This is a genomic window from Marinobacter lipolyticus (assembly GCF_018424605.1).
Lineage (GTDB): Bacteria > Pseudomonadota > Gammaproteobacteria > Pseudomonadales > Oleiphilaceae > Marinobacter > Marinobacter lipolyticus_B.
Map to the genome: position 1 here is coordinate 57,672 of NZ_QTKT01000006.1, position 55,715 is coordinate 113,386.

Genomic DNA, 55,715 nt, shown 5'->3' on the forward strand with positions numbered 1-55,715 from the left:
GGGTCTTGTTCCTTGATGAGCCCACCTCGGGTGTCGATCCCGTCGCCCGGTACCGTTTCTGGCGGGTTATCCGTGAGCTGGCCGCCAGCGGTATGACCGTGCTGGTCACTACCCACTACCTGGAGGAAGCGGCCTATTGTGATCGTTTGGCGTTAATGCTGGACGGGCGGCTGCTTGCACACGGTAGCCGATCATCGCTGAATCATTCGCTCGGCCTCGAAGCCGACGCCACGGTGGAGATGCTCTTCACGGCGGCCATAGAACAGGCGGGAACGGCCAATTCCCGGGCGTTGGGACCATGAAGGCTCATCGGCTTGGCGCCCTCATCGTCAAGGAAAGTCGCGAGCTGATTCGCGACCCGGTTACCATTGCGTTGGCCGTGATCATGCCGCTGATCATGCTTTTTCTGTTCGGCTATGCGGTCAATCTGGATGTGGAACAGGTTGCCGTGGGCATTTACGATCTGGACAACACGCCGGCAAGCCGCGACCTGTCAGCCCGTTTCGACAGCTCGCGGTATTTTCAATTAGAGCAGAAAACGACCGATCTCCGCGATCTGGAGTCGGCACTGCAAAGCTCGACCATCAGCATGGGCGTGGTGATTCCAGCCGGCTTGGCCCGGCAACTGCTCAGAGGCGACGAGGCGCCTGTCCAGGTGATCGTGGACGGCGGCTATCCTGTTCTGGGTCGATTGGCATCGGCCTATGCCGAGGCGGTAATCGCAAATTTCCCCGCCCCGCGTCAGAGCGCCGTCCGGGTCCAGGCCAGGGTCTGGTTCAATCCCTCCCTGCGCAGCGTCAATTTCGTCATCCCCGGGTTATTTGCCGTGATCCTGATGGCGTTCCCACCCCTGCTGACCGCCCTAGCGATCGTGCGTGAGAAAGAGACCGGTACGATTGAGCAGATCTATGCATCGCCGGTCACCTCAACCGAGTTTGTTGTCGGCAAGCTGGTGCCCTACGGTCTGGTGGCTTTCCTGGAGATTCTTATGGTCATGGTGGTGGGGTTTGCCTGGTTTCAGGTCCCCATTGCCGGCAGCCCGATACTGCTGCTGACGTCCGCTTTCGTTTATGTGCTGACCACGGTGGGTATCGGCCTGTTGGTCTCATCCCTGGTCCGTACCCAGTTGGCGGCCATGTTGATAACGCTGATTGTCACCTTGATGCCGTCGTTTTTGTTTTCCGGTTTTCTGTTCCCTCTGTTCACCATGCCTCTTGCCCTGCAACTGTATAGCTGGCTTTTCCCTGCCGGTTATTTTATGGAAATCTCCCGGGGCATCGTACTGAAATCAGCCGGCCTTGAAGCCGTTCTGCCAAATCTGATGATGTTGATCGTCTATACGGTCCTGGTATTTGTCTTCGCGGCCTGGCGAATGAAGCAGAAGGTGGCCTGATGGGAATTGCCTTATTTGGTTTGTTGCGCAAGGAGCTCGTGCAGTTCTTTCGTGACCGGTTGATACTGACCCTGATACTTTGGCTTTACACCATTGAAGTCGTCATTTGTGCCGTTGCGCTCAGTTTTGATGTAAGCCACCTGCCCCTGGCGGTGGTGGACGAGGATCGCAGCGCCTTGAGTCGCTCGTTGATCCAGAAATTTGCGGTGAGCGAAACCTTCGACCTGAAATTTCAGGAAACCCGTGTGGCAACCGCCACTGACCTCCTGGAGAAAGGCGATGCCACCATGGTGTTGGTCGTTCCCGCCGGGTTCGAAGGTGCTCTTCTCGCTGGCAAGAGTGCTCAGCTCCAGTTGCTCCAGGACGGCACCAATTCCAACATTGCCGCCAATGCCGTCAATGATGCTCTGCAGATCGTCCAGCGCCAGGAGCGCGAAGCGCTCCCTGCTGCCGGGAAGAAGGGGGTCGCGGTACCCCTGATCCGTATCTGGTATAACCCCGATCTGACAACATCGGGTTTTATCGTGTTATCGATGATTGCTCTGGCCGGTATGATGGTGGGCGTTATTCACCCGGCCGCCTCTATTGTCCGGGAAAAGGAGCGAGGCACTATCGAGCAGCTGCTGGTGACGCCCATTTCCACCCTGGAACTGTTCCTGGCCAAGGTCACACCCACGCTGATCATGGGCGTACTGTCCATCTTTCCGAGTTTGGTGATTGTCAGAGTCTTTGATGTGCCCCTTCAGGGCAGTCTGCTTTTATTTCTGGTGCTGACCGCCATCTTTTTGCTCAGTGCGATTGCGCTGGGCGTACTGATTGCCGCCTACAGCCGGACCCTTCAGCAGGCGTTGCTGCTCTCCTTTTTCGGACTTTTCCCGCTGATGTTCCTGTCGGGCAGTTTGACGCCGGTAGAAGCCATGCCGCCTTTCCTGCAAAGCCTCTCCCTGCTGAGTCCACTGCGTTATTACATGGATATCATCGTCGGTATTTTCCTCAAAGGCGCCGGCCTGGCGGTTCTCTGGGATGAGGCTCTCGCCTTGCTGGTAATCGGTGTCACGCTGTTTATTTTCTCCCTTTGGGTCTTTCGACGCCGGGTACAATGAGATCGGTTGGGTGAGTGCCTGACGTTTGTCGCTACCGAAACGCCGATCAACTTGATTCATGGAGACCCTGATGCGCTGGAGGCCATGAAGGATCACTTGCGTCAGAACACCCGGTTTGAGGTGGATGTGGCAGGCTACCAATCCATTTTGCGTCTTTGATGTGAGACCGGGCAAATACCCGGGGTAATCCGGATATTTACGGCGAGGATTTCTAGTAGGCCACCATTAACGTCAGTAGAGTTATCAGGGAGAGATCATGAACGGCTATTCCATTGAGGATTCACATCGAATCCAGCAGCGTGCTGCCCAATACCGGCAGCGTTACCCCCAGTTTGCCAACTGGGCAAAAGGGCGCGGGGTGATCGAACATACCGATTTGACCCAGGTGCGCGTGTTCGACCTGTGCCAGGAACTCGTTTGTGCCGGGCGTTATGACTCGCTCGACGATGCCCTGATTATTTTCGAGGCTGCAGACACCCTCACCAACGCGGCCATGTGGCTGGTAGCCCACATGACTTATGCCAGCAGAGTGGACCTGTCCGGACAGCCGCTGGCGGCGGATGACTTCAAGGAAAATCCTCAGGGGCATACCGGTGGTTCGCTGAACATGGTGCCTGCCTATCTTGGCTACACGGCCGCCAACGCGTTGGCGGGGCTGACCCGTAGCTGGCTGATGGGGCAGGGGCACTGTGTGGCGGCTATCGAAAGCGTCAACATACTGCTCGGCAATCTGCATCCAGAACAGCAGGCTCGGTACACGCTCGACGAGGTGGGGCTGTCCCGGCTGGTGAGTGACTTTTACAGCTACGCCGTCACTCCGGATGGCACACCGGGGGTTCCCCTGGGCAGTCACGTCAACCCCCACACTGCCGGCGGGCTGATCGAGGGCGGATATCTGGGCTTCGCTGAACTGCAATACACCCACATGCCGCTGCCGGGGGAGCGTCTGGTCGCGTTTCTCAGTGATGGGGCATTTGAGGAGCAGCGGGGCAGCGACTGGGCAAGCCGCTGGTGGCGAGCCGAGGACTGTGGCCTGGTGACCCCGGTGATGATTGCTAACGGGCGCCGCATTGATCAACGGTCAACCATTTTTCTGCAAGGGGGGGTGGACTGGTTCCGGCAACACCTGGAACTCAATGGCTTTTACCCCATACTCATTGATGGCCGCGATCCTGCGGCCTTTATCTGGGGCATCTTCGAGGCCGAATCGAGGCTTCAGGCGTGCAGCGAACAGGTCAGCGCCGGCCACATGAGGTACCCTGTAAAGCTCCCCTATCTGATTGCCGAGACGGTCAAAGGCTATGGTTTCTATGGTGCTGGTTCAAACGCGGCGCATGGTACCCCGCTTCCGGCAATACCGAGATTTGATGAGGTCTCGCGCAGGCACTTTAACGAATCCATTGCCCGTTTGTTTGTGCCCGAGATCGAGATTCACGGCGCCCGCGACGTGCTGGCAACTCACCGGGCAGACGATCGGCCTGCGGAAAAGGATCATCCGCTGAGTTGTCGTGACGTCAAGCTGCAAACTGTACCCGAACCGGTCTGGTTGCAAACGGCGGTATCAGAGTCGCCCATGGTTGCGATTGATCGGCAGTTTGTTGCCCTTGTAAAGGCCAACCCGGCGCTTCGTATTCGCCTGGGGAACCCGGATGAATTGCGTAGTAATCAGATGAACCAGTCGCTTGACCTTCTGAAGCATCGCACCCTGACGCCCGAGCCCGGCCTTGCGGAATCCCTTCACGGCTCGGTAATCACAGCCCTGAATGAGGAGGCCGTTGTCAGCGCCGCTCTGGGTAATAAGGGAGGTATGAATCTGGTGGTGTCCTACGAAGCGTTTGCCATGAAAATGATTGGCGCTCTTCGGCAGGAAATTATTTTTGCGCGACACCAGAAAAGTCTCGGTCGGCCCGCCCGATGGTTATCCGTGCCGGTCATTGCGACGTCGCACCTCTGGGAAAACGGCAAGAACGAGCAGTCTCATCAGGACCCGGCCTTCGGCGAAGTCCTGATGGGAGAAATGAGTGACACTGCCCGCGTTGTCTATCCTCCCGACTGCAATAGTGCTGTGGCGTGCCTTAACGAGTGTTTTCGAACCCAGGGGCAGTTCTGGGCCATGACGGTTCCCAAGGCAAAACTGCCTGCCGTTTTTGACGGCCGTCAGGCTGTGCAATTGCTCCGGGATGGTGCCATCGCTCTTGGTGAAGCCGGTGATGTGCAGTTGATCGCTGTCGGCGCCTATCAACTCCGGGTTTGCCTTGAGGTTGCCGAAGCGCTGGCTCAGAGAGGGCTTTCGAGTGGTGTGGTCTGCCTTCTCGAGCCCGGTCGATTCCGGAGTCCCCGGGATCCAATCGAGTCAGGACATCAGTCTGGTACTTCTTACAGGGCCGAGCTGTTTCCCCACGATACAAAACTCAGAGTGTTCGTCTGCCATATGCGCCCAGAGGCCTTGCTGGGAATCTGCCGTCCTCTCGATCTCGGACCCGACCGGACGCTGGCGTTTGGCTATGAAAACCATGGTGGCACCCTGGATACATCGGGGCTGCTGCAGGCCAACAAATGTGATGCCCATTCGATAGTGCAGGCGATCCTGTCAAAAAGTGGCTCCTCAGGCGCTGATAAGGCGACATTGTAGCGATAGAGCGCGAGGATCGATTTACAACAGTCTTTACGGGGAAAAGTAAAGCGTTGGTGATCACCGTGCTGATTCTCACACTAAAACAATCCGGGCGGCAACCGATTCAGCTAGCCGCCCGACATACAGGTCAATCATGCTATGAATGAATCGTTCAATCACGCTGGGGCGCCAGATACTAACCTGGGGAACCGGCGACCTGGTGTTCATCAACGATCTGTTTCCCAAGGACTGGGTTTCGTTTTTTATCGGCCGCGATGTGGAGTACCTCAAGGCGCCCTCGGACGCGCTGAAGGTTTCGGCTTTTTCCAGCTGGGCCAATCTTGACCTTGTCTACACCCCCCGGTTTGACGCGGATCGCTTCATCGACGGTCGCCGTCTCTCTTTCTTCAACACAGGGCAAGGGCGGCTGACCGGGCGCAATGCGGTTGTACTGGCGGGCCGCCCGGCGGACGCGTTCGAAGACGACGAGTGGGCCGCCCGGCTGTACCGTAACCTTGGCGCCTACGAGGTCGCGCTCTACGGCTACGACGGCTTCTGGAAGAGCCCGGCCGGGGCTGATCCGGCCAGCGGTCGGGCCAGGTTTCCTCCGCTGTCGGTGCTCGGCGCCAGCCTGCGCGGGCCGGTGGGGGCCGGCATCGGCAACGTCGAGCTGGGCTATTACGATTCCCGCGCAGACCGCGATGGCGACGATCCCACAGTACGCAACAGCGAGCTGCGCCTGCTGCTCGGCTATGAGCAGGAAATTGCCCGTAACCTGACCCTGGGCCTGCAATACTACCTTGAGCGCATGGGCGAGTTTGAGGCCTACCGGCGGGCCTTGCCCCCGGGTGGGCTATCAGGTTGATGACCATCTCTCTGTTGAAGCCGGCGGAAACCTGTTTTTCGGCGCCCAGGAGGAAACCTTCTTCGGTCAGTTTGAGGACAACAATAACCTGTATCTGGGGGTACGCTATGGGTTCTGAAAAGGTTAGGTGTTGATATTGAAGGGCTGGCTACTATAGGCCTCACTCGGTTTACCCAAAGAAAAGGAAATGTATATGTCTTACACAATGAATCGCGTAATTCAGAATGTGGATTTCGAGACAGTGGATGAGCGAACCCGCAAGGCCCTGGCCGATCAGGGTTTCGGGGTTCTGACAGAAATTGATGTTAAGGCTACCATGAAAAAGAAACTGGACAAGGACATGCTCGCCTACCGAATTCTCGGTGCCTGCAATCCAGCCATGGCTTGGGAAGCCATTGGCGTGGAACCCCGGGTAGGCGCTATGTTGCCGTGCAATGTCATACTGCGCGAGACCCCGGAGGGCGTTGAAGTCAGTGCGGTTGATCCCGTGTTATCCATGACAGCGATCGAAAATGAGCAACTCAAGCATATTGCGGGTGAGGTGAGAGATAGGCTGTCGGAGATTATCAAGGCGGTATGACTCGACTCGCACCAAAGCACTCGCTGTGTCTTTAATCATTGCCGCACCGGGTGTCTGGGACCTTGGTTCGGCATACCAAGCAAGTTGAGCCCCGATCTAAGCCGGCCCACGTCAAAGCCACTTGCGTAGCAACAGGCCAAGCGTGTCATACACGCCTTTCATGAAGCCGCGGTGTTTCCGGGGGATGCCAGTGATTTCACTGGCATCCTGCAGGTCAGTTTTGAACTCGTTTCTTAGCTGGCCATTCAAGGCTTCGTTTGTGGAAATCAGCGTCAGTTCATAGTTAATAAACAAACTTCGGTAGTCGAAGTTTGCGGTTCCTATGCTGCCCCAGGCTTCGTCAACGAGTAGTACTTTGGAATGCAACAGCCGGGGCGTGTACTCGAATATGCGAACGCCGTGTTCCAGTAGTTCTCCGTAAATGGCGCGGGCAGCCCATTGTGCGGGGGTCGAGTCGGTCTTTTCGGTGGTCAGAATCCGCACATCGACCCCCCGGCGGGCCGCGAGAGCAAGCTGTTTGCGTAATCCACGATCCGGTACGAAATAGGGCGTCGCCAACCAGATTCTGTCTGACGCTCTGGCCAACCGGTCTTTGATGGCACACCGTAGCTGGATGCGACAGGTTCGTGTTGTATTGGGAATGATCCGGCTGTCGCCGACGGTGTGACTGTCTGGGTTCCATTGCGTGTCACCACACCAGAAGGCGTTGAACAGAGTGTCAGATACTGTGGCCAGGGGCCCGTTGATGCAGACATGCATATCGCGCCATCGCTGGGGGCCGTAGAAGCGCCTTGAACCCTCGCGATGAATGTTGAAGCCGCCGAGGTACGCTGTTTTGCCGTCAATGACCAGCAGCTTGCGATGGTCGCGACGGTTGTAACGCATCGGTTGCCGCCAACTCCAGCGGTGAAAGCGCTGAAGACGGATGCCGGCGGCTCTGAGCTGGCGTCGGTGCTTTCGGGTAAGAACGCTGCTTGAGCCCAGCGCATCAACGTGAATGCGCACGTCGAGGCCGTGGCGGGACTGCTTCATCAGTTCATCAAGCAGTTCAGTCCCCACCTCGTCCGCCGCCAGGATATACGAAGCAAGAAAGATACGCTGGGTGGCAGCACGGACCGAGCGAATCATCTCCGCATAGAGTTCGTCTCCCTCACCGAACAGCCTGAACACATCCTTCACGGCCCCGTCCTCGGGTTCACAGGCGGCGTCGCCGGGGTTGCCGTTCATATCTATAAGCCAACAGAGCCGATACCCAGGCTGTCATTGGTGTTTCTGATCGACGTTTCCCCATCGTGTTCGGCCCCGGTAAGTGCGCGTATGGCATCGATGGTTTCCGGAACAACAATCGCCTGGTTGTCGACCATATAGGCATAGAACAGCTCATTACCCTGCACCTTGAGCATGTCTTCCCAAAGCGCGACTTCATACAGGCTGTCGTGAGGTCGGCCAAGGTCGGCCATCAACTCCTTGACGCTGTTGATCGCGCTTAGCCCGTCGCTGTTCCGGAGGAAAACAATGCGGGAGGAGGTGCGGAACGCATCGAGCACTTCGTCCTTGCTCGCCTCACGTGTCAGTTGAACGGACCAGTAGTGCAGGTGGGCCAGTGTCTCCGGAACCTTGACCGCCATGGTTACCACATCCAGGTCCGGGTCGACACTTTGGGCGTCCGGGCCCTGGTGACTGGGAATCTCCGGCTCTGGCACGACGGTATTCATGATCCCGCCCTGGTGGCTCTCCCAGGGATCGGTGGCCCGGCGCAGAAGGGTTCCCCGTGCCCGGTCCAGCAAGCCGTGGCGTTTGAGCGCTGACAGGGTACGAATGATCGACGTCGTGTTGCACGATACGACGCGCGTGCAGTCACGGCCGACAGCGCTGGCGTAGTTGGCCTCGGCAACGAATGAATGGCCCGTGCTTTGATGTTTCTCGCCGCCATGAACGATGTACTTGATGCCAAGCCGCCGGTAGGTTTCGATATTCTTGCTGGCCAGGTGTTTCGGTGTGCAGTCCACCACGATATCCGCGGCTCCAAGTAAGTCATCTAGAGAGCCGGAAACATCGAGCCCGGCTGCGCCCATAGCAACGGCGTGCTCTTCAGTCGCGCCGTACAGGGCATATCCTCTACTCAGCGCGGCCCTCACTCGCCAGTCCTGCGCGACATCAGCTACACCTGCTATGACCATGTCTTTTTGTACCGCAACGGCTTGTGCTACCCGCTTGCCGATAACGCCATAACCATTGACCGCGACACGAATAATTCTCTGACCGACCATCTTTTGTATCTCCCAGTTTCTGAAGAGGAGCGAACGAACCGTGATATTTTTTAGGTGAACAGAGTATAGGCAAAGACTGAATTTCAGCTGAAAGTCCGGTTTGACGTGTACCTCAGGGCAATGGCTTTACCGAAAAGTTGATGGTGATCAAAAAAATGCAAAGCGCAGAAGTGCTTTTCAGGTTCAGTTCAGTCTGGTGTAGTGAGATGATAAACCATCATGCGGCAATTCCATTACCGGGAGCCAGGTCGAACACTGTGTGGCTGGCCTGGAACAAACGAAAGGATGAACGGACGATGTCTGCAAAACATAATAGCGCTCGTGACGAGAATGACGAGAATACTGTAGCCGGAGAAGCAGGGGGGAAGTATACCTGCCCGATGCATCCGGAGGTGGTATCCGACGAGCCGGGAGACTGCCCCAAATGCGGAATGCACCTTGTGCCTATGGAGCAGGCCGGAACGAGCTCCCATTCCGGTCATTCGCACCATCATTCCGGTCATTCGCACCAGTGTTCCGGAGAGCATGAAAAACCGTCAGGCGATGACCGGAAATATGATCGCGTGCCGCCTGGATATTCGGGTGTGGTCTACACCTGTCCCATGCACCCTCAAGTCCGACAGACAAAGCCCGGGGCATGTCCTCTGTGCGGTATGGGACTGGAGCAGGAATCGGCCACCGCGGAAGATGAGGGGCCCAACCCGGAGTTGGTGGACTTTTCTCGTCGGCTCTGGGTTGCCCTGGCATTTTCAGTGCCCTTGCTGATTTTGACCATGACTCCCTTTATCGGTGTCATGGCGGTTCGCGACTTCTTCGGTGAGCGTTTGTCACTCTGGATTGAACTGGTGCTTGCTACTCCTGTAATCCTATGGTCCGGCTGGCCCTTCTTTGCTCGCGGTTACATCTCGTTTCGGACAATGAACCTGAATATGTTCAGCCTGATCGGCATGGGAGTTGGGGCGGCCTATATATTCAGCATCGTAGCGGTCCTTGTGCCAGGGATCTTCCCGGAAGGCTTCCGGGACTCCGAGGGTAACGTTGGCGTTTATTTTGAGGCGGCAGCCGTTATCGTCACACTGGTCCTGCTGGGCCAGGTGATGGAGCTGAGGGCCCGTGAGGGCACCGGTAAAGCCATACGTGCGTTGCTGGATATGGCCGCCAAAACGGCGCGCCTGATCCGGCCCGATGGAACCGAAACAGAGGTTGCTCTGGAGGATGTGAAGGTCGGTGATCATTTGCGGGTGCGCCCCGGTGACAAGGTGCCGGTGGATGGCGTGGTTGTTGAAGGCCGCTCATCCATCGATGAATCAATGATTTCCGGGGAGCCGGTTCCGGTAGAGAAAGTGGAGGGAGACAAAGTAACCGGGGCCACCATCAACGGTACCGGAAGCCTTGTTATGGAGGCGACCCGGGTTGGCGCGGATACTACGCTCAGTCAAATCGTCGAGATGGTTGCCAATGCCCAGCGCAGCCGCGCGCCTATCCAGAAGTTTGCCGATATGGTGGCCGGCAAGTTCGTACCAGCGGTTATTGCCGTGGCGGCCCTGTCCTTTGTGGCGTGGGCCATCTGGGGGCCGGTACCAGCTTTGTCGTATGCGCTCGTGTCTGCGGTTGCGGTGCTTATCATCGCTTGCCCTTGCGCATTGGGGTTGGCTACGCCTATGTCGATCATGACGGCTACGGGGCGCGGTGCCCAGTTAGGTGTGCTGATTAAGAACGCCGAAGCGCTGGAGCGTTTTGCCAAGGTGGATACCTTGATTGTGGATAAAACCGGTACCTTGACGGAAGGCAAGCCCAGACTAGTGGCGGTGCTGCCGGAATCGGGTCATGACGAGACCGAGGTCCTCAGGCTTGCGGCCACACTGGAGAAAGGGTCAGAGCATCCGCTCGCTGAAGCCATCGTTTCAGGCGCCGAGGCACGTAACGTGATGCTTGGAAAGGCCGATGACTTTGAAGCCGTTACAGGCAAGGGGGTCAAGGGTGTTGTGGATGGCAAGCCAGTGGCTTTGGGCAATGCCAAACTACTGGAAGAGCTGGGCTTGGACGGTGGCCATCTGATGGAGGTTGCCAATAGCAGACGCGATGAAGGCGAAACGGTCATGTTTGTGGTGCTTAACGGCGCCGTTGCAGGCCTTGTCAGTGTAGCCGACCCGGTCAAGGAAACGACACCCGCTGCGCTCAAGGCCCTCCACGCCGCTGGCTTCCGCATAATTATGGCAACTGGCGACAATGAGCGCACGGCAAAGGCGGTGGCGGGTAAACTCGGTATCGATGAGATTCGTGCCGATGTGCTGCCAGAGGACAAGGCCAGCATCATTCGCGAACTTCAGAGCCAGGGGCGCAAGGTAGCGATGGCGGGGGACGGCGTGAATGACGCACCCGCCCTGGCCCAGGCCGATGTTGGTATTGCAATGGGAACCGGCGCGGATGTCGCCATTGAGAGCGCGGGCTTTACCTTGGTTAAGGGTAACCTCGATGGCATTGTCCGCGCCAGACGGTTGTCCCAGGCGACGATGCGAAATATCAAGCAGAACCTGTTTTTTGCCTTGGTCTACAACGGTGCGGGTGTGCCGGTGGCTGCTGGTGTGCTCTACCCATTCTTTGGCATCCTGATAGGACCTATCTTTGCCGCTTTTGCAATGAGCGCGTCCTCATTGTCGGTGGTAATGAACTCCCTGCGTTTGCGTCGAGAGAAAGTCTAGGCGCGAAACGACCATATCGATGACCTCTCACTGGTAGCCCTATCCTGTGGCTCTCAGTGCTGAGGTCGAAGTAAAAATGAGTTTGGCCAGGGAAAGCTAATGAAAATTGTGTTCTTTGAGGCAGAGAAGTGGGAGTGCGATATTTTGCAGCATGCCTGCTGCAATCATGAGGTTGTCTTCACGGACGAGGAACTCGGAATAGACAACGTTGGGTTATACAGGGACGCCGATATCATCTCACCCTTCGTTCATTCAGCCCTGGATCGTTCGGTACTTGAGTGCTTTGAGCATCTGAAATTTGTCGCTACCCGGTCGACGGGATACGACCATATCGATTTGGAGTATTGCACCAGAAATGCGATTCCAGTCAGCAATGTGCCCGTCTACGGTGACCAGACTGTTGCGGAGCATGTTTTTGCGCTGCTCCTTGCCATTAGCCACAAGATTCCAGAGGCGATCAATCGCACTCGCAAGGGGGATTTTTCGCAGAAAGGCCTGCAGGGATTCGATCTGCAAGGCAAAACCCTTGGAGTGATCGGTACCGGTGCTATCGGTAAGCGTGTTGTGGAAATCGCGCAAGGGTTTCGTCTGAACGTTCTTGCCTGCGATCCCAAGCCGGATTACGTATTCGCGGACCGATATAACGTGTCTTACGTCGATTTGGATGGTCTTCTTGAGCAGTCCGATGTTGTGACGCTGCACGTTCCTGGCAGCAAATCGGCCAAGCATCTTCTGTCGGACAGGGAGTTCGCCCGGATGAAGCGCGGGGTTGTCCTGATTAATACCGCTCGCGGCTCCATTGTTGATACCCAGGCTTTGCTGCACGCGCTGGCGGATGGGAAGGTGTCGGCTGCCGGTCTTGATGTACTGCCGGATGAGCCCTCCATCAGGGAAGAGGTGGAATTGATCCGCTCTTTTTTTGACAAGGAACATGATCTGGAAACGCTGTTTGCCAACCATGTTCTTCAGCACATGAGAAACGTCATCGTCACCCCCCACAGTGCGTTCAATACGAAAGAGGCTGTCGAAAGAATCCTCAAGACCACTGGCGAAAACATTGTTGGCTTCATCGAGGGTCCCCCCCGCAATCTTGTGAATAAACACTGAGCCAGGATGGTTTTTTATGCCGATGCTCTATACCTATTTGATCTGGGGTGTGTTGTTGGTGCTGCTGTCGGGATTGGTTCTCGTTGTTACCTGCAATAAGGAGATGCTGAGGATGAGACTTGGTACCGCTCTCCTGGGGTCGTGAATTCAGATAATAACTGCAGCATTTTTCGTAATTTATACGAGCATCGCTATTGGCAGACCAGGGCATAATAAAAGGCTAATCATCATGTGGAACGAAAAAGGCAATAGCCATCTCCAACAACCCATCTTGCCGTCACTATTCAGCATTGGCGCCATTGGTTTGACCCTTGCTGGCGCGCTGATCTGGCAGTCTGAGTTTGCGTATGCGCTTGATTATGTTTCCTCGTACGTGGATGGTCTGCTGCGCTGGTGGTATGTGGCACTGGTTGCGTTTCTGACGGCATTTGTTATTTGGCTAGGGCTGGGGCGTTACAAGAACGTGCGCCTTGGTAAAGACTACGAACAACCGGAATACCGGCTTTTTCCCTGGTTGGCGATGCTGTTTGCGGCCGGCACGGGTGTGGGGCTGCTGTTCTGGAGCATCGCCGAGCCAATCATGCACTTTCAGGGTAACCCTTTTACTTCGGAGGGCTTTACTCCCTCCGCTGCGTCTACTGCAATTCAATTGTCGTTTTTCCACTGGGGGCTGAACGGATGGGCTATTTTTGCGTTGGTCGCGATTGCATTCGGATACTTCAGCTATCGCCATGATCTCCCGCTCGCGCCTCGATCAGCGCTGTACCCGTTTATTGGTGAAAGAATCTTTGGCTTTTGGGGGCACGTCGTTGACGCGCTCGCTGTTTTTGCGACTGTATTTGGTCTGGCGACGACGCTGGGGCTGGGAGCCCGTCAGACTGGCACGGGGCTCAAGTGGCTTTTCTCCGTGGAGGCGTCTCTTTGGGTGGAGCTGTCGGTGGTCGCCGTGGTTACTGTAATCGCGACGATTTCGGTGGTTTCTGGGGTCAGGCGGGGCGTGAAAATATTGAGTGAGGTAAATCTTTGGCTAACGCTGATTTTACTCGCCGCCTTTATGATTATTGGCCCCTTTGATTACATGGCAGGGTTGTTGGTGCAGGAAATTGGCGGTTACCTGGATAGTCTATTGATCATGACATTCTATGTTGGCGCCAATGAACCGGGAAATTGGCAATCGACCTGGACGGTGTTTTTCTGGGGCTGGTGGCTGGCCTGGTCACCTTTTGTCGGGTTGTTTATCGCCCGGATATCCCGCGGCCGAACCCTGAGAGAGTTTGTTTTCGGGGTTCTTCTCTTACCAACGCTGGTGACTTTTGTATGGATCTCGGTGATGGGGGGCGCTGCACTCCACAGCGAGCTATTCGGGGGTGGCGGAATTGTTGAGGCGGTCAATAAAGACATCGCCTATGCACTTTTCGCGACCATTGAGCACCTGCAGACGACTGACTCAATTAAATTTTTGATGGGTCTGGTGGCAACGCTCCTTATCAGCATCTACTTTATAACGTCTGCTGACTCCGGCGCATTGGTGGTCAATATCATTTTATCAGGAGGGCAGCTTGAGCCTCCCAAGGCGTCGAGAGCAGGCTGGGCCATTGGCAACGGAGTATTGACCGCGGTATTGCTAGTGGCGGGAGGTATTGCCGTCCTCCAGGATGCGGTCATCCTCGCGGCCCTGCCATTCTCGCTGGTTATCGTTGCTATGACAGCTGGCCTGTTGAAGGCGCTGCATCATGAGCCGCTGACGGCACCCCGGGAGGGTTGTAAGCAACACCGGGCCGCTGAGCCATGGACCGGATCGGATAAGGCATGACTGCCCCCCTGCAAAGCTCACAACCAGGTTCAGCGACATGACCCCTGGCCCCGTGAGCGCAGGGCTGATGAGGTCTTCCAGATCGTAAGCCATGTTGGAAAGCGATAGCACCTTGGTTTACTCGTCTTCATCGGGGGGAGGGTGAGAGTATGCCGAATTGGACACTGCCCCCTCTGTCAAGGTTGTTGAAGCCATCTGGCTACAGTAGCATTCTCATGCCATCCCCCCAGGGGGGATAGGTCAAAAGCTGGTTTTGATCCTGGCCGGGATCGTTTATGGCTCAATGGCTTTGCTGGCTGATGGCCTGCACATGGGTTCGCACGCGGTGGCTCTGGGTATTGCCGCCTTCGCCTATGCGTATGCCAGGAAAAACGCGGGCAGCGCCAGGTTCTCTTTCGGGACGGGGAAGGTCAATGCGCTGGGCGGCTTTACCGGCGCGATTCTGCTGGCTGTCTTTGCGCTCTACATGGTCATCGAGAGCGTCGGGCGTTTTATTCAGCCCGTCCCCATTTCTTTCGATGGGGCTATTTTTGTGGCCATCATTGGCCTGGTGGTCAACGGGGTGTCAGCCTGGATACTGGGGGATGCAGGCCATGATCATGGTCACAGTCACGGCCATGATCACGGTCACCACCATCATCACCATGACCACAACCGCCGTGCGGCCTACCTTCATGTACTTGCGGATGCGCTGACGTCAGTCCTTGCTATTGTTGCCCTTCTGGCGGGTAAATATGCCGGGTGGAACTGGATGGACCCGATGATGGGGATTATCGGTGCGATTCTGGTAACCCGTTGGTCCTGGCATCTGCTGAAAGAGACCTCAAAGGTCCTCCTCGACGAGCAGCATCAGGACATGGAGGAAACCGTCAGACAGGCCGTCGAAGACGACGATGCCAAAGTCAGTGATCTGCATGTGTGGGCGATAGGCCCAAACATTCATGCGGCTATTGTCTCAGTCGTCTCGCATCAGCCCGAGTCGCCTACAGTCTATAAAAAGCGCATTCAGGCACACTGCCAGTCCCTGGTCAATCATGCCAATCACGCTTTCAAGATGGCCGTTTGCCCGCTTCAGACGTTTGATAATGTTCGGGTGAGATTGATGCGTGTGATCATTTACCATTTTTAATTCCTATCCCCCACGGGGGGATGGTATCCTCCGTTCTCGTTGAAATCCAACCACAGACTCGACGCAGTAGATTGATGATTTCGGCCATTCACCCGAGAAAACTGCTTCCAACGCTCGTCATACTCCTTGCATTGGCGGGCCTGTCACTATCGGTGGTTGGCGAGTCATTCTCTCATGGTGTGGCCAACTTGGCAGGCGACTGGGAATCGCAGTTTGACGGCCAAGCGAGCAGTCATGGTGCGCATGGACACACCCATGATTTTGACGAAGAGCCAGAGACATCATCAGTGCATCATGATGCTGGCAATCATACCCACGAGACCGTGGACCACCTCAGGGTTCCGTTTGTTTCCCAAAGCCTGACCGTTCTCCGGCAGCCCGTGCCCTTTGTCGGAGGTTCTCCCCGCAGTTTGCGCTATCGGCTTGAACGCCCTCCAAAAGCTCTCCTTTCCGCTTGATTCTTGCCGCTGAGGCGGCCCAAGAAAACACATTCGATTGGAGTCTTTATGTTGTCAAACTTGACAGGCCGATGCCGTGGTGTGTCCTCAACGAGCACAGGTAATCGCCTACTCTGGATATTTCTGACTTTGGGCTTGCTGGGGCTGAGTACCGACGTACTCGCCCATGCCGTGGCTCAGGGCGACAAGGGGTACATCCAGGAAATTACCGGGATAAACCTTATTTCGTTCATCTACCTGGGGGCCAAACACATGGTCACCGGCTATGACCACCTGCTGTTCCTGCTGGGTGTCATCTTCTTCCTCTACCAGATGAAGCACATCGCGATCTACGTGAGCCTGTTTGCCCTCGGGCATTCCACCACAATGTTGCTGGGGGTGTACTTCAACGTGGGCATCAACAGCTACCTCATTGATGCGATTATCGGTCTGTCCATCGTCTACAAGGCGCTGGACAACATCGGTGCCTATCAGCGGTGGTTTGGCTTCCAGCCCAACACCAAGGCCGCCACGTTGATTTTCGGGTTCTTCCATGGTTTCGGCCTGTCCACCAAGATCATCGAATACGACATCTCGCCGGACGGCCTGATTCCGAACCTCCTCGCCTTCAACGTGGGCGTGGAAATTGGACAGTTGATCGCCCTGGCCATGATCCTGATTGCAATCAGCTTCTGGCGAAAAACCGACGGCTTTTTCCGCCATGCCTACACCGCCAACGTGGCCATGATGAGTGCAGGTTTTCTGCTCTTTGGCTATCAGCTTACCGGTTACTTTGTCGCCTGATTCTGGAGATTTTTTTATGTACAACACCGATATACCCAACCGTGAAGAACTGCCCAGCACTGCCAAGCTGGTTCGATCAACCATCATTGCGGCAATTGTGGCGTTGGTTCTGCTTGTAACCGTGGTCATGCCCGCCGAATACGCCCTGGACCCAACCGGCGCAGGTCGCCTTTTGGGCCTGACTGAAATGGGTGAGATCAAGGAGCAGCTCGCCGAAGAGGCTGCTGCTGACCAAGCTGCTCAGATGGTTGCTGTTCAATCCTCAACTGAGCGAGAGGCCCCGGAAGTCAAAGAACCTGTCGTGGCTGAAGCCGTTAAGGAGCCAGCTCCCTCGCCTGAAGCAGAAGTTGCACCTGCCGAGCCAGAACCTGCGCCTGCACCAGAAGTTGTGGAACCGCAGTGGCAGGATGAAGTGCGCGTGGTTCTCACACCGGGAGAAGGCACAGAGTTCAAACTTACTATGGAGGAAGGCGCTACAGCCCGATTCTCCTGGGTATCAGAGGGTGGCCCGATCAACTTCGATACCCATGGTGATGGAAGTGGTCAGTCAATTTCCTACGAAAAAGGTCGGGGCGTGCCTGAAGACGAGGGCGAGTTGGAAGCAGCCTTTACCGGCAATCACGGCTGGTTCTTCAGAAATCGGAACGACAACGACATCACTCTGGTACTGCGTACCGGAGGAGACTACGGGCAGTTTAAAAAGATGTTGTGACGTTCACCAACGAATAAGCGCCGAGGGGTCTCCGGGCCTATGTCTTCATAGGTCCGGACCGTGCTTAAGTAACTTAATGTTCTACAGTTCGCTAAACCAAAAATCTGGAATTCTTCATTAATGCGATCAAATATTGGCTCATTGAAAAGGTAATAATCACACCTGAAAAACCGGAGCGAATCCACCTCCGGGGGTACGAAAATTGGTTGTCTGGCCTTGGTATATCCTCGCCGCAACCAGCATACTTTTGCCGGCGTAGGTATACAGCCGAATGTCGACTTTTCGGGTGACTACTGCATCGTCAATTCTCAGGGTTCGTTCTCCAGCGGGGACAAGGTCCTGGGCGATGTAGCCACCATTCAGGATGTTCTCGAAAACGCGCCGGGTTAGTTTGTCGCCCCGGTAGACGCCTTTGCTGCCATGGCCGGCAACCGGCTTGAAGAACAGATGACGTCGCGCACTCCACAACTCAGCCGCGTCGTTCCTCGAAACCTGCCTGGTTTTCGGCACGGCTCTCTCCAGGTAGCCTGCATCGGCCTCATTGAGCCCCCAGTCTCGAAGGGAGTGGGGTGCGGATAGCAGGGCCAGGTTTCGCTTGTCAGCCAGCACAGCGTGCACATGGGGATTAGGCGTTACCACCACGGCGCCATCCAGATAGGCATGCCTTAATGCCGCATGGGGCGCGGCGTCCAATGCGAAGTCCACCAGGCGGTTGTAGACCATATCAATGGGCTTACCGCGGGCTGTCAGCGTACCGCCGGCATACTGAAGCTCCTGTGGATCGAGTATCAATGTATCAATTCCTTTGGCTCGGAGAATCTGTTGGGCCAACTGGAATTCGGGGAACATAAATTGTGTCTTTGGGGCATCGTCTACTATGGCCAGGCAACTGGGCCCGAAATTGTCGTGCTGGCTTTGCCACTCCTGTTTGAACATTGAGAACACCGCGTCCTCGAATCCGTCGAGCGGCTGCTGGGGTGTTGTGGGTTGTTGAGATGGGTCGCAGCAATTGCGCTGGGCTCTCGACAAGACAAGGTTCAGGAAGGCGCCACCGGCGTTGGTGTTGATTTCGATCAGCCGGGGGCCGTCGGGACCCATGTGAAAATCATAGCCCATGAACGCCCCGATGGGCCCTGGATTGAACTGTGCGATTTCCGGTGCCCAGGAAAGTACTCGTTCTCGGTACGAGGGAAGCTCTGAGGCCGCTTCAATCGACTGAACGATCCTCTCCATCTCCGCTATGTCGGCTCGGGGTACGAAAACCGGTGTGTTTGAAAAAAGGTGATCGAACTCCGGGAGCGTTGACAGTTCGCTTCCAGCATCTGAAAGCTGGTTGTGGAGGCTCTTGTTGAGGGCTATTCGGTCAAGAGTGATGCAGTAGCATTGGCGGTTGAGTTCGTTGGCCCGGCTGTTTGCTATTCGTCTGTTCTCATAAATAGGTTCCGGCATCTGGAGTCCGTCATTCGAGGTTTGCAATGGTTGAAACGGCTTACTTAATGCTCGAAGAATCTATCTTGCATTTGTGATTTGCGTCAAATAGATCCACATCTTGTGTCTGTTTTCAGGTCTGTTTCAGTTCCGCGTGTTGAACTACTGCTAGGTAAATTGGTGCTTGCCATCTATCTTCGAATCTCACAATGGGCGGCGGTCTCTCCCGTCGATGGCAGCCTTTTGATCACCAGTCGGGCCGAAGCCAGGCTCTGGGTGCTTGATCCGGGCTCTCTGGAAATTATTGATGACGTTTCTTTGGACGGGATAGGTCACCAAATATCGCTTGAGGCTTACTAGCCAGTAAGCCCCACTGATAAGCTTTTCCCAAAGGGATTCTATATGGATAAGCGTTTCAAGATTACGTTGGCAATTTTTGCGGTTATCGCTTTGGTTTTACTCTGGGGCGAACATAAGGTTCACCTTCTGGGTGCTCTGCCGTGGTTAATCCTTCTTGCATGCCCGTTTATTCATATGTTTATGCACGGAGGGCATGGGAGTCACGGTGGCCACAACCACCACGATCAACCAGAAGGCAAAAACGGAGGCCAACGCGATGACTGATGCTTCGTCCGACTACGGCCTTTGGGGGCTGGTGGTTCTAAATTCGGTGATCTTTATTTTCTTCGCTTTCAGTTTTTTTAAGCCACAGACCCAACGAGACTGGCGATCCTTCGGCGCGTTCAGCGCGTTTCTCGTGGCATTATTCACTGAGATGTATGGGTTCCCGTTGACACTCTATTTTCTATCCGGTTGGCTTCAGACTCAATACCCCGATGTAAATTGGCTTGCCCACGATAGCGGGCACCTGCTTGAAATGCTTTTTGGTTGGCAGGGTTCTCCCCATTTCGGCCCCTTCCACTTGTTGAGTACGGTGTTTATTGGTGGAGGTTTTTACTTGATTGCCGCCGGGTGGCGAACCTTGTACGCGGCGCAAAAAGAGCGAAAGCTGGCTACGACAGGTCTCTATTCGTATGTTCGGCATCCACAGTATGTCGGCTTTGTCTTGATAATGTTTGGCTTCCTGCTGCAGTGGCCGACTCTGTTAACCCTGGCGATGTTCCCGGTTTTGCTCTGGATGTATTCACGGTTATCGATCAGTGAGGAACGGGAAGCCGAAGAAACGTTCGGGGAAGCCTGGAGACACTATGCAGACAACACTCCCAGGTTTTTGCCGCGATTGCGCGGATTGGGGCGGCAAGCTTGAACAAAAGCTCTACTCATTTGATGGGTAGATAAAGGAGCCGTTGGTGAACCAATCACTTTCGATACGTGCAGTCGCTGGGATGGTTCTTGTCGCCTTTCTTTGGGCGATCTGCTTTCCTTTTATTGTGGTGGGGTTGCCGGACGCGCCACCTTTGCTTTTTGCCGCTTTACGCGCATTGTTGGCAGGGTTGTGTCTGATTCTGATCGCTTTTACAAAAGATGGTCGGCCCAGTTATTCGCTTCGCCAGCTTCTAATGCTGGCCGTAATTGGCCTCAGTTACACGGGTATGGGGCTTGGAGGGATGTTTCTCGGTGCTGGCAAGCTGGGACCGGGGCTTGCAACGGTTCTGGCCAATGCGCAACCACTGTTTGCGGCGGTTCTTTCGTTTTTTATCGTTCGAGAGGTGGTGACCGGGCGTGTGTTTGTGGGCCTTTTGATTGGTTTTATTGGTGTTGTGGTGCTAGCGATGCCAGAGATGGAGTTTGGTAACGCCAGATTTTCAGGGGCCGTCTATGTTCTTGGTGGAGCCATCGGAACCGCCATTGGAAATGTGCTGCTTAAATACCAGGCCGGCAGCGATGATATCTATTGGTCAATGGGCATCCAGCTTGTCATAGGTTCAGTGTTTCTGGGAATAGCATCCGTGAGCTTGGGCGAGGGCTTCGAGATTGATTGGACTTGGTCATTTACGACGGCCATGTTCGTTCTGGCCATTCCGGCAACGGCAATGATGGTTGTGCTCTGGTATGCCTTGCTCGCCAGCGCGCCCTTGAACAGCCTCAATTCGTTTACTTTTTTAACGCCTGTTTTCGGTCTCGCTATCGGAATGCTTTTGTTCGGCGAAACTTTCACATCACTGGAGATGATCGGGATAGGAATCACAATTGTCGGCTTGGTGATCGTTGTCAAAGCGCCTCGGAAAACAACAAGCGGTTCCGCTGTCGGGGAACAGGCAAAGGTGATCCGTAGCTCATAGTAGAAAAGGGAGTAGTCAATGAGAGTCTGGATTAGCGTTCTCCTTTTGTTTGCCGCATCAGGTCGGCTTATCGCGGGCCCTCCCTCGGCAGTTTCCTTGATTGAAGGCATGGAACAGACTCTGTGGTCCGACAGCAATCACGGGCGTTTCACTATGCGGATCGAGTCTGAGTATTGGACTCGCACACTGGAACTGGAAGCCTGGATGAATCGTCCGGAGCATACGTTGATTCGCATTCACGCGCCCAAAAAAGAGGCCGGCATCGGCTCGCTGCGCATCGGCGATGCCATGTGGAATTACTTGCCCAAAGTTGATCGCACCATCAAGATCCCACCGTCGATGATGCTCCAGCCATGGATGGGCTCCAACTTCAGCAACGACGACCTGGTCAAGGAAAGCTCGTTCGTCGAGGACTACACCCACGAATTGGTCGAAACCGACGATTCCGGTGAGGTGCCTGTGTATCGTGTTGTCTCGACGCCCCGACCTGATGCCTCGGTAGTGTGGAGCCGTCTTGAATTCAATGTTCGGGAGGACTCGATCCCGGTTTCGCTTGCCTACTACGACGAGCGCGATCAGATCGTCAAACGCATGACCTATGAGCAGATCGAAACCATGGATGGGCGGCGGATACCCACCCGCTGGACGATGGTGGACGCCGATAACCCCGAGTCCCGCACGGTGATCACGATTGACTCTATTGAATTCGACCTGCCGATCGATGAAGAGGTGTTTTCATTGCGCCGGCTGCGTAACCCACAGTGAGGGCCTGGTATGAGCATCGTCAATGTGGAAAAAGCGTCGCGGGTTTACCGTCAGGATTCCATAGCCGTCAAGGCACTCGATGAGGTGTCAGTCACCATCGATGCCGGGGAGTTCACAACCCTGGTGGGCCCATCCGGGTCGGGCAAGACCACGCTGCTGAATCAGATTGGAGTCCTGGATGAGCCGGATAGCGGGCGCATTCAGGTGGCGGGCAAGGAAATCACCGGGCTCAGCCGCAAGAAGCGGACCCTTCTGCGGTTGTGGAAGATTGGCTTTGTCTTTCAGGAATACAACCTGATCGGTGTGCTGTCGGCGCAGGAGAATGTCGAGTACGTGTTGATGCTACGGGGAGTGCCGTTCCGGGAGCGCCGCGCCGAGGCCCAGCGTATTTTGGTGGAGGTCGGTCTGCAAGGGCTGGAGCGGCGGCTGCCCCATGAACTGTCTGGCGGCCAGCAACAGCGTGTCGCGGTGGCGCGGGCGATTGTCAGCAAGCCCGCCATTGTCCTGGCCGACGAGCCCACGGCTAGACTTGGGCAAGGTTTCGTCGCCAAGGCTAACTAAACGCTTGGAGGATAGGGAAATCACTACATCACCTGATTACGCCTTTTCCGTTAACGAGGAGCATCTGTCTATTCCCAGGAAGGTGGTCGTTAATAATGGATCTGTTTTGACCTATCTCAGAAAGAGAAGGTCGGGTTTTTCTGGGTTAGCTCCCGCTTCAGGGTCAGATATGTTAATCAGAGCCCGCTGGGATAATAGTGAGCTCGAATCGGGGTTTACAGTTTTCCCCATGTATGAGTTAAGTTCCTTTATTATTGATTTTTCGTATGTTAAATCTAAAGGAGAATCTCGATTATTAATATTGACTAATGAAGAAGATGATAGTCAAGGCGCAAGTCAAATATACATCTATTGACATTTTAAGGTTTGCGGTACGGTAATAAATTTAGCGCCGAGATTCCAGTAAATCAATACTATAGCCAGTCATGCTATTTTCATGACTGGCAACGTTCTTTGTATGAGAAGCAAGCTTCGCTTGTTAGCTCTGCCTAAGCGGAACGTACTAGTCGTCACTTGAATCTGCTATTCCCGCCTCCTTCATCTGCTTGTGTAATTTTTGATGTTTCAGGCGGAGTTCTTGCCTGTCAACGGTTTCCACGGTCTTGTTCGGATAGCTCCTTGCCTCGTTAATCCTGTCGGCTAAGCCAGAATCGGCGTAGGCAAAGGAACTAAACAGTGCTGTCATTGCTATGGCTGTAATGATGCTCTTCATGACGAACTCCTTGATTTGTTGCTCCAGGCCCATGCAACTGGGCCTCTAGTAGATACCGCTGATGCCCACCAGCGGTATTTCTGTTATCATTTGCTGTACGTTACCTTCTGCTCCATTTGTTTCTTCTCTAAAGCACGATGGTAGGCTCGTCCTTCTTCACTTATCATCTGTCTTCGCGCCTCCATTCCAACTTCTGACAATCCATAGCGTGTCATTTCTTTGTGGAGTCGCTGCTGCGGCGAATACTATTAATGATTTCATAGTTTCACCTCCTGTTTGGTTGATGGTTTCATTAGATCATTAGTTCCTGAAACCTGACTGAAAAAACAAAAAAAGTTTATTAACGATTTGATAACTTTTGTTAGTGATAAAAATAGTTGAGCCAGATCAATATAAAATTTGTGCGCACTTAATTTCAGCTTCGTTTCAGCTTTGAGATCTAATATAAGCGCTCTTATATGCTTTCCACGGAGATCTCAAGTTGTCCATCCGCACCTTTTTTACTAAGCAGACTATTTTGGGTGTGTTGCTGTTTAGCAGCATTTCTGCGTGGGCCCAGCCCAGACTGGAGCTCATGAGTGTCATCGAAGCAGCAACTGAAAACGATCCCTGGCTTGGCCAAAGCTCTTATAAACAAAATGCGTTGATGGAGGAGTCTGTTGCTGAGGGCGCGCTTCCCGATCCCCGGGTAACGATCGGCGCGGCAAATCTGCCTCTGGATACTTTTGATACCGGGCAAGAGCCCATGACCCAGGGCATGATTGGCATTACACAGCGAATTCCTCGTGGAGACAGCCGCCGCTTGGCTAGCGCAAAGAAAGAAGAACTGGCCGGTGTACAGCCTTACCTCCGACAGAATCGTCGTGCGCAGGTCACCGAAACGGCGACCCACCTATGGCTCGATCTTTGGAAAGCCCAGGAAAGCATCCGCCTCATTGAACAGAACCGGGGGCTGTTCGAGCAATTGGCGGATGTTGCGGAAGCTGGATATACCTCCGCGACAATGGGCTCCAGACAACAAGATGTTATTCGTGCTTCGCTGGAATTGACTCGGCTTGAAGATCGGCTGACCGCTTTGCATACTCAGTTGGCTTCCAGCAGAGAAGCTCTAGGGGAATGGATCGGTTCCAGGCGGGCCCAGCTCTCGGTCGCCGAAAACATTCCTCCTCTGTTATTGGCAGATGTTTCCAGCAGCTGGCCGGAGACCAGTGTGGAGTCTGTCATCCGTCACCCGTCGGTTCGCGCCACAGATCAACTGATTGATGTACAGGGCATTGACGTAGACCTTGCCAGGGAAGCCTACAAACCAGAGTGGTCGGTCTTCGCACAATATGGTTACCGTGACCGAGCTCCGAACGGCCAGGACAGGGCAGACCTGTTTTCTATTGGTATCGGTTTTGACCTGCCCATATTCACAGGAAGCCGGCAAGACCGACGGCTCAACGCGTCTGCAGCCAGACTGGAAGCCGAAAAAACGGATCGGGTTCTGAGAATCCGATCGCTCAAGGCGAAGGCGCGCTCGGCGTTGGCCCGCATTGAGCGATTGGATGATCGGATTGACTTGTATCAGCAAACTCTTCTTCCGCAGATGGAAGAGCAGGCCGATGCCTCGCTGACCGCCTATAACAATGACGACGGTGATTTTGCTGAGGCGGTACGCGCAAGGATCTCCGAACTCAATGCCGAGGTCGAATTGATCCAGATGATGGCCGAGCGGGCCAAAACTCTGGCAAGTTTCCGTTATTTGACCACGGAAGCCTCAAACATTCCCTCCTTTTCAATGACCGATTTGCAGGATTGATCATCATGGCTAATTTCATTCGTCCATTGGGCTTTATAGTGCTCGGCGGGATCGCTGGCGTCGGTGCCGCCTATTGGCTGGCACCGGGAATGGTTTCAGATCCAACCGTAGATGGGGTCGGTAACGAGGAAAAGGAGCCGCTCTACTGGGTGGCGCCCATGGACCCTAATTTTAAAAGCGACAAACCCGGGAAATCACCTATGGGGATGGACCTGATTCCAGTGTTTGAGGATGCCGGGTCAGCTGACGACCCGGCCGGTACCGTTCGTATTTCGCCTGCCGTGGTCAACAACCTGGGAGTTCGCACCGAGCCCGTCATCCAGGGACGCTTGCCGAACACCATCACTACTGTGGGCTACGTCCAATATAACGAAGATGAGATGGCCCACGTGCATCCCAGAGTAGAGGGCTGGATCGAAGCGCTCTACGTGAAAGCTGAGGGGGAACCAGTCGAAAAAGGCAAGCCTCTGTATACCCTCTATTCACCCACATTGGTCAATGCTCAGGAGGAGTTGCTCCTGGCACTGAACCGGGGGAATCAGCGACTGATCAATGCCGCTGAGGAACGGTTGGCTGCTCTGAATGTGCCGGCTAGCCTGATACGGCAGCTGCGCCAGACAAGAAACATACAGAGAACGATGACCGTATACGCCCCAAGCTCGGGCGTTGTCGACAATCTGAACGTTCGCGAGGGCATGTTCATAAAGCCCGGAGACCGGGTTTTGTCGATTGCTGCACTGGATGAAGTCTGGGTGATTGGCGAGGTATTTGAAAGCCAGCTCTCGGCCGTGGAGGGCGATAGCCGGGTGATGATGACCCTGGATTACATGCCCGGGCGCCAGTGGCGCGGAAAAGTGGACTATGTGTATCCCGAGGTTAATCCGGAAACCCGGACGGCCCGGGTCCGGATGCGGTTTGACAATTCCGACGGAGCTTTGCTGCCCGGCATGTTTGCTCGCCTGGAGGTCCAGGGGGATCGTGGGCAAAGACGCCTGTTGGTGCCGCGTGAATCGATCATCCGCACTGGACAAAGCGACCGTCTGGTGGTGGCGCTGGAACAGGGTGCCTTCAAGTCCGTCAACGTCACGGTAGGGCGGATTGGCGACAAGTACGCAGAAATACTGGAAGGCATTAAGCCTGGCGATACCGTGGTGACCTCTGCGCAGTTCCTGATCGACTCCGAGTCCAGCAAGACTTCGGATTTCCAGCGAATGTCGGCATCAGGCAGCAACGCCATGGATTCACAGATGGATCATTCGGGGCACGTCATGGATCCGGAGAAAGCGGAGCCCAAAAGCGAACCTGAGGCGATGGACCATAGTTCCATGAATCATGGCGGAGGCGAATCATGATCGCAGCCATCATTCACTGGTCTGTTCGTAATCGATTTCTGGTATTGCTGGCCACCTTGCTTATTACAGGGCTTGGCCTCTACTCGCTGAGCAAGACGCCGGTAGATGCGCTGCCGGATCTTTCGGATGTGCAGGTCATTATCAAAACCAGCTTTCCGGGCCAGGCACCACAAGTGGTGGAAGACCAGGTGACCTATCCACTGACCACCGCCATGCTGTCGGTGCCGGGTGCCAAGACGGTCCGGGGTTACTCCTTCTTTGGGGACTCCTACGTCTATGTGATCTTCGATGAAGACACCGACATGTACTGGGCTCGCTCCCGGGTGCTGGAGTACCTGTCCCAGGTGGCCCCGAGCCTTCCAGACTCGGCCCGCCCGCAACTGGGGCCGGACGCAACCGGGGTTGGCTGGGTTTACCTCTACGCTCTGGTGGATCGCACCGGGAACAACGATCTGAGCCAGCTGCGCAGCCTGCAGGACTGGTTTCTGAAATACGAACTCCAAACAGTGCCAGGCGTGTCCGAAGTGGCCGCGCTTGGTGGCATGGTGAAGCAGTATCAGGTCAAGGTCAGCCCGGAAAAACTCAGGGCGTTGGGTATTCCTCTGGCTCACATCCAGAACGCCATCAAGAGAGGAAACCAGGAAGTGGGCGCCTCCGTCATCGAGATGGCGGAGGCGGAATACATGGTGCGCACGTCCGGCTACATCCAGTCCCGTGAGGACCTGCTGTCGATTCCGTTGGGGCTTGATGACAACGGCACCCCCGTGCTCCTGAAAGACGTGGCCACTGTTGAGATTGGGCCGCAGATGCGGCGCGGGGTGGCTGAGCTGAATGGCGAAGGCGAGACCGTCGGTGGCATAGTAGTGATGCGCTTCGGTGAAAACGCCCAGGCAACCATCAATGGCGTGAAGGCGAAACTGGAGGAACTGAAATCCAGTTTGCCGGAAGGTGTCGAGGTGGTAACGGTTTATGATCGCTCCGGTCTGATTGAGCGGGCGGTGAATAATCTCGGGTTCAAGCTGCTTGAAGAGTTTCTGGTGGTGGGCCTGGTGTGCATCATCTTTTTGTTCCACGTTCGCTCGTCGTTGGTGGCGATTCTCAGCCTGCCGGTTGGCATTCTGGCGGCCTTTATTGTCATGTACTGGCAGGGAATCAACGCCAATATTATGTCCCTCGGGGGGATTGCGATTGCGATCGGGGCGATGATCGATGGCGCCATCGTCATGATCGAGAACATGCACAAACATATGGAGCGGACCCCGTTAACCCCTGAGAACCGATGGGAGGTCGTGGCCAGGTCGGCCTCTGAGGTCGGACCAGCGCTGTTTTTCTCGCTTCTGATCATTACTGTTAGTTTTGTGCCGGTGTTTGCGCTGGAAGCGCAGGAAGGGCGGATGTTTGCGCCTCTGGCCTTCACCAAGACCTACGCCATGGCAGCCAGTGCGGCTCTGGCGGTGACGCTGGTTCCAGTGCTCATGGGCTATTTTATCCGTGGCAAGGTGCTGCCGGAACACAAGAATCCCGTGAACCGTCTGCTGGTCGGTGTTTATATGCCGGCCCTGAAGCTGGTCCTTCGATTCCCGAAAACCACGGTTATGGCTGCACTGCTGGCACTGGCTGTGGGGCTTTGGCCGGCGACCAAGATCGGGAGTGAGTTCATTCCTCCGCTGGATGAGGGCGACCTGATGTACATGCCAACCACCTACCCGGGTATTTCAATTGGCAAGGCCCGGCAGCTGCTGCAGCAAACCGATAAGCTGATTGCCACCTTACCGGAAGTAGAAACGGTATTCGGCAAAGTCGGGCGGGCGGATACCGCAACCGATCCAGCACCCTTAACGATGATTGAAACGTTTATCCAGCTGAAACCCAGGGATCAATGGCGGGAAGGGATGACCACCGAAAAGCTTAAGGAGGAACTCAATACCCTGATCCGTTTCCCGGGGGTCACGAACGCCTGGGTGATGCCCATCATCACTCGCATCGATATGCTGGCAACGGGCATTAAAACACCCGTTGGCATAAAGGTAGCGGGCCCGGATCTTGCCATTATTCAGGACATCGGCAAACGCCTTGAGGAGATCATGGTCGACATCCCCGGCACCGCCTCTGTTTATTCTGAGCGGGTCGCCGGCGGCCGATACATCAAGGCGGATATCGATCGGGAACGTGCAGCCCGTTATGGACTGAACATAGCGGACGTTCAGCAAGTTGTTGCTTCGGCGATTGGCGGTATAAACGTATCGCGGACGATCGAAGGGCTTGAGCGCTACCCGATTAATCTGCGTTACCCCCAGGACTACCGGGATTCTCCAGAGAAGCTGGAGCAGTTGCCCATCGTTACGTCAACGGGGCAAAGGATTGCGCTTGCCGATGTCGCCGATATCCGGGTAGAAGATGGTCCTCCCGCCATCAAAAGTGAAAACGCCCGCCTCAATGGCTGGACCTTCGTGGATATTGAAGGGGTTGATGTCGGCACCTATGTGGAGCAGGCCATGGCTACCGTTAACGAGGAGCTCGATCTGCCTGCGGGCTATTCGGTTACCTGGTCTGGCCAGTATGAGTACATGCTGCGTGCCAAGGAAAAGCTGACCTACGTGGTGCCGCTGACGCTGGCTATCATTATCATTCTGCTGTTCCTGAACTTCCGTCGTTTTGCGGAAGTGAGCATCATCATGGGTACGCTGCCGTTTGCCATGATTGGTGCAATCTGGCTGATGTATCTGCTGGGCTATAACTTCTCCGTTGCGGTCGGTGTAGGTTTCATTGCGCTGGCCGGCGTTGCCGTGGAGATTGGTGTCATCATGCTGGTGTATCTGAACCAGTCTTACGAGGAAATGTTGCAAACCTGTAAGGAGAAGGGGGCGACTCCAAGACGCGAGACGTTGCGCCATGCCGTGCTTCATGGTGCCGGATTGCGCGTGCGGCCTATAATGATGACTGCTGCTGCTATTATCGGAGGTTTGGTGCCTATCATGGTTAGCACTGGTACCGGCTCCGAAGTCATGGGGCGCATAGCTGCACCAATGGTCGGTGGGATGATATCTGCTGTGATTTTGGCGCTGTTGGTGATACCGGTAGGTTACTATCTCTGGAAATGCAGGAGTATTTCCGAAGGGTAAAGAAAACTAGACCTCGCCATATTACTTTCGAGATTCTGGCGAGGTCTGATGATGCATTGGTGTCTGGGTAATGTTGTTATAAAGCAAGAGCCTGGGTATTGTCCCAGGCAGATATTCTGGCATCATATTGCTTGGGGAGGTTTCCGGCCCTCTAAAAGGCCGAGAACAACAGCGATGAGGTAGGCAAACTTGATGGCGCTCAATCATGTCTTGCATGAAGTCCTCGTGCCTTTGTGATTCGCCATTCGTTTGGATTCTGCATGATAAGGTATGTTACGTAGCGCGTCTGTTAACCATGCCCATAGGTATGAGCTCCCTCGTGCTTGTAGTCAGGGTGTTCAAATTCCAGTGTTGAATGAGTTATGTTGAATTCTTTCACCAGAGCCTGTTTTATCCTGTCCTTGAGTTTCTCAAGTTCATTCCACGCACTCATCTCGACAACCACACGGGCGTCGAGCGAGGCATCATGCTCACCCACCTGCCAAAAATGTACGGGGTGAAGTCGATAACTCCTTCTAAGTCTGATACTGCCCCAATGACGGAATCTGTGCCGATATCCTAGGGACTCCCCAGCATGAGTGTTCTGATGGTCCCGCCAATTTCTGTCAGGTCCAGGTAGAGAATATAGCTGGCCATGCCAATGGTGATTGCGGAATCAACCCAGCGCATGTCGTAGAGCAAGATAAGAGCTCCGCCTATAAACACTGCTATTGACGCAAACGCATCAGACAAGTTGTGTAAAACAACGCATGAATATTAACGCTGCCCTTCTGCATTGAGTAGGTCAGCAGCGCGCTCAACGCGTCCATTATCAGTGCAACAATGTAAGTCAGACTACCCAACACCCCTTGAGTTCCAGCGGATCTGGGAACCGCATGACACCCTCGTATATCAGGTAGGGCCCTATCATGATCAAGGTGGTGTATTTAACAGCGCAACACCTACCTTTATTCGCCCGTAGCCGAAGGTCAGCTTTTATTCAGCCGGGCGACGCGCAATCTTACGGGCCGCGAACGCGATAATCAGCGATGCCATGTCCCAGAAGTTATGTATAGCATCGGCAATCAGCGCCAAGCTGCCGGCAAAGTCCTTTCCGCGATCTGGACGAGAGTCAGGATGCCGTTTGCCCAGATGGCTACTGCAACCCGTTTATGCGTGGTTTCAGGGGGAATGTGAAATAGCTGTATACTGAAAAAGTGTGCTTTCCCTCATATAGGTTTCGAAGTAATGCGGGAAGAAGCGTTAATTGGTTGCTTCCAATGTTCGCATTGCGACCTAACCGAACGATGAGTTGTTGGCCAGAGGAGAGCAGGTTAGGTGCCCGTTAGTACGATGTCTGGTAAACCGAGACAGATTTATTTTTCCGGGCCGTCGATAACAAATCTATGGATGAAATTGGAATAATAGACCTGCCCAGGTTTTGCTAGGATTATGACTCCAGGTTCCGAAGTGATCAGTGCAGACACAGAGGCACCATGAAGTATTTTGCTTACGGCTCGAATATGTCACTCCTCAGATTAAGAGCGAGGGTTCCAGGCGCGGAGCGAATCGGTATGTTCACGCTCGTTGAGCATGCCCTTCGGTTTCAAAAGTGGAGCAGGAAAGACAAATCCGCAAAATGCGACGCACTGTTTACCGGAAATCCGGAGGACGTCGTCATTGGCGCACTTTTTGAGATACCGCGTGCTGAGAAACGCCCGCTGGACAAGGCTGAGGGTTTGGGCTTCGGTTACGATGAAAAACGGGTCACGGTGACGGATGCTCTCGGGAATTCCGTCGACGCTTATACACATACCCACAGGCCATTCTTGCTAAAGATCAAAAAAATCCAACTTGGGGGGCAGGCTCCGCCCGGTACACTTTGCCAGGCAAAAGGTACCGGAGCTGACCTGCCTTGTTGGTTATCTGATGGAAACTTCGAACTCGCCGGTTTCGCTGTCTTCCGTTACTTCTACGTCAAACATCATATGCGAGGGAGCATCGCCCGTGGGCTCGCCAAGCGTTACGCTTCTGGTGCCCAGCGCGCCGTCTTTGAATGAGGCAATCTGCAGTGTCGCTGTTCTGCCGTCTGCACGACTGAAGTTTGCAATGCCAACCTGATAGGTCCCGGTTTGCAGGGTTTCCGCTTCACAAGATGCGAAATAATGTTCGGGGCCAGTGGCTGTGGTGTTATCAACATCCAGATAGCCGGATTGTCCGTTCATGGTCCGGTAAAACACATGGGCGCCGCCGGGTTCATACACGTGCAGGTCGACATCGCCAGTGCCGTTCCAGGTCAGCGTGGCGGTAAAGAACCCTGTCTCGGCTTCCGCAGGTATTTCTGGTGGTTGCACAGCTGCCAGTTCATTCTCGATATCTCCCACAACCGCTGCACCAATATTCAGTGCAGGGTTAAGGTAAATCTCAAGAAGCCCGTGCCCCAAAATGTCTGTTTCGCCATTCAGACCCGCCGGGCGGTCCAGATAGGGTGGAATGATGTCAGTAATGTCTTGCACACCTCCGGTAGCCCGAAGGGCGTTGATGACAAGGTCTTTGTCTGCGAGGCGATGAGGCCCGTTGGCTATGGGTGTCGCTGGTGCAATATGTACCAGCTTCAATGATTCGGCATCGATTTGAGATGCAGCATAATCGTAAGCGGAATTGGCGAAGAGGTTCCCTTGTGAATGAGCGACCATCACTATCTGTTTACCTTCAACTATCCAGGTATCAAGACGTGATTGATGCTCTGCGTAGTTGTTAAGGGTTGGCGGATTGTCTGCCAGTGAAGTAAGTGATTCCACAATGGATGCACGGTACCAGTCCAGGAAGTCATCGCGAATCTCGGGAAGGGTGGTCGCCAGTTGCCCCAGCTTTTCCCACCAGGCACCGCCACCATTGATGAGTTCTAGTGCCAGTTCGAAGCGGCCCTGCAGTATCTGCTCCTGCTCCAGTACCCGCTGCTGAAACGTTTCTACGAAATCTTCCAGCCCATTAGTGTAGTTGTACATAACCTCGTAGCGAATGTTCTCGCCGTCGGCCCGTTCGTTGCCATGAATACGGCGAAACTCATTCATCGCACGATGAGCTTCAGCGCTGGTGGTCTGCACCCCGTTAAAGAATGCAAAGATAATGCCCGAATCCCGGCACAGGTTCCTTGTTTCAACAGCTTGTGCCCATGCCTGAATAGGCATTGCTGCTACCAGCAATAAGGCCATTCCAAAGCTGACAAACTTCCGTGTTTGCTCATTCACAACTATTTCCCTCCGGCAACGACCAGGATGAACCATCCAGCGCTTTGTTGAACTCCATGTACTGTTTTAATCGCTCTTCCGTGTTGAACGTAACGGCTTCAAGGTTTCGGGACACGACAGCCGGTTCCACGCCAGAGTTGGCATCACCAAAAGCCTCGTAGATGCAGGCAGTGGCGCGAGAGATCAGCTGATTGGTTTGGCGAACAGCCGTTGGGTTCGTGAGGTCTGTGCTCATAACCGACTGATTTGCTTTGGCAGCCTGGTTAGCCGCGGCAACCTGTTTGGTGTCGGAGAACTGGAGGGAAATGTATCCATCGATATCATCACGAATGCCATTAGCGTCGGTGTCCGTACCGGGCAGTGATGCGCTTCGGTCAAGTTTTGGGATTTCTCCCGAATCCTCAAGGGATTGCAGTGTAACTGCAGGAGGTGTTTCCGGTGGTTTAGAGGGGGATTTCGAGGTGTCGCTATCGTTATCTCCGCACGCGACAAGCGCCAGTGCCAACGGCAGGCACAGCAGTTCCTTCTTCATGTTCAGCTCCATTGAAATGTCAGGGTCGTCATTGAGACCGGCGTGATTGTATACATTACGTTACAATTTTATCAATTCTGGGTCAGACCGCTCGCGAGGGATTAGAAAATGGGATCGCCCGTTGCTTTGACGGCATAGAACAGGCAATCGCTCTTCGCAATCACCGGGTTGGTGGTGATCATGAAGGCCTTGAGGGCCTGGGCGGGGTAGATTCGCCCATCCTTGATTTGCAGCACCTGTTCCATGTTCTCGGTCCGGTTGTGGCTGATCGCCGTGAGAACGTCCAGGCCTTTTTGCCCAACCCATCCGAGAGGCTCGTCCGGCGAAACAATCCCGAAATTGCGGTGTTCGATGTCGGGAGGAAACGTAAGGTCCGCCTGCCCACTGGGCGTTAACCGGTACTCGATAGTCGCATCGGGTGCCAACTCCACTCGAATCGGATTGCGCAGTACAGCAACGCTCCATTCCGCTTTTTCCAGCGATAGCACGTCTGGCTGTGAGGCATACCGAACAAGCCCTTCGTACGCCAGTTGGTGCGCGTGATCATCCTGAGACCCGCCACACTCGATGGTCACCGTGGGAACCTCCTGTTCGGAATATTCCATCAGGGCACCCAGGCGAAGATCCGTCATGATCAGCCGGTCGGTAAAGAGCGACGCCAGCGCTTGATGGGCAGCGTCGTTGGTGATGGTCACAGCGAAGGCCGGGCCCGTGCCTGAGGTGTTATGCACGTCCAGCAGGCACTCGGGATTGGCTGTCTGAAGCTCGGCCAGCATGGCCTCGGCAATGGCGCCTTCCTCTCCTTCAAACGGTTCTTTGAAGCACCGGTTCAGATCACGTCCGCCTGGCTGTTGGCGCAGCGACAATATCGGTGGGATTTTCGCGGGATGGACGCCGCCCAGAAGGAACAGCAGGTTGACCTCCGGGGTGTGCTGCTCCAGTAGCCATCGGTGAATTGCGAACAGCCCCGAGGGTTCGTTGCCGTGGAGCAGCGTTGCCATGGCCCGGGTTCTGGAGGGATCGCGGCCGGCAACGCGAACTACGGTGGGCCGTTGCAGCCGGTTCAGCCACTCCAGGGGCGAGCGGCCCAGGGTCTGGGGTGACGGGTTGTTGAGATAATCCAGAATGTTTGAGCGGCTCATGGCGACAAGGTCCATTCGTGCAGGGGTGTGTTTGTCTTCTGATTGGCCATGTAAAGAGACAGCATACTCTTGAACGCCTCGTCGGGAGTCTGTGTCCTTAAAAAAGACTCGGTGATCTGGCGCTGCCATCGGGCGCCGGTCATCCTGGTTTGAATGCGGCCCGCGATGATTCCCAGCAGGCGGTGGATCTCCGCCTCGTCCAACGCGGTTCGTTGCAAGGCTTCCCGCGCGCGCGGCCGGAGGTCACGGGCCACGTTCAACAGGGGGGTATCCTGTAACTGCACCTGGTCTTTGTGCGGCCAGATAATGTCGGCACCAATGCCGTATTTGGCGGCCCGATAGAAATTGTGTTCGGTGTAATGAAAGGGAAGTATCGACGTCAGGTGCCGGATATCCTCGAGTACCGCCAACGCCGCGCCGATTATGAACAGCCCGTTCGCGCACATATCCACGGCCGTGGGTCCGGCCGGCATGGAACGAATCTCGATGCGCAGATGGCCGCCGTCAGTGTGATCAAAAATGGCCCGGTTCCAGGGCCACGTCGTGCCATGGTGCAGTCGCAGTTCGGTCAGTTCCGGTACGTCCCCCCGATCAATCACCGCCATCGGATCTTCTTCCGACATCAATGGCAGGATGGGGGGATACAGTGAGGCCGAGGCGGCAAACAGCTCCCAGGCGCTGCGGGCCCAGCCGTTGCCGTAATAGACCCGTGGCGGGTGTTTCCAGGTTCTGTGGTTGGGCGAGCGGCTGTCGACGCACTGTTTGAACAGGGCGATACGGGTTTCGTCCCAGAGGTGGTGGCCGAACAGGCTGGGCGAGTTGCTGGCCAGAGCCAGCGCAATGGGCGTCACCAGCTGCACGGCGTTGAAATAGTCTGCAAAGCGGTGGGCAGGAACGCGCCAGTGCAGTTGGAACGAGGTGTTCGCCCCTTCCATGGTGACGTCGTCCGCTTCCAGGTCGATGACGTCGTTGCCACCGATATGAATGCTGAAGGGCTCGCCCCGTTGCTGGATCAGTGCGTTGGATAGCGCATGGTAGCGGGGTTCGTCGGTCATCACCTTTACGCCCATATCGGACTGGCACAACGTGGGTAGAATGCCGATGGGGACCAGTTCGCCATTCAAGGGCGCGGCGTGCTGGTTGATTCGCTGCATGGCCTCGAGCAGTTCCTGTTCGGTTCTGGCAAAGGGGGCTCCCTTGAAGGCCTGGGGGCTGAGGTTGTATTCAAGGTTGAAGCGGTTGAGCTCAACGGTCAGTTGTGGATCCTGAACGCGGGCGGCGATTTCTGTGTTGATCGGCTGAACGCGCAGGTCCGGGTTTACGATGTAGAACTCGACCTCGGCACCAATGGAAGGTTCCCCCTCACCAAAGCCGGGCCGGCCCAGAAGGCGGGTGAGTGCGGTAAGGTCCGTTCGCACCTTGGCAGCAAACCGGTCAAATTCTTCCGCGGTAAATTCCGATTGTTTGATCGACAGTCCCATAGCGGCTGTGTCTCTAGCACTGGCTTACCTTGATAGTAGCGGAAATGAGGTGCGCGCGAGTGTGGGGCGACGCGGAGCGTGCTGGGTAGTTGTCACGGCTTCGGTTGAATTCCCTTCATTTGCCCTAATTATTGCAACCATTAGACAATCGAAGGCCGATCAACCATGACCGATACCCGGCACCTCGTGTGCCCCCATTGCCACAAAGTGAATCGCGTGCCTGCTGACAAGCTGTCCGCCGGGGGCAACTGCGGTGCCTGTAAGCAACCTCTCTGGCCGGATCAGGTGCTGGAGCTGACGGAGCAGAACTTTGCGGCTCACACCGGACGCAGCGATGTCCCGGTGCTGGTGGACTTCTGGGCCAGTTGGTGCGGCCCCTGCAAGATAATGGCGCCTCAGTTCGAGCAGGCTTCAAAGGCGTGGCGCGGTAAAGTACGTTTTGCCAAACTCAACACCGAAGTTGCTCCCGGGCCGTCCGGCCAGTTCGGCATACGCAGCATACCCACCATGATCCTGTTCCGGAATGGTCGGGAAATCGCTCGCCAGAGCGGCGCCATGAATCAGGCCCAGATCAGCCAGTGGCTGCAATCACTGGGTATTCGTTAGCCCGAGTCATATTCACGATGTTTCAAGCCGGAGTTTGAGTGTTACCCATGAGAATCATTATTCGTTATTTCTTCCGCGCCCTGCGCCTTGTCCTGACGCCGTTCATGCTGCTCAGCGAAAAGCTCAGCGCGCCCAAGGGCATTACCCGCAGCGCTGAACAGCAAGCCCGCGTCGACGAGGCCAGCAAGGATCTCGCCCTGTACCAGTTCAAAGCCTGCCCATTCTGCATCAAGGTGCGCAAGGAAATCGCGCGGCTGGGCCTGAACATCGAAACCCGAGATGCCCAGCATGACCCGCAGCACCGTGCCGCTCTGGAGGCTGGCGGCGGCCAGATCAAGGTGCCTTGCCTGAAGATGCATCAGGATGATGGCAGCGAGCGATGGCTGTACGAGTCTGACGACATCAGGGCATGGTTGCGGGAACAGTTCGAGCCGGGTGCTGGAAGCCGGGCATTCCCACAAACCCCGTAATGAATGGGTTGGCGATGTGCTTTATTTCAATCCGGGTGGCGCCGGGCCACGGCGTTTCATTCTGCCGCTCACCGTGGGCCGGGAAGTCTTTGTATACTATATGCCTAGCGGTGCCAGTGAGGGTGCCCTGAAATCTATGGATGATTCTTCAAGGAAAGAAGGAACAAAGGAATGAGTAAGAACGTTGTGCTGTTGGGTGATCTGGGAACCGATCACCAAGGGTTCCCGCCCACCTCGGTCGTTGCCGGCTCCCCCGATGTATTGATTGATGGCAAACCGGTTGCCCGCGTTGGCGACCCACTCGCGCCACACTCCAAACCAAAGCATCCACCCCATCCCCGAGCGATAGCTGCCGGTTCGGCTACTGTTCTGATCAACGGCATTCCTGCGGCGGTGACTGGCAGTGCGATTTCTTGTGGTGGCGTTACGATTGGCAGTGGCAGCGTCGTTATTGGTGATACGTTCACGCCCGCGCCGTTTTCGGGCATCTCTGCGGCGCCATCAAAGCCTGCTCCAAAGGCTGACGGATCTTATGCTCGTAATGCTGATGGTGGAGCCCCTCAATCTCTTGGCTCTAAAGGGCTCGCTCGTGGTGCAGTTAGCGCATCTGCAGGCGGACCGGTCGTGTCTGGCACTGCCGCCCAGAGCTCAAGGGATGAGATAAAAGAAGCCACCGTAGAGCCGGGTTTCCATGTGGTTCAAAGCCCTATGAGCAGAACTGCGTTGTTGGCTGCCCTCTACGGTGATGCCTCTGCCAAACCAGATCACTTTGATCGTTTGAATCCGGGCCTGAGTGACCAGGTGCTGCCCGGTGAGATGATCGTGTTGGGCGACCCGGAGGGCATGGCATGCACCCGGGAAGAAGCGGATCTGATGGAGGTGGCAGCACAGGTAAATGCCCAGGTGCGGGCGCTGGATCAGGACGAGGCGCAGTTTATCGTCAAATACCACGATCTGCTGGAAGCTGTCACGTCTACGGGATCGGCGGGGCTAGGTGCTGGCGCAGTGATGGTGTCAAAGCAGATTGGTAGTATTGAGAAGACGCTAAAGAATATTGAGCGGCTTCATCAGGACAGTTACCGCAGGCATGGTCATCTCAATCATCCGGACTTTTTCGAGAAACGGCAGGCGCTCTTCAAAGAGCTGGATTTTTCTCTTGGAAGCGTGGCACGCCAAGGTATGTCACTGGAGGATGACGCTAAGTTGAAGCGGGCGTTGGGACTGTCGTCGAAAAGCATTGTGCATCATTGGAAGGCTGCGGGCGTTGGAGGCATACCCGGTTACGCTACGCACTACGAAAGGTTGGCGACGGGAGCCAAGTATGCAAAGGGTGTTGGTTATCTCTCGATTGGGCTGGATGTTGCTGCCTCGGGAGTGAAAATTCATGCCGCTTGCACAAACGGGCGCGTAGCCGAATGCAGACGTGTTAAGGACGTCGAAGGTGGGCGGTTGTCTGGCTCTGCAATAGGTGGCAGTGCTGGTGCTTTCGCCGGACCATTGGTCTGCGGGGTGATCGGCCTCGGAACAGGCGGATTAGGTGGAATTGCTTGCGGGATCATAATGGCTGGCGCTGGTGGTTTCGCAGGAGGTGTAGTTGGAGGGAATACTGGTGAAGATATCGGTGAAGTTATATACGAGGTGACGGATGAGGAGTGACGATTTTCAGATCATTGCCGCATTCGTCGGTGCTGGCGCTATTGTCCTGGGGTTGGTCTCGCTATTGGTGATCCTTACGTTCGCATTTTCTAGGGTGACGGTAATTGAGGAAAAAATCTCAAACCCTGGCACCTCCGTGCTGGAACACAGAAGAATCTGGGGTAACGATCCCTTGGGCCGATTAATGAGGAGCAGCTACGTGTTTACTTTTCTGGTACTTCGGTCTGCTCCCTCAAGTCGGCTCAATCGATCAGCGGCAAAGATTGGTGATATATCGACTCAACTGCCTGTTCGACTGACTTTATGGGCAGTGCTGCCTCCGTTGTTTTTGTACGGGTGTTTTGCGGTGCTATTAATAGCTGGTATGTTTTTGTGAGGAATGTTTGGCAGCTTCGGTGACGTTGGGGAGCTGGCCTCACATAGAAAACCTAGAAAACCGGGACAGATTTATTTTCCGGATGCGAACCGTGAGATGCGCGCGAGTGACTGACCGAAGGAGAGAAGCGATATGAGCACCGCTTTAGCGGAAACCGAGAAACATCTATTCTTTGAGTGTTAATTCCTCAGCTCGGGATTTCGGCTCACTTTCAGTTTTTGTGCTCTTAGGCTCACGGATTGGGGGGGCATCTCCCAGCAGTGCCCTGAAATCCCGAGCCTCTAGAAAATCGGACACAAGCTTAACCAGATGCCCAGCCTGAGAAGAGAAAAAGACAAAAGACCTCTCGCTATCGGAGAGGAAGTAATAGTAATTCCGATCCTCTCCCTCCCAGACTCCTAAGCCGGTTCCTTCAACAAACACGCTCTGGAATGACTCAACGGCAGATTTTTCGCACTCACCCTCTGAACTCTTTTCCAGCACGGCTTCGAAGAAGGCGCCCACCTCACAGCCGCCAGTATCCAGTGAATCCTCGGCGCTGAAACTGATGTAGCGCTTACCGGGATCGTTCGAATACTTTATTAGTAGAATGTCGTTGCTCTGGCCTAAAGCACCGATGATCACGGGGGCGCTGGGCACCTGGAACTTCATGCCGGAGAATACTGCGGTAATGGTTTGGTCGGATTGTGCGCAGGCGGTTACCGAGGTAATTGCCAGGGTGAGTAGTAGGGCAAATTTCTTCATATCAAAGTCCCTGTAACTGAGGCCCGTCCTGGGCAACGGGTTTGAAGCTACAAGGATCCACCGGGGCAATCAAGTTGCACGATAAAAACTTGGGACTGGGATCCTCCATAATTTCTATGGGCTCAAGGTGAGCCTAGAAACAGGTTTTTTTGGAGGGCGATTCTACCGTGCGGACCGTTCTTCCTTTACTCAAGAGAGCTGAAAGCTAGTTGATGATTTAACGACACTCGTGCGGCTGATATTCTGATAGGGAGACTGCTTGAGCTATGGTTGGGAGCAGTCTTTTATTAGGCTTGTGGGAACGATGAAGAGACGAAAGCATGCAAATCGGAGTGATCGCAGACACCCACAGCAAAATGCGTCCCGAAGCCCTGGAGGTTTTGAAAGGCTCCGATCTGATCCTTCATGCCGGTGACGTGGGGCGGGACGAGGTTCTGGAAGCGCTGGAGGCGATCGCCCCCGTGGTTGCGATTCGTGGCAATATCGACAAAACAGGCCGCGCAGCAACCCTTCCCGATGTTCAGGACCTGGAATTCCTCGGCCACGCCTTCTTCATGCTCCATGACGTCAAAACCCTCGACTTCGATCCACAAGGCCGTTACCGCATAGTCATCGCTGGCCATTCCCACAAACCCCGCAATGAATGGATTGGCGATGTGCTTTATTTCAATCCAGGCGGCGCCGGGCCCCGGCGTTTTACACTGCCAATCACCGTGGGCCGGCTGCAAGTGAGTGAAGACGGTGTGGTGGGTGAGATTATTGAACTGCCTGTTGGATAAGTCGATGCTTAGGCAGGGAGACGCGCATTGAATCAAAAAGGATTACTGACGACCTGGAATGATGCCAAGGGCTTTGGCTTTATTACGCCAGAGGGCGGTGGCGAACGGGTTTTCGCTCATATCAGCAGCTATTCCGGTCGGGGCCGGCCTTCGGCGAACCGCAAAGTGACCTTCAGCCTAAAGAAGGATGATCAGGGCCGGTTGAGGGCAGGGCGGTTCCAGTACGTCGGGGCGGCAAAGGTGCGAGCGAGCGTGGCGCCGGGTGTATGGCTATCTGGGGCTGTTGTGCTGACGTTTTTCACCACTCTGGCGGGCCTGTTCCATCGAGGTTACCTGCCGGGGTCGATCCTGGCTGCTTATGGCGGGGTGAGTCTGGTGCTGCTTGTGATGTACTGGATCGATAAGCGGGCGGCGCAGCGGGGTGCGCAACGCATCGCTGAGAACACGCTGCATCTCTTTGAGCTTTCCTGTGGCTGGCCCGGCGCGCTGGTCGCTCAGCAGGTGTTTCGGCACAAGACACGCAAGGGAAGCTATCAGTTCGTGTTCTGGCTCGCGGTGTTGGTCAATCTTGGCGCTCTGGGGTGGCTGCTTATGGCTCCGGAGGCAATGAGTTTGCGCCAACAGGTGGGCTTTGATTTGTCGAAGTCTTTGCGGCCGCTTGTCTGGTAGATGATGGAGAACAATAAACCCGTTCTTGCTATCCATCATCCATTCAAAGCCAGGCTTGCACCTCATCACCGAGTGCCAACTCCCCTCCCTTAACAACGCTCGCTGTGATACCCCCATGCCCGCGCATGGCGTTGTAACCGCCGGGGCCCAGGGTGGTTTCCATTTTACTGCAGGGGTGGCACAGGCCGGTGTACTCCAGCACCACATTTCCGATGCGGAATCGCTTGCCTTTCAGGGCCAGCAGGTTCAGGCCAGACACCACGATGTTGCGCCGGAACACCTCCGGTGCGATGGCCTCTTGGTGCAGGCAGGAAGCGATGGCATGCAGGTGCTCTTTCTGGATCAGTGTCACCTGTCGCTTGCTGGTCTCGCGGCCTTTGAATCGGTCGCCTTCCAGGCCTTTGCCGGGTGTAACCGCTACGCGATCGAGTGTCTCCATGGTCTCCCCACGGGCAGGGCGGATGCCTATCCATTCCACGCGGCCGATTTGGGGGAGGGTATCGAGCAGGGCTTGTAGTGCGGTCTTTTCAGGCATGGGCCAGCGCCTGCACGCAACGGCGGAAAAGGTCCGCCGAGAAGAATTGGTGTTCGCCTGCCTGGTCTGCCACGAATAACTGACCGCCGGAATCGCCGATGCCGCCTTCGATCATCAGGTTGTCGCTCATCTCAAAGTCCTCAATGGTGTGGCCCAGTTCGTCCAGACCGGTTGAACCCGCCCGTTCCCGGTAGTGACGGTTGTCCAGTGTGAACCCGAAGGCGGGCTTGCCCTGGCCGATCATGTAGCCCACCTCAAAAACGGTGCCCGGGTCCGCGCTGATGCCTCGAAAGGGCGTCAGGTTGGCGATGATGGCATCGCAGCTGTCCATCAGTTTGCGGTTGGCCCGATAGATTCGCTGCCCGCGGTCGGGTTTGGCTTCGTCGTCTGAAAATACGATCTCTGTGTCCAATGGGTCTACACCCTCGAATCCGTATTCCCGGAGTACGCGTTTTTTCTCGGCAACGATGGCCTGGTGTTCCGAGGGAGGGAAGAAGACTTCCGGGCCAGCGAGGTAGATGCGTTTTGGCTTTGTCATGGGTGCTTTACGACCGGGTTGGAGGCTGAGAGGTGACTTGATTTCGTCCAGGCGGCTGTTCGCTACGGCGGGAATCCTTTTCCAACCGGGTCGCCCAATGCCTTACTATACCAGCGTGCTCCCGTTCGATGGGGTGGCTACATGGGTTATCGTCGCTACTGAAGTGCAGTAGCTTTGATCAATCATCTTTTTTTGCGGATACCCAAATGATTAGGCCCAGTTGCTATAGCTGTCGTAAAAAATTTGAGCCATCGGCGCTCAGGGTTTCCTATTCAAAGAACTACTGTGAGGGCTGTGGCGTTGGGCTGTTTGGTGAGGATTACTTCGGTTTCACCAGAAAGCCCACGCCAACTATCCGGAAGCATCTGGCCATTCATTTTGCAGTGCTTCTTTTTACCGGCGCTGGTCTGTTGTTGTGGCTTGCACTTGGCCAGTCTTGAAGGCGAATGCTGAGGAAATCAGTCCGTCCCCGTTTCGCCCTCATCCCACACCTTTCAGACGCGCGCACTCTGCAGTTGTCCCACATAGGCGGCGATAAAGGCGGTTTCCTGGAAGGCTTTCAACCCAGTATCGGCAAAACCAATGGGCAACGGATTGGCTGCCAGTGTGGACTTGATCAGTGCCGGCGGTAGCAGGGTCACCGTCAACTCACCATTGCTGATCAGTTGAATTGCCGCTTCCAGTTTGAAGCTGATGGCACCGCCGGCGAATTTGCCTTTTGGCATCCGTTCTTTGATCGCGACACTGCTAACCCCGTACTCGGCCATTAGCTCCGCAAAGGCCGCCTGGAACCGCTGCAGGTCTTCTCGGCTGTGGTTTTTTGGCAGTGACAGTTTGCGCACCTTGCACTCCGGCAGGTTGAACTGCCCCCTGTCCATGTTCAGCAAACACACCACCGCATCGCTGCCGGTCAGTTCAACTCCGCAAACAATCATCGGCATTGCCCTCTGTTCAACGGTTGCTGTCAGCCACAGCACTTCTTGAATTTGCTACCACTGCCGCAGGGGCAGGCATCGTTGCGGGCAGGCGATTTTGCCGTGGTAACCGTGCCGCCCTTATTCAGAGTAGCCGTGAGCTCGTTGATGGATTCCACGGCGCCTTCGCGGGTATCCACGGAAATATTGGCGTGCAGCTTGGCCTGGGCCACCTGTGCCTCCACTTCCTGCTTGCGTGCTTCACTGGTCACCACCAGTGTCAGCGGGAACTTCCTGCTGCCACTCTTCTGGCTGGCGTTGGTCTGAAAGCCGCCGTAAGCGGTGTGGTGCTGGCGTGCGTCCTGCCGGCCCTTGAAGAAAAATTTGTCTGACATGCTGATATCCTGATGGGAAAAACGCCCGGGCTATTGCCGGGAGGAGTCTTTTAGCACGCTTGCGAAAATGGCGATATAGGCAGATATAATTTCTTGAGGCGTTCCGGCTTCTCTAATGCTATCGCCAGAACCGGAGCCCTGGCGATTCGCACCCATGGGAGTATAAATCGCGCCTTAAAATGTGCCGCGTTCCAGTTGCCTCCGACGATTCATCTCTACCTCCAACCAGTCAACATCCATGTCGCTGCTTTTCCGCGGCCCGGCGGCTGTCGGTGGCAGGCTCTCGATATCGAAGGCTGATTCCTGGAATGTACCTCGCTCCAGTTGCATCCGACGGTCGGCTTGCACTTCTGACCAGTCATAGCCGCCGAAGCTTTCGATGCCCGCTACGTTCTGGGCGCCTCCCTGGTAGCTCAGTTGCCGTTCCCACTGATCACCGTATGAAGGAGAAACGGCCAGCAGTAATGACAGGGATGCGGAATACATCAACGTATGTTTCATGGTTTGCCCTCCACTAAGAACGTACCCGATGGCTTGCATCGGAACTTTTGCAAGGAGACAGGCCTGTTATGTTTGATTGAGCCCACCACCTCTGAGGTGCATACCCTGACGAGCGATAGAAACAGTTAGAAGCTCAAAGCGAGCAAAAGTTACAAGAGATTCAAAAAAAATCCGGAAAACCGGGGATGATCAGATTTTTGTTGTCATAAACATGCACTTGTTTGTTGTTGCGGTTGTCGGCTGGGGAAGGGGGTGGTTGCCGGCCCATCGAGTCCCGATTGTCTATACTCCGTAAGAACAAGTGAAAAAAGGAGGAACGATCATGCGGTATTTTGCGGTTGTGTTATTTGCGGTTTTTTTTGCTGGTAATGCCCTGGGGGGCCAGTGCCCGTCGCTGATGCAACGCATCGACCATCAGCTGCAGTCAGCGCAACTGGACGTTGAGGCTGAAGCCAAGGTCATAGAGCTCCGGGAGCAGGGTGAATCGCTTCACAATCAGGGTAAGCACTCTGAGGCCGAGGTTGCGCTGAAAAAAGCGATCGATGAGCTGGACGCGGCGTTGTGAGGTAGAACCGGTAGCAGAGACATGTTGGCAGGAAGGTCGCAACGCCGGCGAGTGAACCTGATAGAGAGCACTGATCAAGTGTGGGATCCGTATTGGTGAAAAGGAATCGCTAATGCTCAGTTACATCGCTCTGTTGTTGTTGATTTTCGTGGTTTTGGTGCTGTTTTATGGCGTTATTGCCATCCACGACATTCCCTACGAAATTGCCAAACACCGGAATCATCCCCATCAGGACGCTATTCATGTGGCAGGCTGGGTCAGCCTGTTCACCCTGCACGCTATTTGGCCATTTCTGTGGATCTGGGCAACGCTTTACCGGCCCGATCGAGGCTGGGGAATTCAACCGTTAGAAGAGCGGCAACGTGCGGATGAAGCCTTGATGAACGAGCTGAATGAAAAGCTGGCGGAGCAGGCCCGGCGCCTGGAAATCCTGGAGCAGAAGCATGGCGGGGGGGAGTAGCTTATGGACCTTCTTCTGCTTTTAACCTATGCCGCTGTCTGTATAGTTATCTTTAAGGTATTTCGGGTTCCTCTCAATAAATGGACTGTACCTACCGCTGTGCTCGGTGGTGTGGTTTTGGTGGGCACGCTGGTGCTGCTAATGAATTACAACCACCCTTTTACCCACAAGGCGAGGCAGGTGTATGTGGTGACGCCCATCGTGCCGGAGATTAAGGCCAGAGTGGTGGAGGTGCCGGCATCGGCCAACACCCCGCTGAAACAGGGGGAGCCCATGATCGTGTTGGACAACACCCGGGTTCTGGCCCGTGTGCACCAACTGGAAGCCCAGTTGGCAGACACCGGGCAGGGGGTCGCCTCCAATGTCGCCGGTGTCTCCGAAGCCCGGGCCAGAGTCGTTCAGGTAACCGCAGTCAGAGACCAGGCGTTACGCACTCTGCGCCGTTACGAAGGGGCGGCTTCTGCTTTCAGCCAGCAGCAGCTCGACACCCAACGTCAGAAAGTGGCCGCCAGTAATGCCGATCTCGATGCCGCCAGGGCGGCACTGGCCAGGGCAGAGGCGCAACTGAGTGGCTCGGTGGATGGCCAGGACCCGGCCGTGGCGGCGATCGAGGCTCAGCTGGAAGAGGCTCGTTTTGATCTTGAGAACACCATTCTGCGGGCCCCCACGGACGGCTTCCTGACTCAGTTGGCGGTTCGCCCGGGAATGATGGCGGTGCCTTTCCCTCTCAGGCCAGTGGCCAACTTTGTCAACCAGGAGGAACGCCGTTTCGTGGCTGCCTTCCGTCAGCAGTCACTGTTGCGCCTGAAGCCGGGGTACGAGGCGGAACTGACCTTCACGGCTTTGCCCGGAGAGATTTTTCCAGGGCGGGTGGTTGAAGTGCTGCCGACCGTCGCGGAGTCACAGCTGGCTGCGGGGCAAGCGTTAATTGGCGGCGAAGCGTTCCAGAGAATGAACAATGAAACGCTGGTGGTGCTGGAGATGGACGATATCAGCGAGATCGAGAACTTGCCGCTCGGGGTCAGTGCCCAGGTGGCCGTGTATTCCGATCACATGCACCATGTGGCGATCATGCGTAAAATCCTTCTCAGGATGTTGAGCTGGCAGCACTACCTTTACCTGGACCATTGATCCTCAAACCCGGTTAAAATAAGGCCCCGCTTTCAAACTTCACAGAGAACCCTATGCCAATCGAAAAGAATCAGGTGGTTTTGTTTCACTACAGCGTCCGTGATGAACAGGGCAGCGAAGTTGAAAATTCCCGTGGCGGCGAGCCGAACGCCTATCTGCATGGCCACGGCGGCATCATCCAGGGGCTGGAAGATGCCCTGGAAGGTCGCGAGGCCGGCGATACGTTCAGCGTTACCGTTACGCCGGACAAAGCCTACGGCCCGCGCAAGGCTGATGCAGTGCAGCGCGTGCCGGTCAAGCATTTGATGGGTGCCAAGCGCTGGAAGCCGGGTATGGTTGCCCAGGTGCAAACCGAGCAGGGCCCGCGCCATGTTGTGGTCGCCAAGGTCGGCCTCAAGTTTGCCGATGTCGACACCAACCATCCGATGGCCGGCAAAACCCTGACCTTCGATATCGAAGTCATCGACGTGCGGGATGCCGATGCGGAAGAGATCGCGCACGGCCACGCCCATGGGCCCGGTGGGCATCATTGATCGATTGAACCCAGCCAGATGACAGCGCCTTTCACGCTGCGGCCGTACCAGCAGGAGGCGGTTGAGGCCACGCTGACTCATTTCCGCAAGTCCGATGAATCCGCCGTCATCGTGCTGCCAACCGGTGCTGGAAAGAGTCTGGTTATTGCTGAGCTGGCCCGTCTTGCCCGGCGCAAGATCCTGGTGCTCACCCATGTCAAAGAGCTGGTGGAGCAGAACCACGCCAAGTACCAGAGCTATGGCCTCACAGGCGGCATCTTCTCCGCCGGCCTGAAGCGCAAGGAAAACCACCATCAGGTGACCTTTGCCAGTGTGCAGTCGGTTTCGGCGAATCTGGATCAGTTCCGGGATGAATACTCGCTGGTGATTATTGATGAGTGCCATCGGGTCAGCGGCGAGGAAACCAGTCAGTATCAGCGGATCATTCAGTTACTGCAGCAACAGAACGATTCCCTCAAAGTACTGGGGCTGACTGCCACCCCCTATCGTCTGGCCATGGGCTGGATCTACCGCTATCACTACCGGGGCTTTGTCCGGGGTGAGGATGACAAGCCCTTTCAGCACTGCATTTACGAGTTGCCGCTGAGTTATATGATCAGCCGCGGGTATCTCACCCCACCGGAACTGGTGAACGCGGCAGTGGCGCAATACGATTTCTCCGCGCTGGCGCAGGACCGCTTTGGCGAATACGCCGAGAAAGACGTCAACCAGCTGTTGAGCAAACACCAGCGGGTAACCCGCGCCATTATTGAGCAGGTGATGGAGCGTGCCGCCGAGCGCCAGGGCGTGATGATCTTTGCGGCAACGGTGGACCATGCGAGGGAGATCACCGGCTATCTGCCGCAGCACGAAACCGCCCTGGTGACCGGCGCCACCGACCTGAAGGATCGGGACTCGCTGATCCAGCGCTTCAAGCAGCGAGAGCTGAAGTATCTGGTGAATGTGTCCGTCCTCACCACAGGCTTCGATGCGCCCCACGTGGACTTTATCGCCATTCTTCGGCCTACCCAGTCGGTCAGCCTGTATCAGCAGATCGTGGGCCGCGGACTTCGTCTTGACGACGGCAAGCAGGATTGCCTGGTGATCGATTACGCCGGCAACCATGTGAACCTGCATCACCCGGAGGTAGGTGAGCCCAAACCGAACCCCGACAGCGAGCCGGTGCAGGTGTTCTGCCCGGGCTGCGGGTTTGCCAATATCTTTTGGGGCAAAACCGATGGTGACGGCCGTGTGATTGAACACTACGGACGCCGGTGCCAGGGGTTGCTGGAGCCTTTGGAAGGGGATGGTCCTGCCGGGCAGAACGGGCGACCGCAACAGTGTGATTACCGTTTTCGTTTCAAGGAGTGCCCGCACTGCGGAGCCGAGAATGATATTGCCGCCCGCAACTGCCATCAGTGCCGCAAGGCCATCATCGATCCGGACGATCAGCTCCGGGATGCGCTGAAGCTCAAGGATGCCATGGTAATCCGCTGCGCCGGGATATCGCTGGTTGATGATGGCAGCAAGTTGAGGATCACCTATCACGGTGAAGATGGGGAAGAGCTCCGAGAGTCGTTCGATTTCAGCAAACCGGGCCAGCGCACTGTGTTTAACAAACTGTTCGGGCGTCGTTTTGCCAACAGCCAGGCTCCGAAAGTGTTCGCCTCGGCGGATGAGGTGCTTGAATTGCAGGCCCTGTTGCCAGCGCCGGATTTTGTGATTGCTCGAAAGCAGAAGCATTATTGGCAGGTACAGGAGCGGGTTTTTGATTATCGGGGGCAGTATCGGAAAGCGAATGAAACGTAACGCAGACGTCAATGTCTGTGGATTTGGCATGGTTTCCATATCTGAAACCATATGCTATGGTTTCCAAAAATGAAACAGGGATGTTTTGTGCACGTAATTTCAAGAAAGCCGTTTAACGATGCAGCCAGAAAGTTTCCCAACGACAGAGAAGCTTTGGTCAGTACTTACATCACGCTGCGGAATGGCCAGTTCGATACGCCGGAAGAGCTCCGCCAAGTGTTTCCGTCTCTGGACAATTTCAAGTACAGGGACAAATGGTGGGTTATCGACATTGGCGGAAACAACTTGCGGCTGATCGCTTTTATTGAATTTCGTGACAGCCGCATGTACGTGAAACACATATGCAGCCACGCCGACTATGATCGGCTGAGTGAGAAGTACCGTCGCAATCGGGAGTAAGGTCTATGATATCGCCTGCTGTTGATCAGATCAGAGATGCGTTGGCCCAGGTGCCTTTCCTGGCTCATATCGAAACGCCGGATGACTATGAGCAAGCACTGGAATTAATGGGTCAGTTAGTAGACGACTATGACGCCAATAAACCGCTGATTGAGATTCTGTCAGTCAGTATTGAACGCTGGGAGGATCACGCTGAAGAGTTTTCCGATTTTAACGCCACAGTTGCAGGAACGGACCCGGGAATTGCGGTACTTAAAACTCTGATGGCTCAACATCGTCTTGGAGTTGCGGATCTGCCAGAGCTGGGCTCAAAGGGTAACGTGAGCAAGATTCTCAATGGCGCTGATGGTAAGAAACTGGCCCGCAAACATATCGAAGCCCTCTCCAAGCGGTTTGGTGTTTCTCCGGCGCTATTTTTCTGACCTGCCAAACATCAAGTTCATTGGGTAGGGTATGCCCATGCCCGGGGAAATTATTGAACGGTCTGGCTCAGCGCGTCGATCATGTCATCGGGATAGGTACCGCGGTAATACGCTGCAAGCGTGCCATCCAGTTTCATCTGATCAAGGATATCCTGCCAGCGTGCGACGGTCGCAGCCGGTGTATCGAGCGACATCGCAATGTACAGATCTTTCGTCGAGGTGGCGTAGGCTAGCCTGACGTCCGTGTCTGAATAAGGCGTTTGCTCAAACAGCGGCATACGGGCGATGTCACTGGTCATCCACGCTTTGACCCGACCGTGCATCAGCATGTCCAGACATTGCGACGAGTGGGTGGGTTGTTCCAGATTGTTAAAGCCCAGAGCTTTCAGTGCCTGGCCACCAGAGCTGCCGCGATACGCACAGATACCGTCCAGATTGCGAGCCTCGTCCAATGTCTCAATGGAAACATCGTCCTGGCGTCGGACAAACAGGCCGCCGGTGATGCGTTTGATCGGACCGACCCATTTGAACTGATGTTCCCGGATTTCCGAGCGGGCGGTTTCGAACAGCGCTACATTGGGTCCTTTCCGGGCCATCATGTAGCCCCGGGCCCATGGCAGCATAATGATGTCACCGGGCTCGCCGGCACGTCTCATCAATTCACGGACAAGCTCTGCGGTAGGGCCGGTTACACGACCACTGTCATCCAGGTATTCACCTGGAGGGGAGTGTTCAGTCACAACAGTCATCGGTTCGCCCAGGGCCTGGGCGCCGCAAAGCCCGTTGAGCAACAGCGTTCCCGTTAGAATCATGCCACCGAAACGATAGTTCCAAACCATTCGCAAATCCTGTGTATTGGTAATCAGCCTACTATCATAACGGCCTTTGCCCTCGTTGCTTGAGAACATCGGGCCTTTCGCGGTACCTTTTCAATTGCCGCAATCAATACTCCACCTCCCCGTCAGGTAAAGCGCAGTGTTCAAAAGGTTATGGAAAGCCGCCCACCCGGTCCTTGTGTTCTTGCTCTTTGTGATCCTTGCAAGCCCAGGTCATGCAAAGATTTATAAATGGGTTGATGAAGATGGGAAGGTTCATTTCAGTGACCGACAGGATCATCGCGTTGAGCAGGAAGTGGTCAACGTTAAGCCTGGCACCTCGGAATGGTCGCGTTTCGATATCACGGTGAAAACCGTCGATGTTGAGCTGAGTGAGGAAGAGCACCAGCAGATCGTTGACGGCGTGAACCATGTGTATGAGTTTTTCGATCGGGTGATGTCCTTTGATATGTACCGGACGGTGCCGGTCAATATCCTGATTTTCAGGGGTAGTTCTGAGTACCGGAATTACCTGGTGCAAAGCAACAGGGGCATGGCGGTTGCGTCATACGGCGTGTATATACCCTCCGCGCATCAGATCGTCACTTACGTGCATGAAAACAGAAACCGCACCTTCAGAACAATCAAGCACGAGGTAAGCCACGCCGTTGTCGATACCATCGTCCCCTATGCGCCTTTGTGGCTAAACGAAGGGCTTGCCGAGCAGATGGAGATGCTGGAGCGGGATGAGGCGGGTTTGTATTTTGAGCGTCACCAGGAAAACCGGTTGCTTGTCGATCAGGCCCGGGCCCAGGGCGGTTTAACGGATATCGACGAGTTTCTGAAGCTGCCCAGCAATACATGGCGCCATACAGAAATGGCGGGGCACTGGGGACTGCGGGCTCAGTCGGGCCAGTTCCTGTATTTCCTGCTCTCCAAACCCACCGGCCGGAACTTTGTGGTGCGGCTGATGCATAACTTCAACCGGGGTGATCGAACCCTCGCCTATTACCTGGTGGATGATAATTACATCGGCGGGGTCAGTATGCTGAGCCTGGACTGGCGGCGTTGGTTGCACGAACAGGGCCAGGGGATCATCAGGCTTTAGATTTAGTGGCAGTGAGTTGTGGCGGGATTTCGGTTTCGAGATTATTGATGGAAACCAGGACAGATTACACTCAGGTCCGTCCCGGTTTCAGGGAATGACATTTACTGGACGTCGTAGACCTCAATGATGGTATTGGCCAGTTCGAGGTCATTGTCATTTGCCAGCGCAAGCTGGTTCAAGGTCCGGATGGTAGTGCCTTTCTCCGAGTTTTCGATTCCCAGCAACCGCACGATGGCGTCCGCTTCCTCTCCGCCGCCGATGGCGAGCTGGTGGCGAAGCTTCCCGCTGAACGCAATGACGATTTCTTTAATCTGTCTTGGCCTGGAGGTTGAAATCCCGGTCGGGGTGTCAGGCTTGAGGGTGACGAAGTACTGATCCGGTGAAAACTCGTGAATGGCCCCGGAGACTCCATCCGTGGTGGAGCCCACTAATCCTCCAAGCACTATGTTGCCGAAGAACCACGGATTAGTTGTTGTAGAGAGCTGGGCGGTATAAGTTTTGTAGCCTTCCTTTTCAAAAGTAATGGATTGGTTGGAGCCACGGTCTACCGGCACGGTCAGAGGCGTCTTGCCAAGTACGCGGCCAGAAACAGTAACGGTGGCCTCGTCGGGCTCGCTGTTGAAAGTGACTTTCTGGTCAGTTCCGGACACCACCGATGCGCAACCGGTAAACAGAAGTGCGGCAGTCAGTGTAAGTAGTAGCGGGTATTTCATTGTTTTTCCTTTTGGTCGGGGGAGATGCCAGAAGGTTATTGGCTCAAGGAGACGTCAGTGGGATGAATTTGGAGTTCAGCGAGTTTCTCCAGCAGGCCCTGGATGTTGGCGTTTCCGGAACCTTCGTTGGCAAGCCTCAGGCGCTTGATTGCGGCAAAGGCGTCGCCAATTGTGGCGGTGTAGGGAGCAACAATTGTTTCGTTCAGGACTACCGCGCCGGTGTTTTCACGGTCGGTCAGTATGTACTTCACGTGGGTGGTCACTTCAAAGTCCAGTCCGAACAAGGGTTGCTCCACCTTTAGCAGTATCGCTTCAAGCTGATAGCGGCCTTCTCCAGACAGGAGGCCCTGTTTTCTGAGGCTTTGCTTGAGGGCGCCTGCAAAGGCGTCATTGTCGATCTCGGAGGTCCAGGCGGGGTTCGTTTCTTCGCCTCCGGATACGCTGTATACATCCACATTGCTTTGTAGGGCGGTGTCGTAGGTATTTATTGGCCCCTCGTACACCATATTGCCCATCTTCGCGCCGGACGCGCAGCCGGTGAGGTAAAGCAGCGCTGCCAGTACAGCCAAAATCCTTACGTTTCGCACAGCAGATTCCTTCTTATTTATCTGATTATTCTAGAGTATTTCCGGACCGTGGGCGGGAGCCCTCGACGGCGAGACATAGTAGCTAAGCGTTGGTAAGCTTGCTATGCACTTAAGAAGTAATTGAAGTAAAACTTCGTGAAATTGTTAAGAAAAGTGACACTGATCGAATGGTAAGTGGTTGGCGGATCTCATGTGCCTGAGGTAGAAATGCGAGGACAGGCGGGATGCCCACCGCTTAATTTATCTTTAGCTGTCCTGATTATTTAACCACCCAGCGAATCAGAGGCGCACTGACCATGACTGACATCCGACACCTCGTATGCCCCCATTGCCACAAAGTGAATCGCGTACACGCAGATAAGCTGTAATCCGGCGGCAATTGCGGCACCTGCAAAAGCCGTTGTGGCCGGGAAGTGGCGCGCCAGAGTGGTGCCAGGAATCAGGCGCAGATCAGTCAGTGGCTGCAGTCGAACGGCCTCGGCGGAACACCAGCAGCCGGTTGTTTGCCGGCATGGCGTGGTTCTCTGTAAGGTTCAGGCCCACCGTGTCCGCCAGGGCGCACAGATCGTCCAGATCCCGGATACCCATGTGGGCGGCGTGGGCTCTCAGATGTTGATCAAACCGTCGGTTGCTGTCACTGGAATACCGGCCCTGGTTGTTGAACGGGCCGTACAGGCAAAATGCGCCGTCTTTCGCCAGGCGTTCACCAATACCGTGAAACATCTGTTCGACTTCGCGCCAGGCCATGATGTGGGCGGTGTTCGCTGAGAACGCCCAGTTGAAGGTTGCCACGGGCCAGTGGGCGGTGCTGACGTCCAGTTCAATCACCGGCAGGATATTGGGCAGTGCGGCCTGCGCGAGCCGGGGGCGACAGGTGTCCACTGCATCGGGGTGGTCGGTTGGTTGCCACTGCAGATGGGGCATTGCCGTGGCGAAATGCACCGCGTGCTGTCCGGTGCCGGTGCCGACCTCCAACACCGTGCCCGGGGTATCGAAGATCTCACGGAGTTCTTCCAGAATCGGCGCTTTGTTGTTCTCGCAGGCCTGGGAGAAGGGAAGAGTAGTGGTCATAGAAAACCCGATCGTACCATGTCGAATGTATCCAGAATCCGCGCCACAAACTGGTCTTTCGGGCGAAAGCTGTTCCGGGTGCTGAGTGTTACATCCCGCTGCAGGTGATCCAGCAGCTTGTGCAGACGCCGGCGGTGTAAACCGACCGCCGCCTGCACCGGATCGAAAATCACACCGGACAACGCCGCAAACGCGGACAGGGCGGCCATTACCGCGATCATAACGGCGGCCGTCGTCGCCAGTGAAGGCTCCGGCGGGAATACGCTGTAGTACCACCCGCCGATGGTTTCACCGAGAATGAAGTCCCGGGCGGCCAGGGTTTTTGCCGCCATGGATGCGAGCACCACCCCGAGCCCGATCCCCCCCGGAGTAAACTTCTGGAATGCAAACGCACCCAGTACGGTGCAGCCTATGCTGTTGGTGATATCGGCAGCCGCCGTGCGGGTCACGCGGTATTGGCGGAGCGTGTCTGCCACCAGCGGCTGTATCAGCCTGCTGAACCGCAGGTGATCAACCTGCTCACAGGTCTGTTGCTCATAGGCCGAGGCCAGGGCCTCTGTCAGGTAGCGTTCCAGCAGAGGATTGTCCTGACCATTGTTCAGCAGTTCCACCAGGATTCGTTGGGATATATGCTGCTGCACCCGAGTGGTGAAACCCGCCGGCACCCGATTGGCCAACCCGTGCAACCATGTCAGGCCTCTTCGCTTGCGGACCAGAATTTTCACCAAACTGGCCAGCGCGAACACCGGTGCCCAGAGCAAATTGATGGGTGCGCGTAGCATGTCCCATCCCAGCGCCCTGCGGTTGGTCGCGATAGCGCCGGGGTAGTTGAAATGACGGTCAATAAACGCCGGCACCCGTGCCCGGCAGTCGTCAAAGTAGCGCTCGATGCCTTTGCGGATGGCTTGCTCTATCATGGGCCCGTCGAGTACCGATCGAGGTGTTTGGTTCATGTCGCACATTCGTGAAAAAGGCCATCGTCGGTTTGCGGGCAGGCGATGCCTTCACAATAACCCGTACTTTCATTGAAGGCGAAACTTCTGTCGTCGGCGACACCAATGCCTGCGTGTTTACCATCAGGGAGGTGTGTGACTGGAATCGTGCCTCGTGGGGGGAGACTGCGGGGAATTTGCATGGGGAATACAGCTCAGACGCTGCATTCCCCAGAGACGGTGCAAACCAGTGAGGATTACTTGGTCAGTTTATCCCACTCTTTCTCTGCCTCTTCTTTCTTGAGGCCGTACTTTTCCTGAATTTTACCGATGAAATTATCTTTGCGGCCGCCGATTTCCTCGACGTCGTCATCGGTCAGCTTGCCCCATTGCTCTCTGACTTTGCCTTTAAGCTGCTTCCAGTTACCTTCCAGAGTATCTTCATTCATGTCGGTAGTCCTTTTTCCGTGAGTAAGATTGGAACGCTTTGGATCAGGCAATCGCGTTGCCTCGCTTCGTTACTGCTGCTTCAACGTGCCACACAACCCGGTTTCCGGCAATTGCATGACGTTCACAAGAACCCGTCGAGGCGAGTTAATCGAAACCCAGGATATTGAAATAAAATAGGTTTTTGTCTTTTATTATGAAATTTTAAGAATTGGGTGGGGCCAGCAGTTCGCTGGCCTTGTGGCCCAGCGCAGCGATACAGCAACCTAATCCTGATAGATCATCTTGCGGGTCATCCCACCATCAACCACAAAATTCTGGCCGATCACAAAGCGGGCTTCGGGGGAGACCAGATAGGCGACCATGGCGGCGATGTCGTCCGGTGTGCCGACCCGGCCACTGGGGTGCTGATTGTGATCAGTGGCGGACAGAGGCTGCGGCTCAGAAGGTGCGTGGGCCTGCCAGGCCCGAACATCGATCCAGCCCGGGCTGATGCTGTTGGCCCGCACATCCGGGCCCAGGCTGATAGCCAGCGCGTGGGTCAGGGCCAGCAGGCCACCCTTGCTGGCCGCGTAGGCCTCGCTGTTGGGCTCGGACTGCAGCGCACGGGTGGAGGCCATGTTGATGATGCTGCCCTGGCGCTGGCGAAGGTGCGGAACCGTA

General features: G+C 55.4%; 57 protein-coding genes and 3 pseudogenes (2 of these 60 cut by a window edge). 36 read left to right on the top strand and 24 right to left on the bottom strand.

The window, feature by feature from the left end; genetic code table 11:
- The 8 genes from DYI22_RS10025 to DYI22_RS10050 all read left to right on the top strand — a co-directional run.
- A protein-coding gene (locus tag DYI22_RS10025; RefSeq protein WP_092034389.1) for an ATP-binding cassette domain-containing protein crosses the window boundary here: on the top strand, nt 1-302 show its end. The gene continues 1,429 nt to the left of window position 1, outside the view; 302 of the gene's 1,731 nt are visible here — the last part of the coding sequence; the start codon falls outside the window, past its left edge; its stop codon occupies nt 300-302.
- Nucleotides 299-1,393 carry an ABC transporter permease gene (locus DYI22_RS10030; RefSeq protein WP_008172528.1) on the top strand — a complete coding sequence of 365 codons (1,095 nt, stop codon included), beginning with the start codon at nt 299-301 and terminating at the stop codon, nt 1,391-1,393. Before DYI22_RS10025 ends, DYI22_RS10030 begins: the two co-directional genes overlap by 4 nt.
- Nucleotides 1,393-2,496: an ABC transporter permease gene (locus tag DYI22_RS10035; RefSeq protein WP_008172526.1), complete on the top strand. Its 1,104-nt coding sequence runs from the start codon at nt 1,393-1,395 to the stop codon at nt 2,494-2,496. Before DYI22_RS10030 ends, DYI22_RS10035 begins: the two co-directional genes overlap by 1 nt.
- 6 nt (nt 2,497-2,502) lie before the next feature.
- On the top strand, nt 2,503-2,655 hold the full coding sequence (locus DYI22_RS17700) for an MBL fold metallo-hydrolase RNA specificity domain-containing protein (protein ID WP_175497454.1): 153 nt from the start codon (nt 2,503-2,505) through the stop codon (nt 2,653-2,655).
- A 97-nt stretch (nt 2,656-2,752) separates the two neighbouring features.
- On the top strand, nt 2,753-5,128 hold the full coding sequence (locus tag DYI22_RS10040) for a xylulose 5-phosphate 3-epimerase (RefSeq protein WP_213477915.1): 2,376 nt from the start codon (nt 2,753-2,755) through the stop codon (nt 5,126-5,128).
- Nucleotides 5,129-5,273: 145 nt separating this feature from the next.
- Nucleotides 5,274-5,975, top strand: coding sequence for a hypothetical protein (locus DYI22_RS10045; RefSeq protein WP_213477916.1), 702 nt, complete (start codon nt 5,274-5,276; stop codon nt 5,973-5,975).
- Nucleotides 5,959-6,093 (top strand): hypothetical protein, encoded by a 135-nt coding sequence (locus DYI22_RS17580; RefSeq protein ID WP_266099172.1) that lies wholly within the window; start codon nt 5,959-5,961, stop codon nt 6,091-6,093. Before DYI22_RS10045 ends, DYI22_RS17580 begins: the two co-directional genes overlap by 17 nt.
- A gap of 75 nt (nt 6,094-6,168) precedes the next feature.
- A complete protein-coding gene (locus DYI22_RS10050; protein ID WP_091854522.1) occupies nt 6,169-6,555 on the top strand; it encodes a DUF302 domain-containing protein in 387 nt (128 codons plus the stop codon).
- A gap of 111 nt (nt 6,556-6,666) precedes the next feature.
- Here the strand turns inward: DYI22_RS10050 and DYI22_RS10055 are convergent, their stop codons facing one another.
- Complete coding sequence (locus DYI22_RS10055; RefSeq protein ID WP_213477917.1) at nt 6,667-7,782, bottom strand: phospholipase D-like domain-containing protein; 1,116 nt, start codon at nt 7,780-7,782, stop codon at nt 6,667-6,669.
- 2 nt (nt 7,783-7,784) lie between these two features.
- A complete protein-coding gene (locus DYI22_RS10060) occupies nt 7,785-8,825 on the bottom strand; it encodes a type II glyceraldehyde-3-phosphate dehydrogenase (RefSeq protein ID WP_213477918.1) in 1,041 nt (346 codons plus the stop codon).
- A gap of 296 nt (nt 8,826-9,121) precedes the next feature.
- Between DYI22_RS10060 and DYI22_RS10065 the strand changes: the two genes are divergently transcribed.
- The 4 genes and pseudogenes from DYI22_RS10065 to dmeF all read left to right on the top strand — a co-directional run.
- Entirely contained in the window at nt 9,122-11,527 is a 2,406-nt protein-coding gene (locus DYI22_RS10065) for a copper-transporting P-type ATPase (RefSeq protein WP_266099174.1), read from the top strand.
- 99 nt (nt 11,528-11,626) lie between these two features.
- Nucleotides 11,627-12,634: a hydroxyacid dehydrogenase gene (locus DYI22_RS10070; protein WP_213477919.1), complete on the top strand. Its 1,008-nt coding sequence runs from the start codon at nt 11,627-11,629 to the stop codon at nt 12,632-12,634.
- A 229-nt stretch (nt 12,635-12,863) separates the two neighbouring features.
- Nucleotides 12,864-14,447: a BCCT family transporter gene (locus DYI22_RS10075; protein WP_008169995.1), complete on the top strand. Its 1,584-nt coding sequence runs from the start codon at nt 12,864-12,866 to the stop codon at nt 14,445-14,447.
- Nucleotides 14,448-14,700: 253 nt separating this feature from the next.
- A pseudogene (dmeF, locus tag DYI22_RS10080) lies at nt 14,701-15,450 on the top strand (CDF family Co(II)/Ni(II) efflux transporter DmeF); the annotation flags it as partial.
- 18 nt (nt 15,451-15,468) lie between these two features.
- On the opposite strand, the pseudogene DYI22_RS10085 reads toward dmeF, so the two are convergent.
- Nucleotides 15,469-15,570 (bottom strand): annotated as a pseudogene (locus tag DYI22_RS10085) (metal-sensing transcriptional repressor); the annotation flags it as partial.
- Nucleotides 15,571-16,082: 512 nt separating this feature from the next.
- Here DYI22_RS10085 and DYI22_RS10090 point away from each other — a divergent pair.
- Nucleotides 16,083-16,817 (top strand): HupE/UreJ family protein, encoded by a 735-nt coding sequence (locus tag DYI22_RS10090; protein ID WP_303293705.1) that lies wholly within the window; start codon nt 16,083-16,085, stop codon nt 16,815-16,817.
- A gap of 16 nt (nt 16,818-16,833) precedes the next feature.
- Entirely contained in the window at nt 16,834-17,529 is a 696-nt protein-coding gene (locus tag DYI22_RS10095; RefSeq protein ID WP_213477920.1) for a hypothetical protein, read from the top strand.
- 156 nt (nt 17,530-17,685) lie between these two features.
- On the opposite strand, the gene DYI22_RS10100 is transcribed toward DYI22_RS10095, so the two are convergent.
- The gene (locus tag DYI22_RS10100) at nt 17,686-18,978 is read right to left on the bottom strand and encodes a hypothetical protein (RefSeq protein ID WP_199453472.1); all 1,293 of its coding nucleotides are present in this window, start codon (nt 18,976-18,978) and stop codon (nt 17,686-17,688) included.
- Between the two features lie 381 nt (nt 18,979-19,359).
- Here DYI22_RS10100 and DYI22_RS10105 point away from each other — a divergent pair, with 381 nt between their 5' ends.
- From DYI22_RS10105 to DYI22_RS10125, 5 genes are all read left to right on the top strand, one after another.
- Nucleotides 19,360-19,581 carry a DUF2933 domain-containing protein gene (locus DYI22_RS10105; RefSeq protein WP_076657107.1) on the top strand — a complete coding sequence of 74 codons (222 nt, stop codon included), beginning with the start codon at nt 19,360-19,362 and terminating at the stop codon, nt 19,579-19,581.
- The gene (locus tag DYI22_RS10110; protein WP_058091979.1) at nt 19,574-20,224 is read left to right on the top strand and encodes a methyltransferase family protein; all 651 of its coding nucleotides are present in this window, start codon (nt 19,574-19,576) and stop codon (nt 20,222-20,224) included. Before DYI22_RS10105 ends, DYI22_RS10110 begins: the two co-directional genes overlap by 8 nt.
- A gap of 43 nt (nt 20,225-20,267) precedes the next feature.
- Nucleotides 20,268-21,200 (top strand): DMT family transporter, encoded by a 933-nt coding sequence (locus DYI22_RS10115; protein WP_153741205.1) that lies wholly within the window; start codon nt 20,268-20,270, stop codon nt 21,198-21,200.
- A gap of 108 nt (nt 21,201-21,308) precedes the next feature.
- Nucleotides 21,309-21,965 carry an outer membrane lipoprotein-sorting protein gene (locus DYI22_RS10120; RefSeq protein WP_228300950.1) on the top strand — a complete coding sequence of 219 codons (657 nt, stop codon included), beginning with the start codon at nt 21,309-21,311 and terminating at the stop codon, nt 21,963-21,965.
- A 9-nt stretch (nt 21,966-21,974) separates the two neighbouring features.
- Complete coding sequence (locus DYI22_RS10125; RefSeq protein ID WP_228300951.1) at nt 21,975-22,526, top strand: ABC transporter ATP-binding protein; 552 nt, start codon at nt 21,975-21,977, stop codon at nt 22,524-22,526.
- A gap of 502 nt (nt 22,527-23,028) precedes the next feature.
- Here DYI22_RS10125 and DYI22_RS10130 read toward each other — a convergent pair.
- Nucleotides 23,029-23,238, bottom strand: a complete 210-nt coding sequence (locus DYI22_RS10130) for a hypothetical protein (protein ID WP_213477922.1) — start codon at nt 23,236-23,238, stop codon at nt 23,029-23,031.
- A gap of 481 nt (nt 23,239-23,719) precedes the next feature.
- On the opposite strand from DYI22_RS10130, the gene DYI22_RS10135 reads away from it, so the two are divergent.
- The 3 genes from DYI22_RS10135 to DYI22_RS10145 are packed head-to-tail and all read left to right on the top strand — an operon-like array spanning nt 23,720 to nt 29,513.
- Nucleotides 23,720-25,039: a TolC family protein gene (locus tag DYI22_RS10135; protein ID WP_228300952.1), complete on the top strand. Its 1,320-nt coding sequence runs from the start codon at nt 23,720-23,722 to the stop codon at nt 25,037-25,039.
- 5 nt (nt 25,040-25,044) lie between these two features.
- The gene (locus DYI22_RS10140) at nt 25,045-26,391 is read left to right on the top strand and encodes an efflux RND transporter periplasmic adaptor subunit (RefSeq protein WP_199455912.1); all 1,347 of its coding nucleotides are present in this window, start codon (nt 25,045-25,047) and stop codon (nt 26,389-26,391) included.
- Entirely contained in the window at nt 26,388-29,513 is a 3,126-nt protein-coding gene (locus tag DYI22_RS10145) for an efflux RND transporter permease subunit (RefSeq protein WP_213477923.1), read from the top strand. Before DYI22_RS10140 ends, DYI22_RS10145 begins: the two co-directional genes overlap by 4 nt.
- A gap of 558 nt (nt 29,514-30,071) precedes the next feature.
- Here DYI22_RS10145 and DYI22_RS17485 read toward each other — a convergent pair.
- On the bottom strand, nt 30,072-30,218 hold the full coding sequence (locus DYI22_RS17485; RefSeq protein ID WP_286895402.1) for a hypothetical protein: 147 nt from the start codon (nt 30,216-30,218) through the stop codon (nt 30,072-30,074).
- A gap of 270 nt (nt 30,219-30,488) precedes the next feature.
- Nucleotides 30,489-30,548, bottom strand: coding sequence for a hypothetical protein (locus DYI22_RS17585; protein WP_248185651.1), 60 nt, complete (start codon nt 30,546-30,548; stop codon nt 30,489-30,491).
- 440 nt (nt 30,549-30,988) lie between these two features.
- Between DYI22_RS17585 and DYI22_RS17705 the strand changes: the two are divergent.
- A pseudogene (locus tag DYI22_RS17705) lies at nt 30,989-31,297 on the top strand (gamma-glutamylcyclotransferase family protein); the annotation flags it as partial.
- 117 nt (nt 31,298-31,414) lie between these two features.
- Here the strand turns inward: DYI22_RS17705 and DYI22_RS10155 are convergent.
- The 4 genes from DYI22_RS10155 to DYI22_RS10170 form a co-directional block, all read right to left on the bottom strand.
- On the bottom strand, nt 31,415-32,743 hold the full coding sequence (locus tag DYI22_RS10155; RefSeq protein WP_213477924.1) for a hypothetical protein: 1,329 nt from the start codon (nt 32,741-32,743) through the stop codon (nt 31,415-31,417).
- A complete protein-coding gene (locus DYI22_RS10160; RefSeq protein ID WP_213477925.1) occupies nt 32,736-33,275 on the bottom strand; it encodes a hypothetical protein in 540 nt (179 codons plus the stop codon). Before DYI22_RS10160 ends, DYI22_RS10155 begins: the two co-directional genes overlap by 8 nt.
- A 101-nt stretch (nt 33,276-33,376) precedes the next feature.
- On the bottom strand, nt 33,377-34,417 hold the full coding sequence (locus DYI22_RS10165) for a succinylglutamate desuccinylase (protein ID WP_228300953.1): 1,041 nt from the start codon (nt 34,415-34,417) through the stop codon (nt 33,377-33,379).
- Nucleotides 34,414-35,898: a hypothetical protein gene (locus tag DYI22_RS10170; RefSeq protein WP_213477927.1), complete on the bottom strand. Its 1,485-nt coding sequence runs from the start codon at nt 35,896-35,898 to the stop codon at nt 34,414-34,416. The genes DYI22_RS10165 and DYI22_RS10170 overlap by 4 nt, the downstream gene beginning before the upstream one ends.
- Before the next feature lie 165 nt (nt 35,899-36,063).
- On the opposite strand from DYI22_RS10170, the gene trxC reads away from it, so the two are divergent.
- The 3 genes from trxC (at nt 36,064) to DYI22_RS10185 (ending at nt 38,630) form a co-directional block, all read left to right on the top strand.
- A complete protein-coding gene (gene trxC / locus DYI22_RS10175) occupies nt 36,064-36,504 on the top strand; it encodes a thioredoxin TrxC (RefSeq protein ID WP_213477928.1) in 441 nt (146 codons plus the stop codon).
- Nucleotides 36,505-36,551: 47 nt separating this feature from the next.
- Nucleotides 36,552-36,974: a glutaredoxin family protein gene (locus tag DYI22_RS10180; RefSeq protein ID WP_213477929.1), complete on the top strand. Its 423-nt coding sequence runs from the start codon at nt 36,552-36,554 to the stop codon at nt 36,972-36,974.
- A gap of 171 nt (nt 36,975-37,145) precedes the next feature.
- Nucleotides 37,146-38,630, top strand: a complete 1,485-nt coding sequence (locus DYI22_RS10185) for a type VI secretion system PAAR protein (protein ID WP_213477930.1) — start codon at nt 37,146-37,148, stop codon at nt 38,628-38,630.
- Nucleotides 38,631-39,171: 541 nt separating this feature from the next.
- Here the strand turns inward: DYI22_RS10185 and DYI22_RS10190 are convergent.
- Nucleotides 39,172-39,750 carry a hypothetical protein gene (locus DYI22_RS10190; protein ID WP_213477931.1) on the bottom strand — a complete coding sequence of 193 codons (579 nt, stop codon included), beginning with the start codon at nt 39,748-39,750 and terminating at the stop codon, nt 39,172-39,174.
- 320 nt (nt 39,751-40,070) lie between these two features.
- Here DYI22_RS10190 and DYI22_RS10195 point away from each other — a divergent pair, with 320 nt between their 5' ends.
- Complete coding sequence (locus DYI22_RS10195) at nt 40,071-40,529, top strand: metallophosphoesterase family protein (RefSeq protein ID WP_213477932.1); 459 nt, start codon at nt 40,071-40,073, stop codon at nt 40,527-40,529.
- 27 nt (nt 40,530-40,556) lie between these two features.
- Nucleotides 40,557-41,198 carry a DUF1294 domain-containing protein gene (locus tag DYI22_RS10200; protein ID WP_213477933.1) on the top strand — a complete coding sequence of 214 codons (642 nt, stop codon included), beginning with the start codon at nt 40,557-40,559 and terminating at the stop codon, nt 41,196-41,198.
- 43 nt (nt 41,199-41,241) lie between these two features.
- Here the strand turns inward: DYI22_RS10200 and DYI22_RS10205 are convergent, their stop codons facing one another.
- The 5 genes from DYI22_RS10205 to DYI22_RS10225 all read right to left on the bottom strand — a co-directional run bounded on the left by DYI22_RS10205 (nt 41,242) and on the right by DYI22_RS10225 (nt 44,081).
- The gene (locus DYI22_RS10205) at nt 41,242-41,733 is read right to left on the bottom strand and encodes an MOSC domain-containing protein (protein WP_213477934.1); all 492 of its coding nucleotides are present in this window, start codon (nt 41,731-41,733) and stop codon (nt 41,242-41,244) included.
- A complete protein-coding gene (locus DYI22_RS10210) occupies nt 41,726-42,271 on the bottom strand; it encodes a nucleoside 2-deoxyribosyltransferase (protein WP_213477935.1) in 546 nt (181 codons plus the stop codon). The genes DYI22_RS10205 and DYI22_RS10210 overlap by 8 nt, the downstream gene beginning before the upstream one ends.
- A 494-nt stretch (nt 42,272-42,765) precedes the next feature.
- Nucleotides 42,766-43,206, bottom strand: coding sequence for a DUF3010 family protein (locus tag DYI22_RS10215; protein WP_213478045.1), 441 nt, complete (start codon nt 43,204-43,206; stop codon nt 42,766-42,768).
- A 29-nt stretch (nt 43,207-43,235) separates the two neighbouring features.
- Complete coding sequence (locus DYI22_RS10220) at nt 43,236-43,580, bottom strand: PBPRA1643 family SWIM/SEC-C metal-binding motif protein (protein WP_213477936.1); 345 nt, start codon at nt 43,578-43,580, stop codon at nt 43,236-43,238.
- Between the two features lie 174 nt (nt 43,581-43,754).
- The gene (locus DYI22_RS10225) at nt 43,755-44,081 is read right to left on the bottom strand and encodes a hypothetical protein (protein WP_213477937.1); all 327 of its coding nucleotides are present in this window, start codon (nt 44,079-44,081) and stop codon (nt 43,755-43,757) included.
- Between the two features lie 322 nt (nt 44,082-44,403).
- Between DYI22_RS10225 and DYI22_RS10230 the strand changes: the two genes are divergently transcribed.
- The 7 genes from DYI22_RS10230 to DYI22_RS10260 all read left to right on the top strand — a co-directional run bounded on the left by DYI22_RS10230 (nt 44,404) and on the right by DYI22_RS10260 (nt 49,379).
- Nucleotides 44,404-44,646, top strand: a complete 243-nt coding sequence (locus DYI22_RS10230; protein WP_213477938.1) for a hypothetical protein — start codon at nt 44,404-44,406, stop codon at nt 44,644-44,646.
- A gap of 112 nt (nt 44,647-44,758) precedes the next feature.
- Nucleotides 44,759-45,106, top strand: coding sequence for a DUF3302 domain-containing protein (locus DYI22_RS10235; RefSeq protein ID WP_213477939.1), 348 nt, complete (start codon nt 44,759-44,761; stop codon nt 45,104-45,106).
- A gap of 141 nt (nt 45,107-45,247) precedes the next feature.
- Nucleotides 45,248-46,237, top strand: a complete 990-nt coding sequence (locus tag DYI22_RS10240; RefSeq protein WP_228300954.1) for an HlyD family secretion protein — start codon at nt 45,248-45,250, stop codon at nt 46,235-46,237.
- A 53-nt stretch (nt 46,238-46,290) separates the two neighbouring features.
- Nucleotides 46,291-46,770, top strand: coding sequence for an FKBP-type peptidyl-prolyl cis-trans isomerase (locus DYI22_RS10245; RefSeq protein ID WP_213477941.1), 480 nt, complete (start codon nt 46,291-46,293; stop codon nt 46,768-46,770).
- A gap of 18 nt (nt 46,771-46,788) precedes the next feature.
- Entirely contained in the window at nt 46,789-48,558 is a 1,770-nt protein-coding gene (locus DYI22_RS10250) for a DEAD/DEAH box helicase (RefSeq protein WP_213477942.1), read from the top strand.
- 153 nt (nt 48,559-48,711) lie between these two features.
- On the top strand, nt 48,712-48,957 hold the full coding sequence (locus tag DYI22_RS10255) for a type II toxin-antitoxin system HigB family toxin (RefSeq protein ID WP_266099173.1): 246 nt from the start codon (nt 48,712-48,714) through the stop codon (nt 48,955-48,957).
- A gap of 5 nt (nt 48,958-48,962) precedes the next feature.
- Nucleotides 48,963-49,379, top strand: coding sequence for a helix-turn-helix domain-containing protein (locus DYI22_RS10260; protein ID WP_213477944.1), 417 nt, complete (start codon nt 48,963-48,965; stop codon nt 49,377-49,379).
- Nucleotides 49,380-49,429: 50 nt separating this feature from the next.
- On the opposite strand, the gene DYI22_RS10265 is transcribed toward DYI22_RS10260, so the two are convergent.
- Nucleotides 49,430-50,218 carry a substrate-binding periplasmic protein gene (locus DYI22_RS10265; RefSeq protein WP_213477945.1) on the bottom strand — a complete coding sequence of 263 codons (789 nt, stop codon included), beginning with the start codon at nt 50,216-50,218 and terminating at the stop codon, nt 49,430-49,432.
- Nucleotides 50,219-50,354: 136 nt separating this feature from the next.
- On the opposite strand from DYI22_RS10265, the gene DYI22_RS10270 reads away from it, so the two are divergent.
- Complete coding sequence (locus tag DYI22_RS10270; RefSeq protein ID WP_323132901.1) at nt 50,355-51,302, top strand: DUF4124 domain-containing protein; 948 nt, start codon at nt 50,355-50,357, stop codon at nt 51,300-51,302.
- A 101-nt stretch (nt 51,303-51,403) separates the two neighbouring features.
- On the opposite strand, the gene DYI22_RS10275 is transcribed toward DYI22_RS10270, so the two are convergent.
- The 6 genes from DYI22_RS10275 to DYI22_RS10300 form a co-directional block, all read right to left on the bottom strand.
- Nucleotides 51,404-52,015: a PEGA domain-containing protein gene (locus tag DYI22_RS10275; RefSeq protein WP_213477946.1), complete on the bottom strand. Its 612-nt coding sequence runs from the start codon at nt 52,013-52,015 to the stop codon at nt 51,404-51,406.
- A gap of 35 nt (nt 52,016-52,050) precedes the next feature.
- The gene (locus DYI22_RS10280; RefSeq protein WP_213477947.1) at nt 52,051-52,602 is read right to left on the bottom strand and encodes a hypothetical protein; all 552 of its coding nucleotides are present in this window, start codon (nt 52,600-52,602) and stop codon (nt 52,051-52,053) included.
- 450 nt (nt 52,603-53,052) lie between these two features.
- Entirely contained in the window at nt 53,053-53,673 is a 621-nt protein-coding gene (locus tag DYI22_RS10285; protein ID WP_213477948.1) for a DUF938 domain-containing protein, read from the bottom strand.
- A complete protein-coding gene (locus DYI22_RS10290; RefSeq protein WP_213477949.1) occupies nt 53,670-54,626 on the bottom strand; it encodes a DUF6635 family protein in 957 nt (318 codons plus the stop codon). Before DYI22_RS10290 ends, DYI22_RS10285 begins: the two co-directional genes overlap by 4 nt.
- 236 nt (nt 54,627-54,862) lie before the next feature.
- On the bottom strand, nt 54,863-55,054 hold the full coding sequence (locus tag DYI22_RS10295; protein WP_213477950.1) for a CsbD family protein: 192 nt from the start codon (nt 55,052-55,054) through the stop codon (nt 54,863-54,865).
- 264 nt (nt 55,055-55,318) lie between these two features.
- Nucleotides 55,319-55,715, bottom strand: partial view of an SDR family oxidoreductase gene (locus tag DYI22_RS10300; RefSeq protein WP_213477951.1) — the 3' portion only. The gene runs 371 nt beyond the window's last position; only the last 397 of its 768 coding nucleotides appear in the window; its start codon lies off the right edge, out of view — the gene reads right to left on this strand; the stop codon is at nt 55,319-55,321.

Bases quoted from the DNA above. Each gene is read 5' to 3' on its own strand.
- DYI22_RS10060 (WP_213477918.1), bottom strand. From the start codon at position 8,825: ATGGTCGGTCAGAGAATTATTCGTGTCGCGGTCAATGGTTATGGCGTT.
- DYI22_RS10130 (WP_213477922.1), bottom strand. From the start codon at position 23,238: ATGAAGAGCATCATTACAGCCATAGCAATGACAGCACTGTTTAGTTCC.
- DYI22_RS10145 (WP_213477923.1), top strand. From the start codon at position 26,388: ATGATCGCAGCCATCATTCACTGGTCTGTTCGTAATCGATTTCTGGTA.
- DYI22_RS10245 (WP_213477941.1), top strand. From the start codon at position 46,291: ATGCCAATCGAAAAGAATCAGGTGGTTTTGTTTCACTACAGCGTCCGT.
- DYI22_RS10160 (WP_213477925.1), bottom strand. From the start codon at position 33,275: ATGAAGAAGGAACTGCTGTGCCTGCCGTTGGCACTGGCGCTTGTCGCG.
- DYI22_RS10250 (WP_213477942.1), top strand. From the start codon at position 46,789: ATGACAGCGCCTTTCACGCTGCGGCCGTACCAGCAGGAGGCGGTTGAG.
- DYI22_RS10105 (WP_076657107.1), top strand. From the start codon at position 19,360: ATGGATAAGCGTTTCAAGATTACGTTGGCAATTTTTGCGGTTATCGCT.
- DYI22_RS10295 (WP_213477950.1), bottom strand. From the start codon at position 55,054: ATGAATGAAGATACTCTGGAAGGTAACTGGAAGCAGCTTAAAGGCAAA.
- DYI22_RS10275 (WP_213477946.1), bottom strand. From the start codon at position 52,015: ATGAAATACCCGCTACTACTTACACTGACTGCCGCACTTCTGTTTACC.
- DYI22_RS10190 (WP_213477931.1), bottom strand. From the start codon at position 39,750: ATGAAGAAATTTGCCCTACTACTCACCCTGGCAATTACCTCGGTAACC.
- DYI22_RS10055 (WP_213477917.1), bottom strand. From the start codon at position 7,782: ATGAACGGCAACCCCGGCGACGCCGCCTGTGAACCCGAGGACGGGGCC.
- DYI22_RS10100 (WP_199453472.1), bottom strand. From the start codon at position 18,978: ATGCCGGAACCTATTTATGAGAACAGACGAATAGCAAACAGCCGGGCC.
- DYI22_RS10225 (WP_213477937.1), bottom strand. From the start codon at position 44,081: ATGAAACATACGTTGATGTATTCCGCATCCCTGTCATTACTGCTGGCC.
- DYI22_RS10035 (WP_008172526.1), top strand. From the start codon at position 1,393: ATGGGAATTGCCTTATTTGGTTTGTTGCGCAAGGAGCTCGTGCAGTTC.
- DYI22_RS10260 (WP_213477944.1), top strand. From the start codon at position 48,963: ATGATATCGCCTGCTGTTGATCAGATCAGAGATGCGTTGGCCCAGGTG.
- DYI22_RS10065 (WP_266099174.1), top strand. From the start codon at position 9,122: ATGTCTGCAAAACATAATAGCGCTCGTGACGAGAATGACGAGAATACT.
- DYI22_RS10030 (WP_008172528.1), top strand. From the start codon at position 299: ATGAAGGCTCATCGGCTTGGCGCCCTCATCGTCAAGGAAAGTCGCGAG.
- DYI22_RS10220 (WP_213477936.1), bottom strand. From the start codon at position 43,580: ATGTCAGACAAATTTTTCTTCAAGGGCCGGCAGGACGCACGCCAGCAC.
- DYI22_RS10095 (WP_213477920.1), top strand. From the start codon at position 16,834: ATGTACAACACCGATATACCCAACCGTGAAGAACTGCCCAGCACTGCC.
- DYI22_RS10125 (WP_228300951.1), top strand. From the start codon at position 21,975: ATGAGCATCGTCAATGTGGAAAAAGCGTCGCGGGTTTACCGTCAGGAT.
- DYI22_RS10205 (WP_213477934.1), bottom strand. From the start codon at position 41,733: ATGCCTGAAAAGACCGCACTACAAGCCCTGCTCGATACCCTCCCCCAA.
- DYI22_RS10195 (WP_213477932.1), top strand. From the start codon at position 40,071: ATGCAAATCGGAGTGATCGCAGACACCCACAGCAAAATGCGTCCCGAA.
- DYI22_RS10045 (WP_213477916.1), top strand. From the start codon at position 5,274: ATGAATCGTTCAATCACGCTGGGGCGCCAGATACTAACCTGGGGAACC.
- DYI22_RS10265 (WP_213477945.1), bottom strand. From the start codon at position 50,218: ATGGTTTGGAACTATCGTTTCGGTGGCATGATTCTAACGGGAACGCTG.
- DYI22_RS10075 (WP_008169995.1), top strand. From the start codon at position 12,864: ATGTGGAACGAAAAAGGCAATAGCCATCTCCAACAACCCATCTTGCCG.
- DYI22_RS10180 (WP_213477929.1), top strand. From the start codon at position 36,552: ATGAGAATCATTATTCGTTATTTCTTCCGCGCCCTGCGCCTTGTCCTG.
- DYI22_RS10040 (WP_213477915.1), top strand. From the start codon at position 2,753: ATGAACGGCTATTCCATTGAGGATTCACATCGAATCCAGCAGCGTGCT.
- DYI22_RS10140 (WP_199455912.1), top strand. From the start codon at position 25,045: ATGGCTAATTTCATTCGTCCATTGGGCTTTATAGTGCTCGGCGGGATC.
- DYI22_RS10215 (WP_213478045.1), bottom strand. From the start codon at position 43,206: ATGATTGTTTGCGGAGTTGAACTGACCGGCAGCGATGCGGTGGTGTGT.
- DYI22_RS10050 (WP_091854522.1), top strand. From the start codon at position 6,169: ATGTCTTACACAATGAATCGCGTAATTCAGAATGTGGATTTCGAGACA.
- trxC (WP_213477928.1), top strand. From the start codon at position 36,064: ATGACCGATACCCGGCACCTCGTGTGCCCCCATTGCCACAAAGTGAAT.
- DYI22_RS10170 (WP_213477927.1), bottom strand. From the start codon at position 35,898: ATGGGACTGTCGATCAAACAATCGGAATTTACCGCGGAAGAATTTGAC.
- DYI22_RS10230 (WP_213477938.1), top strand. From the start codon at position 44,404: ATGCGGTATTTTGCGGTTGTGTTATTTGCGGTTTTTTTTGCTGGTAAT.
- DYI22_RS10290 (WP_213477949.1), bottom strand. From the start codon at position 54,626: ATGAACCAAACACCTCGATCGGTACTCGACGGGCCCATGATAGAGCAA.
- DYI22_RS10120 (WP_228300950.1), top strand. From the start codon at position 21,309: ATGGAACAGACTCTGTGGTCCGACAGCAATCACGGGCGTTTCACTATG.
- DYI22_RS10235 (WP_213477939.1), top strand. From the start codon at position 44,759: ATGCTCAGTTACATCGCTCTGTTGTTGTTGATTTTCGTGGTTTTGGTG.
- DYI22_RS10110 (WP_058091979.1), top strand. From the start codon at position 19,574: ATGACTGATGCTTCGTCCGACTACGGCCTTTGGGGGCTGGTGGTTCTA.
- DYI22_RS10240 (WP_228300954.1), top strand. From the start codon at position 45,248: ATGAATTACAACCACCCTTTTACCCACAAGGCGAGGCAGGTGTATGTG.
- DYI22_RS10185 (WP_213477930.1), top strand. From the start codon at position 37,146: ATGAGTAAGAACGTTGTGCTGTTGGGTGATCTGGGAACCGATCACCAA.
- DYI22_RS10210 (WP_213477935.1), bottom strand. From the start codon at position 42,271: ATGACAAAGCCAAAACGCATCTACCTCGCTGGCCCGGAAGTCTTCTTC.
- DYI22_RS10285 (WP_213477948.1), bottom strand. From the start codon at position 53,673: ATGACCACTACTCTTCCCTTCTCCCAGGCCTGCGAGAACAACAAAGCG.
- DYI22_RS10090 (WP_303293705.1), top strand. From the start codon at position 16,083: ATGTTGTCAAACTTGACAGGCCGATGCCGTGGTGTGTCCTCAACGAGC.
- DYI22_RS10165 (WP_228300953.1), bottom strand. From the start codon at position 34,417: ATGAGCCGCTCAAACATTCTGGATTATCTCAACAACCCGTCACCCCAG.
- DYI22_RS10070 (WP_213477919.1), top strand. From the start codon at position 11,627: ATGAAAATTGTGTTCTTTGAGGCAGAGAAGTGGGAGTGCGATATTTTG.